Consider the following 42,089-nt stretch of genomic DNA (forward strand, 5'->3'; position numbering starts at 1 on the left):
GTCCCCGGGATCGTCCTCGCAGGTGCAGCAGTTGAGGCACAGCCTGCAGTCGCGGCACAGCTGACGCCACTGCCCGCACCGCCGGCACTGCCCCTCCGAGGACCGGTCCGACCCCACCGGGGCGCCCCCGGAGGCCGTGAGCGCCCCCACGCCGCACTCCGTCGTGGACCCGCTCACCGACGCGGTCCCCGTACGGCGCCCCAGCCACGGGAGCATGCGCGGACCCGAAGCCTCACTGCGGTGGTGGTGACGATGCCGGGGATCGAAGACGCGGTCGACGGCACGCTCCAACTCACCGCCCAGCAGCGCCCGGGCCAGCCGCCCGTCGACGAACTCGGCGTCGGACAGCGCGAGTCCGATCCCGCGGACCGCGTCGTCGCACAACCGGCGCACCTCGGCGCGGTCGGCACCGGTCACCGCGACCGGGTTCCACGCGCCGGCCGCCTCGTCGGCGTCCAGGTCCTCCACCGCGTCCAGCAGATGCGCGAGCCGGCCGAAGAGCCGTCCGGCCTCCGACAGCGGCTCCACGTTCCCCGGCCGCCCGGCGAGCACCGCGGTGTGCGCGAACGCGGCCGCCGTCGCCGTCTCCGTGGGCTCGGTGACGGTCAGCAGGGAGTCGCCACGGCCGGTCCGCCGCTCGATCTCCGACTGCCGTTCGACCGCACCGAGCAGCACCGCGGTGTCGAAACCGAGCCGTTCGCCGCCCGCGGCACCCGCACGGTCCCAGCCGCCGGCGATCCGGCGCGCCGCCAGCGTCACCGGGCGACGGCCCAACAGGCCGTCCCCGTCCGCCACATGGTCACGCACCTTCGCCGCGGCCAGCACCAGCGACACCGTCGCCGCCAGCCGGGCGCCCTCGCCCTGCGCCACATCCGCCGACCGCATCCCGCGCAGCGGACACGGGCCGGCGCCGCGCCGCCAGTCCCCGGTGCGCTCCGACTGGGCCTCGGTCAGCACCGAGACGATCAGACCGTCGTAGTTGGTCGCCACCCGGGCGAACTGCCCGTACTCACCCCGCAGCGCCAGACACAGCCCGCACAGATGGGCCATCCACTCGGTCCGCATCCCCTCGCCCAGGCGATGACGGCACGGTCTGATGATTCCGAACACTTCAGCTCTCCCCCCGTGGGTACGGCTGCCAGGACGCAGCCGGACGGTCGGGGCCGTACACCGGGCACGGCCACGCGGAACGAAGGACCGCGTGTCCCCCGACGGGCGACATGCTAAGGCCTGTCCGCGCAGGCGTGAGCTGCGGTCATGGCACGGTTCCGGCACAGACGAGACCCGCATGGCCCGCCCCGTCGGGTGTCGGGTGCGGAGCGGGAACCGAGCATGACGTGATCGTCGTCTTGAGTCGCAGCCCCGCCGTTTGCGCTCCACCGCGCACCGGCCGCCGACCAGGGGAGGACCATGGAATCCGCCGCTCACATCACGGAGTTGACCGCCGGGCAGGAAGCCGTGGTCCGTGGCGTGGCGCGGGAGTGGGCGGCCGTCGACCGTGCGACGGGCCCGGGGGACCGGCACGCCGCGGAGGAAGGGGTACGGGCCGCCTACCGGGCGTGCGGACTGCCTCCGCCACGGTTCATGATCTGGCTGGGCTCACCCTGGGCCGGCCTGATCGGGCAGGCGCTCCTGCCCGGCGTGATCGCCTCGGTCGTCGGCGGCCCGACCGCACGGGTACGGACCCGCTTCCGGCGGCGGATGCGGCGGGAACTGGCGCCGCCGCGAGGATGGCTGCTCCGCCCGGACGTCCTGGACACGGCCCGGGCGCAGGTGTCCGACGCGGTGGACCAACGGGTCGACCGGCTGCTGCGCGGCCCGCGCCCCACACCCAGGGACTGGCGGTTCGCCATCCGCTCCCACGTCCAGGACCAGGTGACCGCGCAACACCTCGGCGTCCTGGACCCGGGGCTCGACAGCGAGGGCTACATCGGCTCCGCCCGGTACGACTTCGACGTGGTGCCCACCACGCACGCGGAACTGCTCACCCAGGTCGCCGCGCAGGCGGGGGTCCCCGTGCCGGTGGCCAAGAAGGCGCGGCTGCCCGTGCTCTGGTCGCGCGGGCGTCCCCTCACCAGCTTCGGCGTGGAGGCGTTGGCGTGGGCCGACGCCATGGAACGCCTCGGCGTGACGGGCGTGGACGAACTCCACGGCGAGCAGCAGGTGGCCCGGCACGCCGGCTACTGGTGGGCCTTTCGCGACTACGCGGTCCTCACCCCACGCCCCGACCTCCTGCGTACGGACACGGAAGGACGCCTGCACTGCGCCGACGGTCCCGCCGCGATATGGCCCGACGGCTGGGCCGTCCACTCCTGGCACGGCAGAAGGGTGCCCGCCTCCCTCATCGCCGGCCGCTGGGACACCGACCGCATCCTCACGGAGCCCAACGTCGAGGTGCGCCGCTGCGCGATCGAGCGGACGGGCTGGCCCGAGTTCATCGCGGCGGCCGGACTGGAGCAGGTCGGCCGGCGCGAACCGGACCCGGGCAACCCCGGCCAGTGGCTGAGCCTCTACGACCTGCCCCACGAACGCGGCCGCGTCCGGGTGCTGCTGTGCACCAACGCCTCGGTGGAACGCGACGGCACCCGCCGCCAGTACGGGCTCACCGTGGCCGCCGACACCCCGGACGCCACGACCGCGGCGGCCCGCCTGCTCGGCCTCACCCGCGAGCAGTACCTCACCATGAGCCGGGCCACCTGACGACGCCCGTCCCGCGCACTCCTCACCGACCGGAGAACCCCATGCCCGCACAGCACCCGACCCTCGCGCACGTCACCGCCCTCGCCGGAGTCGACGTCCTGGACCACCTCGACCTCCAGGCCACCATCCCCGTCTCCGCCGGGCTGCAGCGCCAGGGCGACATCGGCCTCATCCCGGTCGCCCTGATCGGCCTCGAGCCGCCGACGGACGCGGAACCCGTCCCCGCCGCCGGCATCCCCCTGGTGTCGGCGGAGGGCGGAGGCAACACCCACCTCCTCGTCGCCGACGGCCCGGTCACCTGGGCGCCCACCGGGAGCGACGGTCCGGACGTCGGCTGCTTCACCGTCCACGAGGGCGCCACGGCCTACATCCTCCACCCCGAACACGGAGCCATGGGCCACGCTCCGGGCACCTACCTGGTACGCCGCCAGGTCGAACTCGACGACCGTTTGGTCCTCGACTGACACGACCGACGCGGTGACCAAGGGAGCTGATGGGGAACACGTTCGGCATCGGCCTCACTTGGCAGGAGACGGAGGCGGAACTGCCGGCGGCGGCGTTCACCTGACAGCAGGTCGGCGCGCGGACACGGCGAGGTCGTGTCAGCCCGGTGTGTGGGCACGCGTGGGCGGCGAGGTGGTGCGCGGGCGCGGCAGTGGCGCGTGGTGGGCGAGCCGCTCCCGTAGGCGGGCGTGGCGGAACTGGTAGACCGGCCCCACCTGGCGCAGGATGCCGAGGCGATGGGCCTCGGCCAGGAACGACTGGAGCCGCCAGGGCAGTCGGCCCCGGGCGGCGACGAGGAGGCGCGCGACGGTGTAGTGGGGCCAGGCGCAGGCGGCCAGGGCGAGCACCAGACCGACGGGGCCCACCAGGGGAAGTTTGCTCCACAAGTAGCCGACCACGAGGACGAAGAGACTGACGTCCTCGGGAAAGACCTCGGCGGCGCTCAGCACGAGCGGGATGTCGGGCAGCGTGATCAGCACCGCTCCCGCTGCGCCCGTGAGCAGGCAGACGCGCCGGTCGTCCCGTACCGAGGACGCCGGGGTGGTGAGGTCGTCGGGGGACGCGGTGTGGCGCGTCCAGCGGAGCAGTGCCTGCACCGAGCCGAAGAGCAGGCCGGCTACGAGGCCGTACGCCCAGGCGTTCAGCGGCGCAATGGAGCCCGGTGCGAGTCCTTCGGGCAGCCACGGCGCCACCGTGGCGATGTGAATGTTCAGCGCCGCACCGGTGAGGACCGCCATACCGACGACGGTCGCCACAGCCCGGGGCAACCGGTGGCGCCAGTGCCGCATGCCGAGCCGTCCGCGGCTGGGCATGTCGGGCGGCACCGGACTCCCGGCGGTGTACAGGACCGCCAGGTAGGAGAGCCCGTAGAGGGTGCTGGCCACCACGATGTACTCCACACCGGCCCGGATGCCGTGGTCGGCCATGCGCCACACGCCCTTCGGAGCCGAGTGGGCCACGTACCCGCACGCGGCGATCAGCAGCACCGCCCGCAGCGAGTCGCGGCGGGTGCCGGGTCCGGCCGCCGTCCACGCCGCGACGAAGGACATGCAGGCGAGGGCCAGTGCCACCGCGCCGCCGTACGACAGCACGACCTCCACCGGGATGTCCGAGGGGCCGGGGATGGTGAGGCAGGAGAAGAGGTGTCCCGCACAGACGAGAGCGAAGGCCGTGGCGGCCGACAGCGCGGCCCGGCACCAGGTGCGGGCCAGCGGGGTCCAGCGGTAGAGCTGCCACCAGGCCAGATCGTGTGTGCCCTGGCGTACCAGGCCGACGGCGAGGTGCGTGAGGTGGCGATGGGCGCGCTCCGGTTCCCACCGTCGGTCGGCGGGGCGCAGACGCCGGGCGCGTGTGTACAGGGCGGGGACGAGGGCGTCCAGCAGGTGCAGTTCGATGGCGGAGGCGGTCGGAAAGCGTTCGCTGTCGGCGAGTTCGCAGGGGTCGGCGAGTTCGCAGGGGTGGCCGACGGCGTCGGCGTACACGACTCGGGCGAGCCCGACCAGCAACGGGCTGGTGAGTGCTTGGGCCGCGGGACCGTCGGGGTTCTCGTGCACATGCCGGGCGAGTCGCTCCCATCGCTCGTGACGGGGACCCGGTGACGTGGCCAGGCGCAGAAGTGTGAGCGCGTCGGCGGGGCGTACCGGCGTGGGCTCGACGACGGCGGCGCCGGTGAGGACGCCGGCGTGCGTGACCGCTGTCGTGTAGGCGGAGGTGCGGCAGGTCAGCACCAGCGGAGTGCGGGTGTCCAAGGTGTCGTTGAGGGCGGACAGGACGGCGGTGCGCGCGGGGCCCGGCAGTTCGTCCAGGCCGTCGAGGACGGGAAGGACGCGGTGTCCGCTGACGAGGTCGTCGATCGCGGTCGGGCCGTACACCTCGGCGTCGGCGAGCGCGGGGTAGTCGGCGGCGAGCCTGCGGCTCAGCCAGCCGTGGGCGCTCTCCCGGGCGGGATCGAAGGAGCCGAGCGACAGCAGCACGGGAACCGGATCGCTCTCCTGCCGGGTGCGCAACAGCCCCAGGGTGAGGAGTACGGCGAAGGTGGTCTTGCCCGAGCCTGCGGGGCCGAGGGCGACGAGCCTGCCCCTGGGCAGGGCCCGGAAGGCGGCGGCCAGCTCCTCCACCCGGTCCGCACCGCAGGAGAAGGGGGCACCGATCAACTGGCGGTGCTCACCGACGCCGACGTCCGGGCAGTCGGTCCACCGCACGGGCAGCGGGGCCGGGGCGAAGAGTTGCCGCAGCGTCGCCTCCTCCTGCCACTGGCGGCCCACCAGCCGCGCGAGGACCTCCGTCGCGTCCGCCAACTGCCCGGTGCTCGAATGCCCTTGCCGAGGATCACGGCGCCACGCCCACACCGCCAGCACGCCGAAGAGCCCGATCACCGCGGCCAGGACCGAACTGGCCGTCGCGGCGGTGCTCTCGTCCCCCTTGCCCCACATCACCACGAGGGCCCCCGCGACGACCACGCACAGTGCCCAGACCACGCCCCAACGCCGACCCATCCCAGCCCCCGCTCAACCCTTGCCGGCCGCCAACGCAGGAACCAACGAGGAGGACGTCACCGCGGAAACGGCGGTGCGGATCACCTGCGGGTCCACCATCCGGTGGCGGGCTGGGTCCACCGTGTACCGCGTTCTGGCCGTGGCCGCCGAGGCGGTCTGCTGACAGGCGTCGTCGCGAGGCGGGGCCGCTGCCCGGCTACCCGGGGAGCCGGGCCGTGCCGGTATCCGTTACGCGCCGCGCTCCACCGAGTGCCGACCGCGCGCCCCCGCTCGCGGGAGCCGCGTCCGCCGAAAAGGGCCACCTCCGCCTGCCCGGGGACCGCCGACAGCCCCCCGCCCGCCGGGGGGCTGCTCCAAGTGGAGGCGACGAGTGGTGCGCGCGCCCGCCCGAACACAGGCTGGCCTACGCGCCCCTCCCGGCCATGAGGCGGGGCGCAGCCTGTCCACCGTCCCCCGGCCGGAGCGGTCAGGGACGTCAGAGAGACGAGATCACATGGCGGAACACACCATCGGTCCCGGGCCCCTGCCCGCCGTCACCGGGACCGGGACACCCGTACGAAGACGGGCTCCGCGCCGCCGTCCGCGGTCGGCCCGCAGGGCACGTACGCGGGCCGTGCTGCTCGCGGCCTGCCTGGGCGTCCTCGGCGCGGCCGGGACCGCGCCGAGCAGCGCCCAGGCGCCCTCGGCCGGCGGACCCGTACCGGTGAAGCCGGCGCGGTTCGTGCCCGGCCCCTGCCCGCAGACACCCGAGCCGGTCCCCGGGCGGTGCGGCTTCCTGGAGGTCCCCGAGAACCGCGAACGCCGCACCGGACGGACGATCCGGCTGGCCGTCGCCGTCATCCCGGCCGCGTCGAGGGCCAAGGCCCCGGACCCCGTGGTGTTCATGGAAGGCGGCCCCGGCGGAGACGCCTTCGGAGCGATCCCCTTCCTGATCGAATCCGGTGTGAACCGCGACCGCGAGCTGATCGTCGTGGCCCAGCGCGGCACCCTCCACTCGCAGCCGAGTCTGGCCTGCCCGGAGATCGACCGGTTCAACGCGACCGCCGTCGGCCTGCCCTACGACGCGCCCTCCACCGGCCGAGGGCTGGTGCGCGCGGCGAAGGCGTGCCGGGACCGTCTGACGGACGACGGAATCGACCTCGCCGCCTACAACACCACCGAGAACGCCGCCGACTTCGCCGCCCTCCGCAAGGCCCTGGGCATCAGGAAGTGGAACGTCTACGGCTACTCGTACGGCACCGACCTGGGCCTCACCTACCTGCGCCGGCACCCCGAGGGCATCCGCTCGCTGGCGATCGACTCGGTCGTGCCGCCGCAGACCGTGAGCCTGCCGTGGGCCTGGGACAGTGCCCAGGAGGGGATCAACGCGATCTTCGCGGCCTGTGAGGCGCAGCCCGCCTGCGCGGCCCGCTACCCGGACCTCTCCCGCACGCTCACCCGGCAGGTCCGGCGCCTGGAGGCGAACCCGCTGCGGCTGACCGTGCCGCCGCCCGGAGGCGGCACCCCGGTGGACGTCGTCCTCGACGGGGGCACGCTGGTCAATCTGCTGGTCGCCAACGGCCGGCTGGTACCGTCCGCCGACGTCCCCGCGGCGCTCTACGAACTCGCCGCGGGCAATCCGGAACGCCTCGCACAGGCCCAGGCCGCCGGTGCCACACCCGCCGTCGGCGAGTTCGCGCACGGACTCACGCACTCGGTCGCCTGCGCCGAATGGGCCCCGGGCTATTCCAAGCGCGATGTGCTGGCGGCGGGCCGCCGGGCCTTCCCCGGATGGCCGGACTCCGTACTGGTCCACGCTCCGCAGCTGCCGTTCGAGCACGAACTGTGCCGCGCCTGGAACGTCCCGGACCGCACCCCGGTCCAGCGGGTCGCCACCCACAGCGACGTGCCCGCGCTCATCGTCACCGGGACCTTCGACGCGAAGACCGGGGCCAGCTGGGGGCCGTTCGCCGGCCGTACGCTGCCCCGCTCGACCGCCGTGGTGGTTCCCGGCATCACCCACTGGGTCGTCCCGCAGAACCCCTGCGCCGCGTCGGTCCTGCGGTCCTTCCTGGCGCGGCCCGACGCGCCCGACACCGGCTGCGTGCCGGGCGTCGAACCCAAGCCGTTCACCATCATCCCCTGACCGGAGCACGCACGATGCCCCCCATTTCGCACCCCAGGCGGCGCACCCCACGACGACTGCCGGCGACGCTGGCCGGAGCCACCGCCGTCACCCTCGTCGCCGGTCTGGCCGCGCTGCCCGCACATGCCGAGTCCGGCACCGGCGACCCGATCGGCACGGTCGCCCGCACGGTGGGCAGCGCCCACTTCGAACCGGGCCCCTGCCCCAGGACCGCCGACCCGATCCCCGAACTGGCGCGCGCCCGCTGCGGCACCCTCACCGTCCCCGAACGCCGCTCCCGAACGAAGGACGCCAAGGACGCCAAGGACATCAAAGACGCCAAGGGCACCAAGGACCTGAAGGACCACAGGGGACGCAGGATCACCCTCGCGGTCGCGATCATGCCCGCGGAGAGCAGCAGACCCGCGCCCGACCCGATCGTGTGGTTCGCCGGCGGCCCCGGCGACGACGCCGTCTCCGAGATCCCGATGGCGCTCGCCGGCAACCTCAACCGCGACCGTGACGTCGTCTTCATGTCCCAGCGCGGCACCTACTCGGCCGACCCCGAACTCACCTGCCCGAACATCGACGAGTTCAACGCCCGCGCCCTCGGCCTCGTCTCCAACGCGCCCTCCACCGGCCGCCTGCACGTCGAGGCGACCCGGGCCTGCCGCGACCGCGTGGACGCCACGGGCGCCGACCGCGGCACCTACAACGACATCGAGAGCTCGGCCGACTACGACGCCCTGCGCAGGACCCTGGGCGTGCGGAAGTGGAACGTCTTCGGGATCTCCTACGGCACCCACCTGGCGCTCAACTACATGCGCCTGCACCCCAAGGGCATCCGCTCGGTCGGCATCGACGGAGTGCTGCCGCCGTCCATCGCCGGCGGGGCAGTGACCTGGAAGGCCGCGCGGGAGGGATTCGACGGCCTGTTCAAGGCATGCGAGGAGCAGGCGGACTGCAACACCCGCTACCCGAACCTGAAGGAGACCTTCCTCCGCCTCGTCAGTGAGCTGGAGGCCGACCCGATCACCACCACCGTCACGGTCCCGGTCCACCCGGAGCCGGTGAAGGTGGTCCTGGACGGGGGCACCCTGGTCAACTGGCTGACCTCGGCCACCCACGTCGCCGCCGGTGTGCCGCGCTCCATCGACGAGCTCGCGGCAGGCAACCCGCAGCGGATCGCCGAGCAACTCGCGGGCGGCAAGTACAGCCCGCAGGCCATCGGACGGGTCGCCCACGGGCTGGTCTACGGCGTCTTCTGCAGCCAGTGGACCCCGTACGAGAGCCGGGCCGACATCGTCCGGGGCGGGCGCCGCGCGTTCCCGTCGTTCCCGCGGTCGATGCTGGCCAACGCCCCGCAGCTCGCCTGGCTGCACGGCGACTGCCGCGCCTGGGACATTCCGGCGGCACCGCCGTCGGTCCGCGACGTGACCCGCAGTGACATCCCGACGCTCGCCCTGTCCGGCGGCTTCGACGCCCAGACGGCGCCGAGCAACGGGGCGTACGCCGCCCGGACGCTGAGCCGCTCCACCGCCGTGACGGTTCCCTACGTCGCCCATGTGGTGTTCGCCGACTCGCAGTGCGCGCAGACGATCACGACGTCGTTCTTCGACCGTCCGACCGAGCCGGACACCAGCTGTCTCGCGGGGCTCCAGCCGCCGCGGTTCGAGATCGCACCGTAGGGCGCGCGAGGGGCGGTCGCCGGCCGGCACGGCCTCGCCGCCCCTCGAACGTCAGGCGTTCTGGACCTGCTGGGCGCGGGCGGCGACCATCGACGCCAACTGCTCGAACTCCGCGCTCCATTCGGGGTCGTCGTCCAGGATCGGCTTGTACTCCAGCTCGATGAGGACGGTGCCGACGCGGAGGAGCGCATGGGCCGTGGTCTCGTCGAGGTCGCCGTTGTAGTGGGTCAGCGCGGCGCGCTGGTCGCCGAGCTCCGGCAGGGACAGCTCTCGCGCCTTGTTGTTGCCGGAGATGCCCGACCAGGACTCCCTGAAGTCCGTGGCCGTGAGCGCGGCGGTGGGGCAGGACCACGCCGTGAACTCGGCACGCACCAGTGTTCCCGAACTGTCGCGCCCGTAGGCGCTGGTGAATCTCGCCTGGGCCCCCGTGCATCCGCTGTCCTCGTTTCTGCCGGATCTCACGGAACCGGATCTCTCCCAGCCGGAAGGCATGCTGGTCAGGTCGGGAACGACCTGCTTGACCTCGCTGACGTTCAGGGCACGCACGGCACGGCCCGCGCCGGTGTCCGGCGACGACCCGGGGGAGTCGTCGACCAGGACCAGGTTGACGCCCCCGTACACGGCCAGCACGACCAGGGCCACCAGCGCGGTGGCCATCAGGGCGATGAAGGCCCGTCCGCTGCGGGTGTTGTTGACGGTCAGCGGGCCGAGCGCGATGGGGCTGCGCGACACCCGGCTGCCGGTGATCAGCATGCTGCCCGTGGTGACACCGCCCGGCGCGGTCAACTGCCGGTGCAGTTGCCGCCGCAGTTCCGGGTCCGCCTCGAACTCAGCCTGGAGCAGGGAGCGCGCCGAGTCCTGCGCGGCCGGGTCGGCCGGACCCCGGTCCAGTGTGTCGACGGCGGCCCGTCCCCGCTCGGTCGAGACCAGCCGGGCGCGCAGCGCGTCGGTGACCGCGGTTCCGGCGCCCTGGCCGACCGCGCCCGCCGCTCCGGTCGCCGTCGCGGTCAGGACGGCGACGGCCATGGCCGCCAGTTCGGATGTCTCCACGCGTTCCCCCCGTTCCGAGTTCCGGCATGCGGGGCCCCGACCTCGGTCGACGCTCCGCACCCCGGAACCCGTCATCGTCACGCACGCGACATTCGGCGTGCCCGCCCCACTGTCACCCGCGCGGGGAGGCGCGTCTTTGGCCGAGCGTGCAGACATCCTGCGCGTTGAGCGCACGAGGCAGGGACCGCCTCTCGGCGGCCCCCACCTCTCGCTTCAACCATCCCCGGCCCGGCCGCACCGCCCAGGTACTGGTGCAAGGTCCGCGGGATCAGACGCCGGAGCCGAAGGCCGTCAACGCGGCCCGGGCCGCCGGACAGACGTCCGCGGGGTAGCGCCGGGCGGACGACAGGGTCGCTTCCAGCAGGGGCGCGGCGGCCGAGGCGGGGGCGCCGATCTCGGCGATGTACCGGACGGCGGCCCGACAGGGCTCGTCCGCATCACCCGACCGCAGCGGCTCAAGTGCCTTGAGCAGTACGGGCACAGCTGCCTCCGGGTCCCCCGTGACACGCCACCAGGCATGGGCGGCCTGGACCCGGGTCCACGGACCTCGGGATACCAGCAACGGCCTTATCGCGGGCGTGAGATGGGCCGCCCGTGCCCCCAACTCGGCCAGTCGGGCGAGACTTGCGTACCCCAGCCCCCGGGCGGATTCGCCCTCGAGGAAGGCCAGGAAGACCTTCGGGTCGCCGGTGATCCGCCAGTGCGCCCACGCCGCGTTCTGCGCGCCGTGCCACCTTCGGACGCCGTCGGGCAAGGGGGTCCCGCCGTCGTGGCGCGGTGGCCGGGTGTCGCCGCGTACGAAGTCGGCGAGGGTCCCCGCGGCGGGCGCCGCGGCCGGGCCGATGCCGCCGAGCGCGTCGCACGCCCAGCGCACATTGCGCGTACCGAGCGTCGACACGAGCTCGGGAACCGCCTCGCCCGCGGCCGGTCCCCAAGCCGCCAGTGCGGTGAGGACCGGACGCAGCCCTTCGTGCCCCGCCGAGTCAACGAGCATGCGACGGATCCCGGGAAGCAACTCGCCCGCGCTGCCGGCCAGCGGCCGCAGCACCTGCCCGAATGAGGTCACCTGGAGGAAGGGCAGTCGGTCGCTCGTCGCCAGCCATCGGCGCACCGGGCCGAGTGCCTCCGGACGGCCGAGCCGGGCCAGGGCGAGCGCAGCCGGACCGGCGACCGGGTCGTAGGAATCGTCGGCGGCCGCGACCAGCGCGGGCACGGCCGGTGTGATGTCGGGCGTCCCGTCCGCCGACACCAGCCGCGCCAGCGCCATGGCCGCGGCGCCCCTCACCCAGCTGGGACGGGACTCCAGGCAGCGCGCCAGACCGGCCACCAACTCGGGCCGGGGCGCCCGCCACCGCTCCAGGATGTTCGAGGCGACGGCGACCGCGCCCTCGGCCAACTCGGGGCGCCCGGAGTCGAATCCGCCCAACGCGAGAGCGACACCACGGTCCAGGTGGTCGGGTACGTCCAGGCGCAGTTCGTCGGGACGCACCCCTGCGGCTTCGAGCAACTTGCGTGCCCCGAAGCCGTGCACGGCCGGCGTCGCAGAGGTCATGGCCCGCAGGCTACCTCCAGAGGTCCGGCCTGATCGTCACGGACGGTGTGGGGCGGCGGGTTGCCCGTTCAGCAGCCGACATCGCCGATCCCCTTCAGGCCGAGCATCGCGCGGGCCTCGTGTCCTTGTGGTCCACGTACGTGGCCTTGTCCTTGCAGAAGGCGCAAGGCCATGACGGAGGAGAACCCGTCGACGTAGTCGAAGAGCAGCTGTGAGACGCGCCGCACCTGCGCGGTCCGCTCCGGTTCGGGCAGCCCCGTGATGACCGAGGACTCCGCGCCCATGCGCTCTCCGCCACGTCACGCCGCACCGGCGGTGCCGGGCGATGGGGGCGGCAGACGAGTTCAACACCGCCCCCGCTTTGTGGACTGTCGGCCCATGCCGCCGAGGCCGACGCCGACGAGACTCATGGGACCGGCTCAACGGGTGGGACCCGGCCCGCTCACCCCCGGGGCCGGCGAAGTGCCCAGTCGAGGTCGTCCGGTGTCGGCTCGTTGCGCCAACGGGCCCGCAGGACACCGTCGTCGTCGGGCATGACGGCGGTACACAGAGGCATGCGCACCTCCACGTACACGGACAGGAGCGCGGCGGCACGGGCACCGGACATCCGGGCGATCAGTTCGGGGTACTCGTCCTCGTCGGCGATGCCGCTGTGGAGGGTGCCGTCGTGGTCCTGCCACACGCCTTCGACGAGGCCACCGTCGGCGGGCAGGCCCTCGAGGACGGTGTCGACGTCGGTGGACAGGGAGGGCCACACGGCGACACGGGCACGGGGGGCCAGACCGGCGCGAACGGCGGCGAGGGTGGCCGGGGTGAGGGTGTGCCATCGCGGGGCGCCTTCGACGTACAGCTCCTCCAGGATCCCGGCCCGCCCGTCGACGACAGCCTGGTGCACCCCGGCCCAGAAGTCGTCGTCGCCGGGCCGCTGGATGCCCTCTTCCTCCGTGTCCCCGAAGGCGTACGGCGAGGACGCCATCCGCTCCGGGAACAGCCCCAGCGCCCGGGTGCGGGCCACCGCCTCCTCGCAGGGGAGGCTGCTGCCGATGTAGAGGTACTGGTCCCACCCCACATGGACCGCGAACGTGCCCTCCACCTCCAGCCGGCACCAGACGCCGTTGTCGCGCAACATGGCGCGCACCAACAGCAGGCCGACGTCGAGGGAGACTTCCGCCCCGTCGTGAAAGCCGGCGAGGTCGGCGGGGAAGAGCCCGTCCAGCCCGAATCCGTCCACCGCCGGCTCCACTCCGAAGTGGACGCCGGAAGGGATCCCCGGTTCCCGTACGGCGAGTTGACCGACGCCGGTGTCCGCGGCGAAGGCCGCGACCGCCCGGAGGTAGGACGCCTCGACCTCGCCGTGATCGCTGACGGTGTCCTCGGTGCCCGTGTAGGCGCCGTGTTCGTCACGGTCGGCGGGGTCGTACTTGGTCACGCGATAGACGTAGGAGAGCTGCACCGCCCCATCATCCGGCATGCCCCGGCCGGTCCAGGGTCCACGGTCCGGCGACGGCGACGGTGCGGCCCCGGGGCATCGCCACCGCCCGGGGCCCGCGCCGGAGAGCGGGGCCTTGCTCCGGCCCCGGAGGTCCTACTGCGTGTAGAACGTGGCGTCCGCCCGGTCGGTGGCCGTGGCCGGGTTCTGGACGTGCAGGAGGTGGTTGTAGTGGCGGATGTAGCGGCCCGAGGAGTTGGACGACTCGTAGGAGACCCCGGCGGAGTCGGCGAGCCCGGGCCGGGCGAACCAGGAGGCGTCGCCGCGGAACAGGGCCGTGCCGTCGTTCTTCTCCACCCACACCTCGAAGTTCCTGTGGCGCAGGAAGTACCCGGGGAAGTTGGCCGACTCCAGGGAGACGGTGCCGCTGCCCGCGAGTCCGGTGACCACGCGGAACTGTGAGTCGGCCAGCGGCGCCACGTTCGCCTCGGTCCTGGCCCGGAACTCCCAGTGCCGGACGAACCGGTCGGGGAAGTTGTAGGAGGAGAGCCGGATAGGGGTGGGGCCGTCGGCGACCGGGATGCCGAAGTCGGGTGTGCCGTCCGCCTTCCAGTACAGCTTCTGGACGCGGGTGCGGCGGTTGGGGTCGTTGAGGGGGTCACCGGAGATGTCCCGGTACCCGCGGTCGTGGTAGACGAGGATGTCCGACTTGCCGTCCTCGGAGACCGTGAACTGGTTGTGTCCGGGCCCGTATTGGCCGGTGGCGGTGTTGCCGGCGAAGACCGGGTTCGCGGTCTTGGTCCACGAGGACGCCTTGAGCAGGTCGGCGGAGGCCGACGCGGTGAGCAGGCCCATGCAGTAGTTGGCGTCGGTGGCGCTCGCCGAGAAGGCCATGAAGACCTTGCCGTTGCGCTGGATGACGGCCGGCCCCTCGTTGACGGTCTGGCCTCCGGCGGTCTCCCACGAGGCCGTCGGCCGGCTGAGCATGACCGGTGTGCCGGTGATGGTCCACGGGCTGCTCATCCGGGCCAGATAGAGGTTGGTTCCGGAGCCGACGGCGGGGTCGTTCTGCGCCCAGGAAAGATAGCGGACGCCGTTCACGGCGAAGGTCGTCGCGTCCAGGGAGAAGGTGTCCAGGGGCAGGGCGATGCGGCCCTTCTCCGTCCAGGCGCCCGTGACCGGGTTGGCGGCGGTGCACTCCAGGACGTACGGCCGGATGCGCCAGACGTCCTCGGCGTTGCCGGCGGCGAAGTAGATGTACCAGCGGCCGTCGATGAAGTGGATCTCGGGGGCCCAGATGTGGGCGCCCATCACACCGGAGGCGTGCTTGGTCCAGATCGTCGTCTCGGCGGCCGAGGAGAGCCCCTGGATCGTGGTGGCGCGGCGCAGCACGATCCGGTCGTAGGCGGGCACGGTGGCGGTGAAGTAGTAGTAGCCGTCGGTGTGTTTGAAGATGTGCGGGTCGGCCCGCTGCGCCACGAGCGTGTTGGTGTAGGTGACACCGGGGGAGGCCGGCACGGCGGCGTGGGCGGCCCCGGCGGGGAGGCCGATGGCGGTTGCCGAGCCGGCCATGATGCCGAGGGCCGTTCTGCGGGTGACTTCGGGTCTCATGGGTTCTCCCTGTGCGGCGGGGACGTGTGGGGGTGGCGCTTCAGCGTCAACTTCCGATATTTCGAACAGGGTTCGGGCTGTCGGCCAGAAGATAGGTTCTATCGGGAGGCCGGTCAACGGTTCCGGCCGGGGGTGCGGGCGTGGGCGGCGATGATTCCGGTCGAGGGCGCGGATGCGGGCGGCAATGGTCCGTACCTGGCTGGTCTATACCCTTGACTGGTACATACCAATGCGATTGAGTGTGCCTCCGCAGCCCCCCACCACGGCCGCCCCCACGCCGTGTCCGGTCCACCGGTGCGTGCGGTGCGGGCCCCGCTGCGTCCTGCCCCAGGGTGCGGCCGTGCCTCGCAAAGGAGTTGATCCCGTGTCGAGACGCCGTATCTCCGCCGCCGTGGCCGTCCTCGCCCTCGCCGGCACCGCCCCGGTGCTCCTCCCGGCCACGACCGCCGCCGCCGCGTCCTGCTCCAGCTACCCCAGCTGGGTGGCCGGAAAGGCGTACAACGCCGGGGACATCGTCCGCTACACGGACGGCAAGGCCTACATCGCCGAACACGCCAACCCGGGCTACGACCCCATCATCAGCACCTGGTACTGGGAGCCGTACGCCTGCGACAGCGGGCCGGGCACGCCCAACGGGCGCTTCGTCGTGACGGAGGCGCAGTTCAACCAGATGTTCCCCAACCGGAACTCGTTCTACAGCTACAGCGGCCTCACCGCGGCCCTGAGCGCCTACCCCGGGTTCGCCAACACCGGCAGCGACACGGTGAAGAAGCAGGAGGCCGCGGCCTTCCTCGCCAACGTCAGCCACGAGACCGGCGGTCTGGTGCACGTGGTGGAGCAGAACACCGCCAACTACCCGCACTACTGCGACTGGAGCCAGCCCTACGGCTGTCCGGCCGGCCAGGCCGCCTACTACGGACGCGGCCCGATCCAGCTGTCCTGGAACTTCAACTACAAGGCCGCGGGCGACGCGCTCGGCATCAACCTGCTCGGCAACCCCTGGCTCGTGCAGAACGACTCGGCCGTCGCCTGGAAGACGGCCCTGTGGTACTGGAACACCCAGAACGGCCCCGGCAGCATGACCGCCCACAACGCCATGGTCAACCAGGCCGGTTTCGGCCACACCATCCGCAGCATCAACGGCTCCCTGGAGTGTGACGGCAAGAACCCGGCGCAGGTGCAGAGCCGGGTGAACAACTACCAGCGGTTCACCCAGATCCTCGGGACGTCGACCGGCGGCAACCTCTACTGCTGACGCCGGCCCCGCGGCTACGACGCCGTGCGGGATGCCCCGCCCCTGACCAGTCGGACCGGGGCATCCCGCACGCGTCCCACCGGAGCTGACCGACGAGCACGTCGAGATGCTCGCCTCCGGGGCGTGAAAGGGCCGGCCCGCGGCACGGCGCGTAGGGTGCGGGGATGATCGCGATCCCGGAGGAGTTCGCCCGGAGCACCGTCGCCCGAGAAGGGGGCACCTGAGCGGCATGGCTCGCCGAACTTCCTCTGCTTGTACAGGAGTTGCTGGAACGCTGGGGGTGCGTGCCGGACGGTGAGGTCATGCACGGGGGTGTCGGCCTCATCGTGCCGGTCCTGCGGCGGGCCCAGGAGCGCGCCGTGCTGAAGGTGTCGTTCCCGCACCCCGGGAACGTCCATGAGCCGGACGCGTTCGTCGCGTGGGGCGGGCGCGGCGCCGTCCTGCTGCACGAACGCGACGACGAACGGTTCGCGATGCTGCTGGAGCGGGTCTCGTCGTCGACGCTGGCGGAGGTCGAGGACGGGGACGAGCTGGTGACGGTAGCCGGGCGGCTCAATCGCCGTCTGGCCGTTCCCGCGCCGCCCGGCCTGCCCCGGCTGTGCGAGCGGGCCGATGCCTGGGAGTCGGAGCTGGCCAGGGACGCCGCCGAACTGCCGCACACGCTGCCGCGGCAGGTGCTGGACACCGCCGAGGCGACCGTCCGTGAACTGGGCCGGGGCGGGCCGGACACCCTCCTCCACGGCGACCTGCACGCCCGGAACATCCTGCGGGCCGGCCGGGAGCCGTGGCTGGCCGTCGACCCCAAGGGACACGCGGGAGACCCCGCCTACGACGGCGGCACCCTGCTGAAGTCCCGCGCACCGACCCTGCTGGCGGCGGACGACCTCGGCAAGGCGGTCCACCGCATCCTGGACGTCTTCGCCGAGGCCGCGGAACTCGACCGCGAACGCGTTCGGCGGTGGGCCCAGTTCCATGCCGTCCAAGCCGCGTTCTGGGGCCGCCGCCACGGCTTCCGCATCGCCCGCGACGGCCCGCGCCTGGACCGGCTCACCGAATTCGCCGACCGGCTGTCGGAGTTGCTCACACAGAGGCGTGCGGACCGCCCGTGAGCCCGTGCCCGAGGGGCGCCCCGCAGGGGGCTGGGTGATCCTGAGTAGGTGAGGGGTGTCCCAGCCGGCCGGTTCCCCGCGGCCTACGCGGCTTCCTGCCGCCGGGCCGTGCGCGTGGCCCTTGCCGCCGCGATCGGCTTCTACCTCTTCCGCTACGGCCTCGACAGTCCCGTCGCGGCCACCTACGCCCTCTTCGGCGCGGTGTCCCTCGGCGGCCTGTCGAGGATCCCCGGGACCGGACGGCAGCGCGCCGCGACGATGCTGCGGGTGCTGCCGGTCTGCTGGGTACTGGTGGTCGTCGGCACGTACCTCTCGGTACGCACCTGGAGCGCCGTCGCGGGGATGCTGGCGGTCGGCTTCGCGCTGGCCTTCGCCGCCGTGGGCGGACCGCGCCCGGCGGGTGTGGCACCGGGCCTGCAGCTGCTGTACATCCTGCCGTCCTTCCCGCCGTACGACCCCGGCTCGCTCGGTGAACGGCTGCTCGGCACGACGACCGGGCTGGTGCTGCTGATCGCGACCGAGGCGCTGATCTTCCCCGAGCCGGCCCCCACGCCGTACCGGGAACGGGCCGCCCGCGCCGCGAGGACGGCGGCGCACTGCGCGCGGGCCCTCACCGCGGCGCCGTACGCCCTGGGCACCGCGGACCGGGACGCGGCCGAGGAGAGCGGCCGTCAGCTGCGGTCGCTGACGGTGCCCGAGGCGGAGCGCCCCGCGGGCCCGGGGGTGCGGCAGCGGGCCCTCGCCCACACCGGCCTCGCCGCCCGTACGCTCCTGCACCGGCTGGCGTGGCTGTCGGCCCCGCCCGGGACACCGGAACGGGAGGTGACCGCCGTGCTGCGTGCGGTGGCGGACCTCGCGACGGCCACGGCGGAATGCCTGCGCGCCCGCCGCTCGCCCGTGGCGCCGTACGAGGAGCTGGCCTCGGCCCGCGCCGAGCTGTCGGCCCTGTCCGAGGACGCGTCCGCGCGGTTTCCGGCGGCGGTGCTGCGCCGGCACGCGGCCGTGCTGGAGATCGCGGATGCCGCGCTGGCCATGGGCGCGGCCGCCGACCGTGCCGTACACGGGCGGCACGCCGAGGCGGAGGTGGCACCGCAGCGCTTCTGGTACTCCACCGTCCCGGCCCCGGTGCTGTGGTGGCACCGTCTGCGCGGCCACGCGGGACGCCGTTCGGTGTTCTTCCAGAACGCGGTGCGGATCGCGCTGGCCCTCACGGCGGCGCGGCTCGTCGCGGGGCTGGACACCCTCCCGCACGGCTTCTGGGCCATGCTGGCCACGCTCAGCCTCACCAGGACCACCCTGGAGGCCACCCGCCACACCATCCGGCTCGCCCTCACCGGCACCCTGGCCGGGGCACTGCTGACCGCCGCGACCCTGACCCTGGTGGGCACCCACACCGACGTCTACGCCGTGCTGCTGCCCCTGTGGATGCTGCTCGCCTTCACCGTCGGGCCGGTGCGCGGGGTCGGCTGGGCGCAGGGGCTGTTCACCGTGCTGGTGGCCCTGGTGTTCGCGCAGTTGGCGCCGTCCACCTGGCAGCTGGCGGAGGTGCGCGTGCTCGACGTGCTGATCGGCAGCGCGATCGGCGCGGTGTTCGGGCTGCTGGCGTGGCCGCGCGGTGCCCACGACGAGCTGCGCCGGGCGGCCGCGGAACTGCTGCGCACGGCCGCGGAGGTCGTGGTGGCGACGACCTCGTCGGCGGCGGGCGGGGCCGCCACGGTCGTACCGGCCGCCGCGCCCGGACACCGGTCCCTGCACCACGCGCTCGTCCTCACCGAGTCGGCCTACGCGCAGTTCCAGAGCGAGCCCGCGCCCTTCGGGGGCGCCCGGCGGGCCGTCCCGGCGTCGGTGGACTGGCAGGCGACCCTCATCGCCGGGCACCACACCCTGTGGGGCTCCGAGCGGCTGCTGGCGCCGCCCGCGACCGTGCTGCCGGAGGCGACGGCCCATGCGGTGGTGGCGCTCGGTGAGCGCATGGCCGGACGGATGCTGCTGGTCTCCGCGGCCCTGGACCCGGGCGGGGACACGCCGTCCACACCCGTTCCGCGGATCCGTCCGGTGTCCGCCGAGTTCAGCGCCGAGCCGGAGGGCGCGCCGCGCCGCTACTACGCCGTCGTGGAGTGGCTGGAGTCCCTGGCGGCCGACCTGACCCGGATCTCCCGGGGCGGGGCCCGCCCCGGAGGCGGCGACTGAGACCGTCAGCCGCTCTTCCCGGAAGCGGAGGCGGAGGCGGCGGTGGAATCGGAGGCGGAGGCGGCGGCCGGAGTGCCGCCCGGGTGGAGCAGCGCGAACAGGAACGCGATGCCCAGGGCGATCGCCATGCCGTAGAACACCCACTGGTTCGCCTCGGCGAAGTCCATACGGACCGCGCCGACGATCTCCCGCATCTGGTCGGCGGCCGGCCCGGTGCCGGAGGGCGGGCTGGCGTCGCCGCTGCCGGTGATGGAGCTGCTGACGCTGTGGGCGGTGTCCCGGGCCTGTTCGGACGACAGGCCGTGCGACTCCAGGGTGCCCGTCACGTTGGAGCGGGTGACATGGGTGAGCATCGTGCCGAAGACGGCCATGCCCACGCTCGCGGCGTAGTTGCGCACGGTCTGGGTGATGCCCGTGACCTCGCCGTAGGACGGGCCGATGGCCCGGTTGACGGCGTCCGTGGAGGCGGGCGCCAGGATGAAGCCGATGCCCGCCCCGGCCAGGGCCGCGTACGGCCACTGGTCGTGCATGGACAGGTCGGTCAGCTCGCCCGCCCACAGCGCGAACCCGACGCAGCCCAGGACGCCGCCCGTCTTCAGTGCCGGACGGGCACCCCGCTTGTCGAGGATGCGCCCGCCCCACTGCGAGGCGAGGGCGAAGCCGGCGAACACGTACAGCAGGAACAGCGCGGCCTGGTTGGGCGAGGCGCTCAGCGAGACCTGGGCGTACACGGACGCGAAGAAGAACAGCGGGACGAAGGCGAGCATCGCGAAGAACAGCACCACCGCGTCGATGGTGAAACCCCTGTCCCGGAAGACACGCAGGTCGACCAGGGGATGGCGGACCCCCCGCTCGTAGTGGACGAAGTAGGCGAGGACCGCCAGGCCGCCCGCGACACAGAGCCAGGTGGCCGGGCTGTCCCAGCCCCACGAGTACGCCTGCTGGAAGCCCAGGACGCTCAGACCCATGCCGACGGCCATCAGGGCGGCGCCGACGACGTCGAGGGTGCCGGTCCGTCTGCGGTCGGTGATGTGCGCCAGCGCCGTCAGGACCAGCGCCACCACGGCCACGGGCACGTTGACCCAGAACACCGCGCGCCACGTCCACGCCGCGGTGAGCCAGCCGCCCAGCAGCGGCCCCACGGCGGTCAGCGCGCCGGACAGCCCGAAGAACAGGGCCAGGGCACGCCCGCGCCGCTCGGCCGGGAACACCGCCACGACCACCGCCAGCGCGGCGGGGAAGAGCAGCGCCGCCCCGACGCCCTGGACGGCCCGGAAGCCGATGAGCCAGCCCTGCGCGGCGTCTCCCTTGGGGACACACCCGCACATCACCGAGGCGACGACGAACACGACGGTGCCGATGACGACGATCCGGCGCGGCCCGTACAGGTCCGCGAGGCGCCCGCCGACGGCGAAGAAGGCCGCCAGGGCCAGCAGATAGGCGTTGATCACCCACTGCATGCCCGATGCCGAGAGGTCCAGCTCCTGGACGATGTCCGGGGCCGCGATGGAGACGATGGTCTGATCGATGAACGTCATCGCGACCGCGAACATCATGGCCGCGAGAGCCAGCGTCTGCTGATGGTTCGAGCGAGGCGCGTGCGTGGTGTCATCACGCCCGAGGTGTGTGTCACTCACGTGTCCCAGTCTGCGCCCGACCGGGCGAGCCCGCAGCCCGCGTCATTCCCCGCGCGGCCGGTGGCGGGCGGGCGGCTCAGGGGCGTTCGTAGTGCTGGAGGACGCCGGCCACCGAGAAGCAGAGCGCGCCGGTGAGGGTGCCCCAGTTGGAGATGTCGGCGTTGATCAGGCTGCCGGTGGCGGGGCGGGTGTACGCGGCGACGGCCGAGACCATGAACAGCACGGAGCCCAGCTGGTTCACGGCCACGATCCACCAGCCGAGGTCGTGCCGGAGGATGCGCGGGCGGCCGTGGCAGACCTCGACGAACGCGAGATGACCGGAGATCAGGAACAGCACACAGCCGATCAGGTCGGGGGCCCAGACCAGCCGGTTGACCTGTTGCACGCTCAAGCCGTGCAGGAAGGAGTCGAGCAGGTCGACGGCGAACACCAGCGTGCCGGCGAACAGGACGAAGGCGCTGAGCCAGTCGATCCGCCCCGGCTCGTAACTCCACCAACGCCAGCGCCCGGTGACGAGGGCGCCCTCGCCGCCGGGTTGATGGCGCGGGGCGTTGACGACCTGGAGCAGGGACACATAGCCGCCGGTGTTGAAGAACAGGCCGCCGGCGAAGTAGATCGAGGAGCAGGTCGTGGCGTCGCCGGAACCGAACTGGGCGACGGCGGCGCCGGCCGCGAAGAGCGCTCCGCCGATGACGAAGGCGGTTGCGGTGATGGCATTGAGCCGCTGGAGCCGGGCGAGGGCCGTGTCGTCGGCGCTGGCGTAGTGGGCGGCGGGCGCGCCCGGCGGATGCAGGGCGATCAGGCCCCTGCGCCGGGCGGGCCGGGACTCCCAGACGGCGGTACCGCCGTCCGGCGGCTGCCAGGTGAGGCGGGTGGTGAAGGGTCCGGCGCCCTCGGCGCGCTGATCAGGCTGTCCCACGGGGCGAGAGTAGACGGCCCGTCAGCCGTCGGCCGGACGCGACGCGTTCGGCGGGTCGCGCGGGCCTTCGCCGGTCGGGGCGCGATGTGGCCGACAGGGCGCGCGGGCCTCCGCCGACCGGGGCGCGACGCAGCCGGCGGGCCACCGGTCCTGCGCCGGACCCGGCGCCGTGTCAGGATTTCTTGACATCCCCCCGTCTGTCAGGGCAGCCTGACACCCATGGGAGCTGAGGACACCCCGGCCTCGCTGGCCGGACGCGTCACCGACAAGGACCCCGCCGTCGGCCTGGAAGCGGTCGTCGCACTGCGCCGACTGCTGGAGGAACTGGAGCGGCTGCACGTCGACAACGCCCGAAGCCGGGGCTGGTCGTGGCAGGCCATCGCCACGTCCCTGAACGTCAGCAGGCAGTCGGTGCACGAGAAGCACTCGGGCCGGCGCAAGGCCATGGGCATGGAGGAGTAGAGGTGTTCGAATATTTCACCGACCACGGAAAGCGGGCCGTGGCCGCTTCCCAGGACGAGGCCGTCGCCCTGGGGTACGACTTCATCGGCACCGAGCACCTCCTGCTCGGCCTCCTCGCCGTCGAAGAGGGCACGGCGTCCGAGGTGCTGCGCGAGCACAACGTCGGCCTGGAGCGGGCCCGGCAGGAGACCGTACGCGTCCTGGAGGCGGCCGGGATCGCCGCCTCGGGCGGACAGCCCGCCCGTGACGCCCTGACCTCGCTCGGCATCGACGTCACCGAGATCCAGCGCCAGGCCGATGCCTCCTTCGGTACGGGCGCCTTCCAGTTCCCCCGGCCCGTCTACACCGCGGAGGCCCGCACCGCGCTGACGAACACCCTCGGCGAGGCACAGGCGCTGGGCCGGGACACCTTCGGCACCGAGCACATCCTGCTCGGCCTGCTCACCGTGCCCGAGGGCCACGCCCTGGAGGTGCTGGCCGGCTTCGAGACCGACCCCGCGGCCCTGCGCGAGACGGTCCTCGCCCGCATCGCCCCGGATCGGCCGTGACCGCGGGACGCGTCACGGCGGTGAGCCGCAACGCCACGTACGCGTTCAGCAAGCCGAACCACCGGTCCGTCGGACTCCTCGCCGGCACGCCCGGAGCCGTCACCGCTCGATGACCGCGCGCCCTCTGTCACAGCGTCGGCAGGCGCAGGGCGAGCAGGGCCACGTCGTCGGAGCTGCCGGGTGGCATGCGGGCGAGCACTTGGTCGCAGAGCGTGTCCAGCGGTGCGTCGGCGAGTTCGATGACGTGGCGACGCAGTCGGTCCAGGCCGGTGTCGAGGTCGCTGCCGGGGACTTCGACCAGCCCGTCGGTGTAGAGCAGCAGAGTGGAACCCGGTGGCAGAGGGCGAGTGGCGTTCGGGCGAATCACACCCGGGCCCACCGGGGCACCGAGGACGATTCCCTGGCCGGCCTCGAGGAACTGCCCCGGTCCGCCCGGAGGCAGGAGCAGCGGCGGAGGGTGCCCGGCGCTGGTCCACCGCAGGGTCCATGGGCCGGTGTGCGCGTGGCCCAGGACCTGCGCGAGGACGAGGGTGGCCATGGGGACGGTGGTGACGGCGGCCATGGCGTCGTCGAGGCGGTCGACGACAGCGCTGGGCGGACCGGTGTGGTCCCAGGCCAGCGATCTCAGGATGCCGTGCAGTTGGGCCATCCCGGCGGCCGCGGTCAGGTCGTGGCCCACGACGTCGCCGATGACCAGCGCGAGCGTGCCGTCCTTGAGCTCGAACGCGTCGTACCAGTCGCCGCCGACCTGGGAGCCGGCGGGGGCGGGCTGGTAGCGGGCGGCCAGCCGCAGACGGCCGGGCTGGGGGAGCGGTGTGAGCAGATTGCGCTGCATGGCCTCGGCGACGGCGCGCTGCCGCCCGAACCGCCGAGCGTTGTCGACGACCAGACCGACCCGGCGACCGATGTCGTTCACCGCCTCGAGGTCCGCGGCGTCGAAAGGGTGGGCCGGATCGGTGCGGACCACCGTGAGGGCGCCGGTGATGTGCTCTCCTGAGCCCAGCGGGACCGTGATGACGGATGTCGCGCCCACGACGCGCAGGAAGTCGTGGTGGGTGACGACCAGGGGGGAGCCTGAGCCGGGTGCCGCGGGCGCCCCCTTCCGCCCGTCCTGCCCGCTCTCGTTCCACAGCGTGGAATCACCTCCGCGCAGCACCTGGAACAGAGCCGAACCGTCCGCCTCGCCGACCTCTGGAAGGCGCTCCCGCCCGCCCTCCAGACCGGGATCCCGGCCCCTGGGGCCGGTCACCGCCACCCGGTGGACCTGCTCGGTACGCGTCCGGAGGTCCACTGCCACCCAGTCGGCGAGCCGAGGGACCAGCAGGCGGCCAAGCCGGGCGAGTGCCTCATCGGTCTCCAGAGTCTGACCCAGCACGTCGGTGATTTCCGCGACCAGTGTCAGGCGCTCGTTGAGGTCCTCCAGAGCGCTCGTGTAGGCCGCGCGCTCCCGGCGCGCGCTCCGGTCGCCCGAGATGTCGGTGAACAGGACGGCCATGCCCTGGAACGAGCCGCCGTCCGTCAGGGGAGAGGCGGACCACCAGATCGTGACCAGACGACCGTCGCCGCGCACGAAGCTGTCGCCCTCCCCGCGCGCCGCGGCCTCCTCCGCCAGCGCACGGAGCAGTGGGCACTGCGCGCGCGGGAGCGTGCCGCCGTCCGGGTCCCGGTGCAACAGCTCGTGCGCGTCCTTGCCGCGCAGCGCGCGGGCGGATCGGCCCAGCAGGCGTTCGGCGGCAGAGTTGACGGCGAGGATCCGGCCGGCTGGATCCACCACCATCAGGGCGGTGTCCAACTGCTCGACGACCTGCCGCCACAACTCCGGCTCGGCCGCGGGCCACGACCACCCCGCACCTCCGGCATCGGGCACCGCATCCACCACCACGCCGCCCTCCAGTCACGGCAGCCTCCCGTCGAAGACAGCCGGCGCATCAGGGGAACCGGTACCTCTGTACCGATGATCCCCTGGCGGGAACCCGGTCGCACGGCCGACATGGGACCGTGCTCGCCCACCGTGCGGGCAGCGGCCGGACCCTGCTCGGGATCGCGCGATTCATCCGGGCTCTGTCCGTGTGAACACGATGCCGCTCCCGAAACAGCCGTCGTCGTCGCACGGGCAGGAGTACGGTGGGTGACAGCGAAGACTTTTCGCATGTCGGAAATCCGATGCCGGAATCCCGGTCGGTATCGGACTCATCTCTCGTCTTCGTGTTCCGAAGTCCCCCGGACCGTGTGCCTTCCACCGCACGCCAAACGTCCTCATGGGCAGCCCGTGACCCCGGCCGCGCCATCCGCATCCAGGCCGAGGAGCCAGGTATGCCATCCGGTCCCAGCACATCCACGACGGTCACACCGCCCCGCCACCCCAGGGCAACGCCGGGACGCCCCCTTCCCGCCGGACGGCCCGCCGCCCCCGCACGACGCCGGTGAGCGGCACCACGCCGACTCCACCAGCGCCCGTCGCGGCGCCGACCGCGGGCAGATCGACCCCTCCGTCGCCGTCATCCGCTTGCTCGAGCGCCTCGGCCGGGTGCACGACGTGCGCCGGCCGACCGCGGATCGGGCCGCGGCCCGCCGTGCCTGACGCCACCGACCATCCAAGCCCTTACGGCAGTTGGCAGGAGCCTTCATGACCACCGCACTGCAGTCGCCGCCTCCCGCCCGTCCCCTCCTTCGACTGCGTCTCGCATCCCGCAGCGGCATGCCCCGGCCCATCGACGGAGCGTGGTGGCCCCGCTCGTCCGACCTGACGACCGAACTCCCTCTGCTGCTCGCAGGTTTGCCGCACGGCTGGGGCCACATCACCAGCGTCACCGTCCACGGGGCGACATGGCCCGCCGTGCCCGGGCGGATGCTCGTCTTCAACCAGGTCGTACGACTGCGCAGGACCGTGGCGGTGTCAGCTCCGCACACGATTGTCCTGCTCGCCCCCGGCCGTGGGCGCTGGGACCTACTGGTCGTGCCTCCGGATACGACCGAAGAAGCCGCGGGACTGCTCATGGAGGCCGCCGCCGACGACCGTGTGTGAGGCACTGAGGAGTCCCCGCGACCGAGGGGCGCACAGGACCTGTTCGGGCTGTTGCCTCTGGGACGCAGACCCTGTGCAGGGAGGCATGGGGCTGATTCTCCCTTCTCCTTGAGGCCCGTTGGGCCTGCGCGCGGAGTAGGCTCGAATCACCGAGGATATTTCGTACGCAGGCGTTCAGGCTCGTGTCGTTTTCGGCGATCCAATACGCCGGGTCGGTGATGACCGGCCCGGGGCAGGGTTCGCGTCATGACCGCGACCGCTTCGCTACCGCCGCACGCCGAAGCCGAAGCGGACGACCGTGCGTCCTCCCCGTCCTCGCTGCGTCTGTCGCTCGCTCCCACCGGTCCCGCGCCGGTTCTGCTGGACGGCGCGTGGTGGCCCCGCTCCCGCGCCCCCGGGATCGAACTCCCCGCTCTCACAGCCGCTCTGGAGCCGCTGTGGGGGCGAATCACCCGGGTCACGTTGAATCCCACTCACTGGTCGGACACCCCGCGCAAGGTGTCCGTCGCAGGCCACGCGGTGGAGGTGGGCTGGTTCCTGGCTCAGCAGGACCCGCACGAGCTGCTGTTGTTCTCGTACCGTGTGCGGCGCTGGAACCTCCTGGTGGTCCCGCCGGAGACGACTCCCGTCCCGGCCGCCTGGCTGATGGCCGCCGCGAGCGACCCACTGGGCACCTCCAGTGCGAGCCTGTTGATGGAGGAGGCCGCGCGCCTGTGGACGGTCTCCGAGACGGACCGGGCCGTGGAAGCGGTCTGGGACTCCGAAGGAGGCCACGCGGCTCGGGATCCCATCGCACGCGCCCGGCCCCGACGTTGACCGCCGCGATGCCGCGTCAGCCCGCGGGACGGTGACCGCGGGCACGGGCCTTCCGTCCGATCTCGTCACGTTCATCACGGACGACCTTGCGGCCGTCCGGTTCGCACTGGACTGCCGCGCGGCGCTGTCGGACCGGTACTGCGCACGTCGAATCGAGGAGCCGATGTCCCACCCACGACTGAGCGTCCACCGGCACGATCGCGGCCCTCGTGCACTGCTCACCCTCGCAGGCGAGATCGACCTGGCCACCGCCCCGCTCGTGCGTTCCGCACTGACCACCTGCAGGCGTGACGGCGTCCGGGCGACCGACGTCGATCTCAAGGCGGTCACTTTCTGCGACGTCAGCGGACTCAACGCCTTCCTCATGGCGTCAATGCTCGCCCGGGATGCCGGTACGACCTTTCAACTGCTCCGTTCGCCAACGGCCTTGCTCCGCATCATCGAGATCACTGGCACCGGCTTCCTGCTCCATGAGCTCCACGGAGTCACGGCGCCTTCCCGCAGGAATGCCGCCGACACGCACGGCGCGGCCTGAGACCCCCGTTTCGCCGGGAGTCGCCAGACGATGGTGGAGCATCGACGCGGCTCCGTGATCTGCCGGCGGACCAGCACGCGTGTGCTGACCTTCTTGGGCGACGCCGAACGCGACGCCGAAGGATCGCTGTGGATCTCGGGGCGACAGCCTCAGCGATCACGCCGTCTGCGGTTGCAGGAAGCGGGCCAGCAGGTCGTCCAGACTCACCATGCCGGTCACCCGCCCGGACGCGTCGCGTACGACCGCCAAGGTGGCCCGGCGTCCGCGCAGCAGTTCGATCGCGTCGGCGACGGTGGTGTCCTCGGCCGTCTCGGGCACCGGCCTGGCCAGCGCACGAGCGTTGGCGGTCCGCCCCTGGGCCCGCGCGACCAGGGCGTCCCGGGCATGGACGGAACCGATGAAGACGTCGCCGTCGCGGACGAGCAGGCGGGTACGGTCGCTGGCGGCGGCCACCCGCAGGATTTCCTCGACGTCGGCGTCGCCCGTGACCGAGGTGATCCGCTCCGCCGGGATCCGCAGGGAGCTGACCGGGGTCTCCGGCTCGGTCAGCGAGCGGGTGAGCAGCTCGGAGTCGGCCTCGCTGATCAGCCCCAGCCGCTCGGACTCCTCCACCAGGTGGGTGAGCTGCTCACGGTTGTGCACGGAGGCCAGCTCGTCGCGCGGGGTGACCCGGCACAGCCGTACCAGCACGTTGCTGACCCGGTTGAGCAGCCCGATCAGCGGCCGCACCAGCCGCACCACGCCGCGGAAGGGCGGGGAGAGCAGCATCGCGGAGCGCTCCGGGTGGGCGATGGCCCAGGACTTGGGGGCCATCTCACCCACCACCATGTGCAGGAACACCACGACGATCATGGCCACGGCGAACGCGACACCGTAGCTGAGCGTGCTCGGCAGGCCCAGCCTGTGGAGCAGCGGATCGAGTTCGTGCGAGATCGCCGGCTTGGAGACCGAGCCCAGGCCCAGGGTGCAGACGGTGATACCGAGCTGCGCGCCGGCCAGCATCAGGGACAACTCGCGCATGCCGGCCAGCGCGGCCCTCGCGCCGCGCTGCCCCTGGGCCGCGGCCTTCTCCATGCGGTGCCGCTTGGCGGCGACCAGCGCGAACTCGGCGGCGACGAAGAAGCCGCTGCCGACCAGCAGCAGCACGGTGACGAAGAGCGCCATCGGGAAACTCATGCCTGCTCCTCCATCGGCTCGGCGACCCGCTCGACACGGACGCGTCCGGGCACATGACGGTCCAGGGTCCGAACCTCCAGCACCGCACGCCCGCCCTCGGGCAGGTCGACGGTGAGGCGGTCGCCGACGGTCGGGAAGCGGCCGAGCCGGTCCACGACCAGGCCGGCCACGGTGTCGTAGTCCTCCTCTTCGGGCAGGCCGATACCGGTCGCCTCGGCGATCTCGTCCAGCCGGCGCCCCGCGTCCACCAGCCAGCCGTCACCGTCCGCGACGGCCGGCTCGGTGACGGTGTCGGTCTCGTCGGCGATGTCACCGACCAGCTCCTCGGCGATGTCCTCGTAGGTGACGATGCCCGCGACCCCGCCGTGCTCGTCGAGGACGACCGCGAACTCGTCGTCCTGCCGGCGCATCTGCTCGACCGCCTCCGGCAGCGGCAGCGTGTCGGGCAGCAGCAGGGGACGCCGGGCGGCGGCACCCGCGGTCGTGCCGCCGAGCCGCTCCGCGGGCAGCCCCATCAGCTCGCGCACGCCCACGACACCGGTGACGTCGTCGGGGTGGTCGCCGAGGACGGGGTAGTTGGAGTGACCGTGCTTGCCGATCAGGCCGATGGCCTCCGCCGCGCTCGCGTCGTCGCGGACGAAGACGGCGTCGACGCGCGGCACCATCACCTCGTGCAGGGTGCGCTCCGAGAACTCCAGGGCGTGGTCCAACAGGGCGGCGGTGTCCTTCGGCAGCTCGCCCTGTTCATGGGACTCGCCGATCAGATGACCCAGCTCCTCCAGCGTCGCCCCGTGGTGCAGCTCCTCGACCGGCTCGATGCCGACCTTGCGCACCAGGCGGTTCGCCGCCCCGTCGAAGACCCGCACCACCGGGCCGACGACCTTCAGGTACAGCAGCGTCGAGGACGCCAGGGACTTCGCCAGCCGCTCCGGCACGGCGATGGCGAGGTTCTTCGGCGCCAGCTCGCCCAGCACCATCTGTACGACCGTGGCCCCCACGAACGCGAGGACGACGGAGATGCCGCTGACCGCCCCGTCCGGGATGCCGATGCCGGACAGGACCGGCTCGAGCAGGGCGGACACCGACGGCTCGGCGATGAAACCGACGACCAGACCGGTCACGGTGATGCCCAGCTGCGCGCCGGAGAGCATGAAGGAGAGCCGTTCCAGCACCTTCAGCGCGCGGGCGGCCCGCCGGTCACCTGCGTCGGCCTCACGGGACAGCGCGAGCCGGTCGGCCGAGACGTAGGCGAACTCCTGTGCGACGAAATAGCCGGTTCCGGCCGTCAGCAGCAGGACGGCCAGCACGCCCGACCAGGCCTGCACGGCACTCATCGAACACCACCCCGCCGTGTGCCGTGCTCAGAAGAATCGTGGCGGGATGGTCGGGGACTGTGCCCCGAGGGGTCCGTCGGTCTGGCGGACAAGGTCGGTACTCCTCCGATAGCTGTGGAATCAGGCAAACGATTCTGGCCACACATCGGTTCCCGACGCTCGGGCGCCACACCCGCGAGACGCGTCCCGGCCGCTACCGCCGTGCGACGCTCCGGTCGCGCTCCGTCGGGGCCGAGGGCCCGCGGAAGGCCCAGTCCATCCGCGGCTCCAGCGCGAACCGCAGCACCCTGCGCACGGGAGCCGTGCACAGCAAGGTCACGACGAGGGCGGCGACGAGCGAGACGAAGATCTCGCCGAGCGGCCGGTGGAACCAGTCCAGGCGCGACCAGTGCCAGTGGTTGGCGGCCTGGATGACGAAACCGTGCAGCAGGTAGCCGTAGAGGGTGGCCGCGCCCAGGGCGGTGAACCAGGTGCGGCGCCCCGGCACCCAGGCCAGGAAGCAGGCCACGAGGATCATGGAGCAGCCGAAGACCGCGAGGGTCATGACCGGCCCGTACCAGGCGGGTACACCGAAGTCCTCGGCGGCGGAGGTGTGGAAGAACCAGGCGTAGTCCACCCTCGGCACCGCCCAGTACGCGAAGACGACCGCGCCCACGAGGACCGGCAGGGCGACGAGCCGTACCCGCCACCGGCGCACCAGCCGGAAGTGCTCCGGCTCGAGGCACAGGCCCAGCACGAAGTACGGCAGGAACTGCACCGCGCGTTGCAGGTCGAGGTCCTTGCCGATGGACGGCGACAGCGTCGCCAGGGCCGCCAGCGTCAGCGCGACCGGCAGCGGCCACCGCAGGCTCTTCCAGAGGGGGGTGGTCAGGCGCCAGATGAACAGCGCGGCCAGGAACCAGGTCAGGTACAGCGGGTCCAGCAGGCTGACCGGACGATCGGGGACGCCGTCGCTCCACCGGGTGAAGTAGGTGTAGGCCGTCTCGAAGACGACGTACGGGACGACGACCCCCGTGACCAGGCGCTTGATCTTCTCCGGGCTCGCGTCGAAGCCGCGTGAGAAGTAGCCCGAGATCACGATGAACGCCGGCATGTGGAACGCGTAGACGGTCATGTAGAGCGCGGTGACGGCACGGCTGTCCGAGCGCAGCGGCTCCCATGCGTGCCCCATGGCGACCAGCACGATCGCCAGGTACTTGGCGTTGTCGAAGAAGGAGTCCCGCCGCTCGGGACGCCTTGCCCCGGTCCGCGCTGCGGGGGTCCTTTCGGTCGCGGTCGTCGTCGCAGGCGTCGGGGCGGCCTGCGTGATGCCGCTCACCGTTCCCCCTGCCCGGCCCTCTTGGCTCCGGGGCGGAGTGGGGCGAGTCTGGCGGGGGACACGACAGGGGACACGACGCGGGACGCGGTGGGGGAGTGATGGCAGGGCATCCGACGCGCCTTGCCGCTTCTCGGCCAAGCAAACTACTGCCCTTCACGCGCATGCCCGACCTTTCTCTACAAGCGAGTAGAAGCATAGAGTGACCGCACGCCTCGACCCACCCGACTCGACGCCACCGAACCCGACCCCACCGGGTTCGTCCGGACGAACCCGCCCCATCGAACCGACAAGGAGCCACGGTCCCGCAATGGGTGAGCCTCCCAGTACAAGCCGTGCCACGACCCGCGCACTTCACCTGAACCGGGGAGCGGGGGTGGCACGGTGACCGCGATCCTGCTGCTCCTGGCGGCCCTCCTCCTCACCTTGGCGTGCGCGGTGTTCGTCGCGGCCGAGTTCTCCCTGACCACCGTCGAGCGCGGCGAGCTGGAGCGCGCCGCCGAGGCGGGCGAGCGCGGCGCCGAAGGGGCCCTGGAGGCCGTCCGCCGGCTGACCCTCCAGCTGTCCGGTGCCCAACTCGGCATCACCGTCACCTCGCTGGTGATCGGCATGCTCGCCGAGCCGTCCCTCGCCGCCCTGCTGCGCGGCCCGCTGGAGGCGGCCGGACTCGGCGGCGCCGCCCCGACGACGGCGACCGTACTCGGCGTGGTGCTGTCCACCGTCGTCCTCATGGTGGTCGGCGAACTCGTCCCGAAGAACTGGGCGATCTCCCGGCCGCTGGCGGTCGCCAAGGTCGTCGCCGGTCCGCAGCGCGGCTTCACGGCGGCCTTCGGCCCGTTCATCCGCCACCTCAACAACACCGCGAACCTGTTCGTACGCCGCTTCGGCCTGGAACCCGCCGATGAACTGGACTCCGCCCGCAGCCCCGAGGAACTGGTCGCCCTCGCCCGGCACTCGGCGGCCGCGGGCGCGCTGGAGCCCGACTCCGCCGAACTGTTCGTGCGCACCCTGCACCTGGGCGAGCTGACCGCCGAGAACGTCATGACCCCGCGAGTCGACGTCAAGGCCCTCGAAACGCACGCGACAGCCGCCGACGCCGCCGACCTCACCCACGCCACCGGCCTGTCCCGCTTCCCGGTCTACCGCGACAGCCTCGACGAGGTCGTCGGCACCGTCCACATCCGCGACGTCCTCGCCCTCACCCCCGAGCAACGGCACAGCACCCCCGTCGCCGACCTGGCCACCGAGCCCCTCCTGGTCCCCGACAGCCTCACCGCCGACCGGCTGCTGGAACGCCTGCGCGCCACCCGCACCATGGCCGTCGTCATCGACGAGTACGGCGGCACGGCGGGCGTCGCCACCATGGAGGACATCGTGGAGGAGGTCGTCGGCGAGGTCCGCGACGAGCACGACCCCGCGGAAACCCCCGACCTGCTCCCCGCCCCCGCCGCCGAGGACGGACGCGCCGTCTGGGAGGCCGACGGCTCCGTACGCCTCGACCAGCTGGAGCGGATAGGACTGCCAGCGCCGGACGGACCGTACGAGACCATCGCCGGACTCGTCGCCACCCACCTGGCCCGCATCCCCGCCGAGGGAGACCTGCTCGACCTCGACGGCTGGCGGCTCGACGTCCTCGACGTCGACCACCACCGGGCCGACCGTATCCGCATCACCGCACCGGCCACCGCACCCGGGACCCAGCTCGCGAAGGATGCCCGATGACCGTCCTGCAACTCGCCATCGGCGCACTCACCCTGCTGACCAATGCCTTCTTCGTCGGCGCGGAGTTCGCGCTGATCTCCGTCCGCCGCAGCCAGATCGAACCGCGCGCCCAGAGCGGCGACAAACGGGCCCGGATGACCCTGTGGGCGCTCCAGCACATCTCCGCCATGATGGCCACCGCCCAACTCGGCATCACCGCCTCCTCCCTGGTCCTCGGCGCCGTCGCGGAGCCCGCCATCGCGCACCTGCTGGAACCCGGCTTCGAGGCCGCCCACATCCCGCAAGCCCTAGTCCACCCGATCGCCTTCGTCATCGCCCTGACGGTCGCTACCTACCTCCACATGCTGATCGGCGAAATGGTCCCCAAGAACATCGCGCTGGCCGCACCCGTCCCCACCGCGTTGCTCCTCGGCCCGCCCCTGGTGGCCCTCACCCGGGCGCTGCGGCCGGTCGTCTTCGGCATCAACGCCTTCGCCAACGCCCTGCTGAAGCTGCTGAGCGTCGAACCCAAGGACGAGGTGGAGGCCGTCTTCACCGACGACCAGCTCGCCCGTATGGTCGACGACTCCAGCGAGGCCGGCCTGCTCACCCCGGCCGACGGCGAACGCCTGCACGACGCGCTGGAGCTGGGCACCCGCCCGGTCGGCGAGATCCTCGTCCCCACCCAGCGGATGCGCACCGTCGACCACACCGTCACACCCACCGAACTGGAACGGGTCGCCGCCGCCGAGGGCTTCTCCCGCTTCCCCGTCACGGGCCCGAACGCCACCCTCCTGGGCTACCTGCACATCAAGGACACCCTCGGCGTCAGCGACCGCGACCGGCCCTTCCCCCGCACCGCCGTCCATCCGGTCACCCGGGTCCGCATCGACACCCCGCTCGACGACACCCTGACCGCCCTGCGCACCGACGGCAGCCACCTGGCCGCGGTGACCGGCGAGACGGGCACCGTCCTCGGCTTCGTCACCATGGACGACGTCCTCGCGGAACTGGTCGGCCCGGCCCCGGCCACCGCCTGAGCACTCACCCCGTACCCGCGCCGGACGGTTCGTCGTGCGCCACACCGAGGTCGCGGCGCATGGCGGACCTCATGGTGCGCAGCACGTCCCATATCTCGTGCTGCGCCCTGGCCGCGGACTCCAGCGTCTCCCCGGACCCGGGGGCACCGCGGTCGAGCCGCATGACCTGGCCGTAGACGGCGGTGAGGGCCTTGTTCACGGCGCTCGCCGTCGTCAGCACGTCCTCCGGGGCGACCATCTGCGCCTCGGAGTACCGGTCCCGGTGCGCGTTCTTCGCCTCGTCGAGAGCGTCCCGGTCGGCATCCTCCGCGCCGCGTTCCCTCATGACATGCAGGTGGCGGTTGAGCGCGGTGGTGAACTGCCGTGCATCCCGGTTCAGTTCCGCGTAGCAGGTGCGTCGCAATGAACGGTTCTCACGCAACTCCTCATGCTCACGCACGAGTTCGATCTCCCGGCGCCTTGCCCGTTCGGATCCGCGCTGGGTGAGGAGCGAGCCGCCCAGGGTTCCCGCGACACCCGCCACTGCGATGATCACCGCACTGAGATCCACCGGCACACTCCAAGAACGCCTCCAGCCCCGCGCCTGCCGCACGGGGACACCGGCGACCAAGTCTGCCGCTCCCTGATGAGCTTCCGGGACCGGAACGCAGCCCGCCGCCCGTGACCTGCGATGATCGCCCAGTGAGCGATGCGAGACTGCCGGCCGCCGAAGCCGTTGAGACACATGTCCGGGCCTTCTTCGAGGGGCACCGCGTGGAGGCCGTCGACTACGACCTCGGCCCCGACCGGCAGGAGGCCGTGCCGGATCTGCGGATCCTCGTCGTGGAGCCGGGACCGCGCGGCGACAGCTGGGCCTATGTCACCGCCGGATGCTGGGCACCCGTGCAGAAGGACGGCCACGGACTCGAGTTCGTCATGACCGCCCACGTCCGCGACCAGCGGTTCATCGACCTGATGGCGATGATCGTGTACTACCACTGCGGGGGACACCCACTCGGCCTGCAGCACAGCATGCCCATCGGTGAACCGTGGGTGCCCGGCTCCACCTGCGACCACCTGCTGATCAGCCTGCCCTACCTCCACGGACCCGACCTCGAACACTGCCCCGTGCCCGGCGGGCACGCCCGCATCCTGTGGACGCTGCCCGTGACGACGGCCGAGATCGAGTACCGCAGGCGTCACGGCCACGAGGCCCTGGAGCAGCTCCTCGACGATGCGGGCATCATCCCCACCGACCCCTTCCGCGCCTCGGTCGCCTGAACCTCCCGGGCCCGCCCCGCTCGGACTCACATCAGATCGCTCGTGTCGTACAGACGTGCGTGCCACCAGGCGCCCCTGCGCCAGGGCTCGCGGTGCGCGAACACGTCCGGGAGCGTCCTGTGCAGCAGTTCCCGGTCGATCTCGGCGAGCAGGGCAGCGAGGTCGCGGCGGGCGTACGGGGGCAACAGGGGGAGCATCCCGTCGAGGACATCGCGGGCCACGGCGGCGTTGACGGTCAGCTCGCAGCGCGTACAGACGCAGTAGTCGCGGCGCAGGTACAGGTACCGGCCCGGCCCGGCGAGGAACCGGCGCAGTGACTGGAGAGCGGCCGCGGTCGTGCCAGGTGACACGAGCCGGTCGGTGTACGGGGTCCCGTCACGGTGTCCGGTGGTGGGGTCGGTCAGGTCCGGGAGGTCCCGGTGGAGGAACTCCGCCCGGTGCACGGCGGACACGGTGCGCGGGTGCAGGCGGTCGATGCGGGTGGGCCAGTGGTGGCCGGCCGGGGGCTTGAAGCGTTGGGCGCGCAGGGCGCCGGGCCGTCTACGCGGCATCGGCCTTTCGTGGAGTCGCCATGGAGTGATCATGAGGCAGCGGGGCGGGGGGTGTCCACCTTCAGTCCTCAGTCCCTCCGCACCGCCGTCACGGACCGCGGTCACCGTCCGCCGTCACGGAGGAGGAGCAGGTCGCGGCCTTCGGTGAGCGCCGCCTCGACCCAGACCGGAAGATTTTTCTCGATCAGCCAGGAAACGTCCTCGACGTCGTCATCGCCGCCTGGGAGGAGGTCGTGGTGCGCGTCGAGCAACTCGGTCTCGAAGCCGGAGAGTTCGGCCTGAACTCGGTGGAGATCGGCGTGCGGGACGAGCATGGGGAAGGGCCAGGGCCCCGCATCGGACAGGTCGGTCCGCCAGGGGAACGGCCACGCCCGACCCCACAGTTCGGACAACTCCGTCAGCCCGCACGCGCGGAAGACGTCTTCGAGCTGATGCCAGCCACGGCCGGGCAGGACGACCGACCCGAGCGGGGTGCCGTGCACACGGCCGAGGAGTTCCAGCAGCCACCCGTACCCGCCCGGCCGGGACGGATCGAGCCGACCGGCGATGATCTCCCGCAGCGCGGGTTCCACCTCGGTCGCCTCGGTGGCCCGCAACAGCACTCCGGATGCCGTCAGTCCGCCATCCTGCCAAGGGCGGCCACCACTGGGGTGTCGTCGCCCGAGCCGACCATCGAGAAGAAGCGGTCGGCGTCAATGGCGTACGCCGACACGTACTGTTCAGCCATGCCGCCACACTACGGCCGGCGAGATGCCGCGATGAAAGCGGATGCGCTGCTTGGGCCGCTCGTGCCGTACCTCTTGCCGGCGTGATCGCCCTTGCTCTGGACCTGCCTTGAGCTTTTGGCTCTTCCGCGCACCTAGACCATGGTGAGGAGGTGGCCGGTGGGCCCGTAATCGATCTTCCAGTCGGCGTAGATCCCGCAGAAGCCGTCCTCGGTGCAGCGCAGGCCCACGGTCACCCAGCGGACCGAGCCGTCGCCGCCGAGCGAGAAGGCGACCGCGGCCTCGAACTCCTCGCTGCCGCAGGGGCATTCGGCCACGCCGGGCTCGTCCTCCTCCCAGGACTCCTCGTTCCAGTACTCCTCGCTGTCCGCGATGAACGCGCGGCCGCCGCAGCCCGAGCACTCCCGTTCCGCTCCGGAGGCGTTGACCAGCAGCGAGAACACACCACGGCCGCACCCCGCGCAGACGCAAGGAACGATCCTCACCGGGCGGTCGTCGTCCGCCTCCCGCAGGAACGCCGAGAGCTTGGCGGAGACATTGCCGTCAACCTGATCGTCAGCATGCACGGCCCCATCGTTCCAGATGCCCCGAGTCCACGGCTGGGCCCCTGAACGTCCCGTTCAGGGGTGTGCCTGGCAGAAGCCGCGTACGGCCCGGTTGAACGTCTCGGGCCGCTCCAGGTTGCTGACGTGTCCCGCGCCCGGGATGACGACAAGCTCGGTATCGGGGAGGGACTCCTGAAACTGCCGGGCGACGGCCGGCGGCGACCGTACGTCGTGTTCGCCCCAGAGCAGGAGGGTGGGGACGGAGACGGCGGGCAGGAGGTCCCGCTGGTCGGTCTCGGCCATGAGGAGCAGCTGCGTCCGCATGCTGTCGGGGCGTACGTCGGCCTCCATCGCGTCCAGCAGGGGCACGTACGCGGCGGGCGGCTCACCGGCGAACAGGCCGGGCAGCGTCGGATCGAACTCACCGGGAGGCGCGGCCAGCATCCGGCGCGCTCCCTCGACACGGGCCCGCACTTCCTGCGCAGGCAGCGAGCCCTTCCACCCCGCATAGGTGTCGGCGAGGATCAGCGTCCTGACGAGGTCCGCGTGGTGGCGGTAGAACTCCAGGGCCAGCGTGCCGCCCCAGGACAGCCCGGCGATGTGTGCCGGCCCCAGCCGTAGCGATTCGACGACCGCGGCGAGACAGTGCGCGTAGTCCGCCAGACGGTACGACTCCGGCAGCGCCGAGGAACGGCCCGCCCCGGGCTCGTCCCAGGCCACGACCGTGAACGCGTCCGCCAGGCCGTCGAGCTGCGGCCGCCACATTCGGGCGTCGGACGCCGCGCCGTGCAGAAACACCACGGCAGGCCCCTCGCCCACCCGGTCGTAGACGATCTCCAGGCCGCTGACCTGCACTGTCGGCATGATTTCAGGGTAGGACGGTGCGCAGTTCCTGTCGCGACAGGGACCCTGCGCCGCGAAGCCCGAAGCCCGAAGCCCGAAGCCCGAAGCTACGGGGCGACGTCCACATTCCATGCCGCGGGCAGGGCTCCGCCGCAGAAGACGCAGACGAAGTCGTTCTCCCGCACGATGTTGTGTTCCTGGCAGTCGGGGCATCGCCGGAAGACGATCTCGTGAGTGAACCCGGCGGGCCGTCGCAGGCCGACCGCGTCCAGAGCACGGGCGACCTGCGCCCAGGAGGTGACGTCGGGGCAGTAGCCGGTCGACTGGTTGCTGACCTCGCTCACGGCCCACCTGCCCGCCTCACGCACGAAGCCGATCTCGCCCGCGCTCAGAACCCTGCCGCCGGCGGCGCAGGCCACATGCTCGCTCCTGCGCGGCGCCAGCCGAAGCACGCCGTCCACGTCGACCACGAAGGTGAAGGGCTCGGCCAGTTCCGCCGCGGCTTGCTCCGCGACCCAGCCGGCGAAGTCGGAGGCCGAGCCGATCCGACGCCCGCCGCCGTCAGCCCGGACCTCATCCTTCAGCTCAACCGGCCCGACGTAGCCGTAACTTCGCCCCCGCACGTTCACGCCGCTCAACCTAGAACAGTTCCTCGGGGCGGCGACCAGCGGCGCGACGACCGCGCTGAACGATTCGTACGATCACCGCGTCCCAGGACCATGAAACGAACCGTTCTCTTCGCTTCTACGGCCCTCGCGACCGCCGCCCTCACCGCCACGTCCGTCGCCCGGTCCGGCGGCGACGGTGCGAGTGCACGCACGCCCACCGTCACGGGTGTCGAATGGCGGGCGCACTCCGTCACCGTCGACGGCGACACGGTGATCGTGCCGAAGGGCTCCCGTGCCGGGCTCCGCTTCGCCGCGGACCGACGCACTGTCACGGGTCACGACGGCTGCAACAGCTTCTCGGGCGGGGCGAAGATGAAGGCGGACCGATCCGCGGTCACTTTCGGTGGCGAGTACGAGTCGACGGCGATGGCCTGCTACCCGCCCGACCACGTCGACGTCGTACCCCCGGTCGGCACCTACGGGGTTATGGTGACCGGCCGCACCCTCACACTCACGGGCCCGGACGGGCGCGTACTGGTCTTTGAGAGGTAGGACGGTGACCTGCCTGCCGCGCATCGCCCGCTCGCCGGGCAGGGCAGTCGGCCGTCAGCCCGGACCGCCCCTCCTGCGGAAGCCGAACGAGTTCAGGCTTCGAGGCGGTCGGAGAGGTGGAGCAGGTCGTTCAGGCGCAGCACCTGTCCGCCGAAGCCGGGGAGGGGGACGTGGAGCGGCTGGGTCCAGCGGGCGGGGATGGCGTCGAGCCCGTAGCGGGCGCCGGCGAGGCCTCCGGTGACCGCGGCGACGGTGTCGGTGTCGCCGCCGAGGTCGACCGCCGCACGCAGGGCGTCCTCGAAGCTGGTGGTGGTGCGCAGGGCCCAGACGGCGGAGCCCAGGCAGGGCCAGACGGCGCCGTTGAACTCGGTGGCCCGATCGGGGTGCCAACCGGGTGCGAGGACGGTCGCATAGCGGTCGCGGTGGTCGGGGTGGACCAGGGACAGGATGTCCGGGAGCACGGTAAGGGGGTCTGCGCCGGCGAGGGTGACGCGGATCAGTTCGTGGAAGATCGCGGTGCCTTCCCAGGCGGCGCGGTCTCCGTGGGTGAGGGCGGCGATGCGGCGGGCCGCGTCCATGCTGGCTGTCCGGCCGGCGGGCGCGAAGTGGACGGCAGAGGTCGATGCTCGCATCAACGAGCCGTTGCCGGCGGCTCGTTGGTTGACCTGGAAATGGATTGAGGCGGCCAGGTCCCAGGGCATGCCATTGGTCAGGACGTCTTCGGTCTGCAAGCCGATGTCCTTGGGTTCCGATGCCGCCCACCGCTGAAAGCGGGCGAATATGTTCGGCAGATCCAGCCCGCCCCGCTCCAGCAGCGACTGCGCGACCAGAACCGCCATCTGCGTGTCGTCGGTGGCCTCACCGGGGTCCCAGCCACCGCCCCCGCACATCTCGCCACCCGAACCGGGCGTGGGAAACCGTGCGGAGAAGGCACCCGGGGGACCGAACTCGAAGGGGGCGCCCAACGCGTCGCCCACCGCCGAGCCGACGATCGTACCGGCGGCCCGTTCCCACCTCATCATGCGCGCAGGCTATCGGTACCGGTTCGACGGGCACACGCGTCGCTGCCACGGTCGGGCTCTGTCAGGGGGCTATCAACTGTTGAGGGTTCTATCAGTGATTCTCAGTTTTTATCTGCTGCTATGTTGGTTGTGTGAAGCTTTCGGAGTGGGCGGCGCGTAACGGTGTGCATTATCAGACCGCGTGGACGTGGGCGAAGGAGGGCCGTATGCCGGTCCCGGTCCGTCAAACGCCGTCCGGGACGTGGCTGGTCGACGAGCCCACTGTGGAGCCGTCCGGGAGGGTGGTGGCGTATTGCCGGGTCTCGTCGCCCGAGCAGAAGGCTGACCTTGACCGGCAGGTTGCGCGGGTGGTCCAGGGAGCCACTGGGCTCGGTCTGCCGGTCGCCGAGGTCGTGACCGAGGTCGGTTCGGGGCTGAACGGGCGGCGGCGCAAGCTGCACCGGGTGCTGTCCGACCCGCAGGCGGCGGTGATCGTGGTCGAGCACCAAGACCGGCTGGCCCAATTCGGTGTCGAGCATCTTGAGGCGGTCCTGTCGGCGTCCGGGCGGCGGCTGGTCGTCCTCGACCCCGCCGAGACCACCGACGATGACCTGGTGCGGGACATCACCGAGGTGCTCACCTCGATGTGCGCGCGGCTGTACGGGCGGCGGGCGGCGAAGAGCCGGGCGGTCCGTGCGGTGGCCGCGGTGACCGGTGAGGACGCCGGGTGAAGAAGTTCCGGCCGCAGTCGGGGTTCGTGGTGCAGGCGTACCTGTTCGCACTGGATGCGAACGCCGGGCAGGAACGGGGCTTGCGTTCGCACTGCGGGGCAGCGCGCGCCGCGTACAACTGGGCGGTCGCCTGGGTGACCGCGTCGTGGTGGCAGCGCAAGGCCGAGGAGACGTACGGCATCCCCGGGTCGGAGTTGACGGAGTGGCGGCCGTGGTCGCTGCCCGCGCTGCGCAAGGCGTTCAACGCCGCCAAGCACACCGATCCGAGGTTCGCTCACTGGTGGGAGGGCAACTCCAAGGAGGCGTATTCCACCGGCCTGGCGAACGCTGCGGCCGCGTTCGACAACTACGCGAAGTCGAAGAACGGCAGGCGCAAGGGTGCCCGCATGGGCATGCCGCGGTTCAAGTCGAAACTCAGGGCGCGCCTTGCCTGCCGGTTCACCACCGGCACGATCCGCGTCGACACCGACGGGCGACACATCACCCTGCCCCGCCTCGGCACGATCCGCACCCACGAGCCCACCGCGAAGCTTCTCGCACGCGTGCAGGCCGGCACGGCCCGCATCCTGTCCGCGACCGTCCGGCAGACACGCGGACGCCGGTTCGTCTCCTTCCAGGTCGAGGTGAAGCGCGACCTGGTGCGCGTCGCCCGGCCCGATGTGGCGGTCGGGATCGACCTCGGCGTGAAGACCCTCGCCGTGATCGCCGACAGCACCGGAGAGATCCGCGAAGTGGCCAACCCCCGGCACCTGGACACCGCACTGAAGCAGCTGCGCCGCGCCTCCCGCGCGGTGTCCCGCCGACAGGGCCCCGACCGCAGGACCGGACAACAGCCCTCCAAGCGCTGGGAGAAGGCCAACGCCGCCCGCAACAAAATCCACCACCGGGTGGCGAACCTCCGTGCCGATGCCCTGCACAAGCTCACCACCGCCGTAGCCGGCGAGTACGGCACCGTCGTCGTGGAGGACCTCAACGTCGCGGGCATGCTCCGCAACCGGCGGCTGGCCCGCCGGATCGCCGACGCCGGGTTCGGGGAGATCCGCCGCCAGCTCGCCTACAAGACCCGGCGCAACGGCTG

Annotated in this window: 37 protein-coding genes and 1 pseudogene (1 of these 38 running past the window's edge); 18 read left to right on the forward strand and 20 right to left on the reverse strand. The window is 72.2% G+C overall.

Annotated features, from left to right (window positions below):
- Positions 1 to 1,110, reverse strand: the 5' portion of a protein-coding gene (locus tag ABT296_RS06890) for a DUF5685 family protein (RefSeq protein ID WP_351924027.1). The gene continues 315 nt to the left of window position 1, outside the view; the window shows 1,110 of its 1,425 coding nt (coding positions 1-1,110); its start codon is at positions 1,108 to 1,110; its stop codon lies off the left edge, out of view.
- A gap of 300 nt (positions 1,111 to 1,410) precedes the next feature.
- Between ABT296_RS06890 and ABT296_RS06895 the strand changes: the two genes are divergently transcribed.
- Both ABT296_RS06895 and ABT296_RS06900 read left to right on the forward strand, forming a co-directional pair.
- Complete coding sequence (locus ABT296_RS06895) at positions 1,411 to 2,700, forward strand: DUF6745 domain-containing protein (RefSeq protein ID WP_351924029.1); 1,290 nt, start codon at positions 1,411 to 1,413, stop codon at positions 2,698 to 2,700.
- A 41-nt stretch (positions 2,701 to 2,741) separates the two neighbouring features.
- Positions 2,742 to 3,164 carry a DUF8820 family protein gene (locus tag ABT296_RS06900; protein WP_351924031.1) on the forward strand — a complete coding sequence of 141 codons (423 nt, stop codon included), beginning with the start codon at positions 2,742 to 2,744 and terminating at the stop codon, positions 3,162 to 3,164.
- Positions 3,165 to 3,302: 138 nt separating this feature from the next.
- Here ABT296_RS06900 and ABT296_RS06905 read toward each other — a convergent pair whose 3' ends face one another.
- A complete protein-coding gene (locus ABT296_RS06905) occupies positions 3,303 to 5,681 on the reverse strand; it encodes an NACHT domain-containing protein (protein WP_351924033.1) in 2,379 nt (792 codons plus the stop codon).
- Between the two features lie 511 nt (positions 5,682 to 6,192).
- On the opposite strand from ABT296_RS06905, the gene ABT296_RS06910 reads away from it, so the two are divergent.
- Both ABT296_RS06910 and ABT296_RS06915 read left to right on the forward strand, forming a co-directional pair.
- Complete coding sequence (locus ABT296_RS06910; RefSeq protein WP_351924035.1) at positions 6,193 to 7,824, forward strand: alpha/beta hydrolase; 1,632 nt, start codon at positions 6,193 to 6,195, stop codon at positions 7,822 to 7,824.
- Positions 7,825 to 7,838: 14 nt separating this feature from the next.
- Complete coding sequence (locus tag ABT296_RS06915; protein WP_351924037.1) at positions 7,839 to 9,491, forward strand: alpha/beta fold hydrolase; 1,653 nt, start codon at positions 7,839 to 7,841, stop codon at positions 9,489 to 9,491.
- Positions 9,492 to 9,542: 51 nt separating this feature from the next.
- Here ABT296_RS06915 and ABT296_RS06920 read toward each other — a convergent pair whose 3' ends face one another.
- The 5 genes from ABT296_RS06920 to ABT296_RS06940 form a co-directional block, all read right to left on the reverse strand.
- On the reverse strand, positions 9,543 to 10,541 hold the full coding sequence (locus tag ABT296_RS06920; RefSeq protein WP_351924039.1) for a UBA domain-containing protein: 999 nt from the start codon (positions 10,539 to 10,541) through the stop codon (positions 9,543 to 9,545).
- A 268-nt stretch (positions 10,542 to 10,809) separates the two neighbouring features.
- Entirely contained in the window at positions 10,810 to 12,093 is a 1,284-nt protein-coding gene (locus ABT296_RS06925) for a hypothetical protein (RefSeq protein ID WP_351924041.1), read from the reverse strand.
- 68 nt (positions 12,094 to 12,161) lie between these two features.
- Positions 12,162 to 12,377 (reverse strand): hypothetical protein, encoded by a 216-nt coding sequence (locus ABT296_RS06930; RefSeq protein WP_351924043.1) that lies wholly within the window; start codon positions 12,375 to 12,377, stop codon positions 12,162 to 12,164.
- 158 nt (positions 12,378 to 12,535) lie between these two features.
- Positions 12,536 to 13,564: an RNA-binding protein gene (locus ABT296_RS06935; RefSeq protein ID WP_351924045.1), complete on the reverse strand. Its 1,029-nt coding sequence runs from the start codon at positions 13,562 to 13,564 to the stop codon at positions 12,536 to 12,538.
- A gap of 114 nt (positions 13,565 to 13,678) precedes the next feature.
- Complete coding sequence (locus ABT296_RS06940) at positions 13,679 to 15,133, reverse strand: family 43 glycosylhydrolase (protein ID WP_502977191.1); 1,455 nt, start codon at positions 15,131 to 15,133, stop codon at positions 13,679 to 13,681.
- Between the two features lie 364 nt (positions 15,134 to 15,497).
- Between ABT296_RS06940 and ABT296_RS06945 the strand changes: the two genes are divergently transcribed.
- From ABT296_RS06945 to ABT296_RS06955, 3 genes and pseudogenes are all read left to right on the forward strand, one after another.
- Positions 15,498 to 16,388: a glycoside hydrolase family 19 protein gene (locus tag ABT296_RS06945; RefSeq protein WP_351924047.1), complete on the forward strand. Its 891-nt coding sequence runs from the start codon at positions 15,498 to 15,500 to the stop codon at positions 16,386 to 16,388.
- Positions 16,389 to 16,552: 164 nt separating this feature from the next.
- Positions 16,553 to 17,497: pseudogene (locus ABT296_RS06950) on the forward strand (aminoglycoside phosphotransferase family protein).
- Positions 17,498 to 17,545: 48 nt separating this feature from the next.
- Positions 17,546 to 19,687, forward strand: a complete 2,142-nt coding sequence (locus ABT296_RS06955; protein ID WP_351924049.1) for an FUSC family protein — start codon at positions 17,546 to 17,548, stop codon at positions 19,685 to 19,687.
- Between the two features lie 5 nt (positions 19,688 to 19,692).
- Here the strand turns inward: ABT296_RS06955 and ABT296_RS06960 are convergent, their stop codons facing one another.
- Both ABT296_RS06960 and ABT296_RS06965 read right to left on the reverse strand, forming a co-directional pair.
- Positions 19,693 to 21,243 (reverse strand): MFS transporter, encoded by a 1,551-nt coding sequence (locus ABT296_RS06960; RefSeq protein ID WP_351924115.1) that lies wholly within the window; start codon positions 21,241 to 21,243, stop codon positions 19,693 to 19,695.
- Between the two features lie 157 nt (positions 21,244 to 21,400).
- On the reverse strand, positions 21,401 to 22,243 hold the full coding sequence (locus ABT296_RS06965; protein ID WP_351924051.1) for a hypothetical protein: 843 nt from the start codon (positions 22,241 to 22,243) through the stop codon (positions 21,401 to 21,403).
- 219 nt (positions 22,244 to 22,462) lie between these two features.
- Here ABT296_RS06965 and ABT296_RS06970 point away from each other — a divergent pair, with 219 nt between their 5' ends.
- Positions 22,463 to 22,705, forward strand: a complete 243-nt coding sequence (locus ABT296_RS06970) for a hypothetical protein (RefSeq protein WP_351924053.1) — start codon at positions 22,463 to 22,465, stop codon at positions 22,703 to 22,705.
- Positions 22,706 to 22,707: 2 nt separating this feature from the next.
- Positions 22,708 to 23,253, forward strand: coding sequence for a Clp protease N-terminal domain-containing protein (locus tag ABT296_RS06975; protein ID WP_351924055.1), 546 nt, complete (start codon positions 22,708 to 22,710; stop codon positions 23,251 to 23,253).
- Positions 23,254 to 23,380: 127 nt separating this feature from the next.
- On the opposite strand, the gene ABT296_RS06980 is transcribed toward ABT296_RS06975, so the two are convergent.
- Positions 23,381 to 25,120, reverse strand: a complete 1,740-nt coding sequence (locus ABT296_RS06980; RefSeq protein ID WP_351924057.1) for a SpoIIE family protein phosphatase — start codon at positions 25,118 to 25,120, stop codon at positions 23,381 to 23,383.
- A 759-nt stretch (positions 25,121 to 25,879) separates the two neighbouring features.
- Here ABT296_RS06980 and ABT296_RS06990 point away from each other — a divergent pair.
- The 3 genes from ABT296_RS06990 to ABT296_RS07000 all read left to right on the forward strand — a co-directional run bounded on the left by ABT296_RS06990 (position 25,880) and on the right by ABT296_RS07000 (position 27,629).
- Positions 25,880 to 26,278: a DUF5994 family protein gene (locus ABT296_RS06990; protein ID WP_351924059.1), complete on the forward strand. Its 399-nt coding sequence runs from the start codon at positions 25,880 to 25,882 to the stop codon at positions 26,276 to 26,278.
- 246 nt (positions 26,279 to 26,524) lie between these two features.
- A complete protein-coding gene (locus tag ABT296_RS06995) occupies positions 26,525 to 27,094 on the forward strand; it encodes a DUF5994 family protein (protein WP_351924061.1) in 570 nt (189 codons plus the stop codon).
- A gap of 31 nt (positions 27,095 to 27,125) precedes the next feature.
- Positions 27,126 to 27,629: an STAS domain-containing protein gene (locus tag ABT296_RS07000; RefSeq protein ID WP_351924063.1), complete on the forward strand. Its 504-nt coding sequence runs from the start codon at positions 27,126 to 27,128 to the stop codon at positions 27,627 to 27,629.
- Between the two features lie 156 nt (positions 27,630 to 27,785).
- Here ABT296_RS07000 and ABT296_RS07005 read toward each other — a convergent pair whose 3' ends face one another.
- From ABT296_RS07005 to ABT296_RS07015, 3 genes are all read right to left on the reverse strand, one after another.
- The gene (locus ABT296_RS07005) at positions 27,786 to 28,805 is read right to left on the reverse strand and encodes a hemolysin family protein (RefSeq protein ID WP_351924065.1); all 1,020 of its coding nucleotides are present in this window, start codon (positions 28,803 to 28,805) and stop codon (positions 27,786 to 27,788) included.
- Positions 28,802 to 30,139, reverse strand: coding sequence for a hemolysin family protein (locus ABT296_RS07010; protein ID WP_351924067.1), 1,338 nt, complete (start codon positions 30,137 to 30,139; stop codon positions 28,802 to 28,804). Before ABT296_RS07010 ends, ABT296_RS07005 begins: the two co-directional genes overlap by 4 nt.
- Before the next feature lie 193 nt (positions 30,140 to 30,332).
- Entirely contained in the window at positions 30,333 to 31,457 is a 1,125-nt protein-coding gene (locus tag ABT296_RS07015; RefSeq protein WP_502977192.1) for an acyltransferase family protein, read from the reverse strand.
- A 381-nt stretch (positions 31,458 to 31,838) separates the two neighbouring features.
- On the opposite strand from ABT296_RS07015, the gene ABT296_RS07020 reads away from it, so the two are divergent.
- Both ABT296_RS07020 and ABT296_RS07025 read left to right on the forward strand, forming a co-directional pair.
- Entirely contained in the window at positions 31,839 to 33,176 is a 1,338-nt protein-coding gene (locus ABT296_RS07020) for a hemolysin family protein (RefSeq protein ID WP_351924069.1), read from the forward strand.
- Entirely contained in the window at positions 33,173 to 34,195 is a 1,023-nt protein-coding gene (locus ABT296_RS07025) for a hemolysin family protein (protein ID WP_351924071.1), read from the forward strand. Before ABT296_RS07020 ends, ABT296_RS07025 begins: the two co-directional genes overlap by 4 nt.
- Before the next feature lie 4 nt (positions 34,196 to 34,199).
- Here ABT296_RS07025 and ABT296_RS07030 read toward each other — a convergent pair whose 3' ends face one another.
- On the reverse strand, positions 34,200 to 34,730 hold the full coding sequence (locus tag ABT296_RS07030) for a hypothetical protein (protein ID WP_351924073.1): 531 nt from the start codon (positions 34,728 to 34,730) through the stop codon (positions 34,200 to 34,202).
- A 146-nt stretch (positions 34,731 to 34,876) separates the two neighbouring features.
- On the opposite strand from ABT296_RS07030, the gene ABT296_RS07035 reads away from it, so the two are divergent.
- Positions 34,877 to 35,455 (forward strand): suppressor of fused domain protein, encoded by a 579-nt coding sequence (locus tag ABT296_RS07035; protein ID WP_351924075.1) that lies wholly within the window; start codon positions 34,877 to 34,879, stop codon positions 35,453 to 35,455.
- A gap of 26 nt (positions 35,456 to 35,481) precedes the next feature.
- Here the strand turns inward: ABT296_RS07035 and ABT296_RS07040 are convergent, their stop codons facing one another.
- The 5 genes from ABT296_RS07040 to ABT296_RS07060 form a co-directional block, all read right to left on the reverse strand.
- Complete coding sequence (locus tag ABT296_RS07040) at positions 35,482 to 36,006, reverse strand: hypothetical protein (protein ID WP_351924077.1); 525 nt, start codon at positions 36,004 to 36,006, stop codon at positions 35,482 to 35,484.
- Positions 36,007 to 36,107: 101 nt separating this feature from the next.
- Positions 36,108 to 36,602 carry a hypothetical protein gene (locus ABT296_RS07045; RefSeq protein ID WP_351924079.1) on the reverse strand — a complete coding sequence of 165 codons (495 nt, stop codon included), beginning with the start codon at positions 36,600 to 36,602 and terminating at the stop codon, positions 36,108 to 36,110.
- Between the two features lie 263 nt (positions 36,603 to 36,865).
- Complete coding sequence (locus tag ABT296_RS07050) at positions 36,866 to 37,297, reverse strand: hypothetical protein (RefSeq protein ID WP_351924081.1); 432 nt, start codon at positions 37,295 to 37,297, stop codon at positions 36,866 to 36,868.
- A gap of 54 nt (positions 37,298 to 37,351) precedes the next feature.
- Positions 37,352 to 38,140, reverse strand: coding sequence for an alpha/beta fold hydrolase (locus tag ABT296_RS07055; RefSeq protein WP_351924083.1), 789 nt, complete (start codon positions 38,138 to 38,140; stop codon positions 37,352 to 37,354).
- An 86-nt stretch (positions 38,141 to 38,226) separates the two neighbouring features.
- Positions 38,227 to 38,748: a hypothetical protein gene (locus ABT296_RS07060; protein ID WP_351924085.1), complete on the reverse strand. Its 522-nt coding sequence runs from the start codon at positions 38,746 to 38,748 to the stop codon at positions 38,227 to 38,229.
- 90 nt (positions 38,749 to 38,838) lie between these two features.
- Here ABT296_RS07060 and ABT296_RS07065 point away from each other — a divergent pair, with 90 nt between their 5' ends.
- The gene (locus ABT296_RS07065; protein ID WP_351924087.1) at positions 38,839 to 39,279 is read left to right on the forward strand and encodes an META domain-containing protein; all 441 of its coding nucleotides are present in this window, start codon (positions 38,839 to 38,841) and stop codon (positions 39,277 to 39,279) included.
- Positions 39,280 to 39,371: 92 nt separating this feature from the next.
- Here ABT296_RS07065 and ABT296_RS07070 read toward each other — a convergent pair whose 3' ends face one another.
- Positions 39,372 to 40,301: an ADP-ribosylglycohydrolase family protein gene (locus ABT296_RS07070; RefSeq protein ID WP_351924089.1), complete on the reverse strand. Its 930-nt coding sequence runs from the start codon at positions 40,299 to 40,301 to the stop codon at positions 39,372 to 39,374.
- 131 nt (positions 40,302 to 40,432) lie between these two features.
- Between ABT296_RS07070 and ABT296_RS07075 the strand changes: the two genes are divergently transcribed.
- Positions 40,433 to 41,011 carry an IS607 family transposase gene (locus tag ABT296_RS07075; protein WP_351924091.1) on the forward strand — a complete coding sequence of 193 codons (579 nt, stop codon included), beginning with the start codon at positions 40,433 to 40,435 and terminating at the stop codon, positions 41,009 to 41,011.
- On the forward strand, positions 41,008 to 42,089 hold a 1,082-nt coding region (gene tnpB / locus ABT296_RS07080), incomplete at its 3' end, for an IS607 family element RNA-guided endonuclease TnpB (protein WP_351924093.1). The genes ABT296_RS07075 and tnpB, both read left to right, overlap by 4 nt.

This window comes from Streptomyces sp. NPDC000983 (assembly GCF_040299205.1).
Taxonomy (GTDB): domain Bacteria; phylum Actinomycetota; class Actinomycetes; order Streptomycetales; family Streptomycetaceae; genus Streptomyces.

Bases quoted from the DNA above. Each gene is read 5' to 3' on its own strand.
- ABT296_RS07005 (WP_351924065.1), bottom strand. From the start codon at position 28,805: ATGAGTTTCCCGATGGCGCTCTTCGTCACCGTGCTGCTGCTGGTCGGC.
- ABT296_RS07065 (WP_351924087.1), top strand. From the start codon at position 38,839: ATGAAACGAACCGTTCTCTTCGCTTCTACGGCCCTCGCGACCGCCGCC.
- ABT296_RS07010 (WP_351924067.1), bottom strand. From the start codon at position 30,139: ATGAGTGCCGTGCAGGCCTGGTCGGGCGTGCTGGCCGTCCTGCTGCTG.
- ABT296_RS06960 (WP_351924115.1), bottom strand. From the start codon at position 21,243: ATGATGTTCGCGGTCGCGATGACGTTCATCGATCAGACCATCGTCTCC.
- ABT296_RS06910 (WP_351924035.1), top strand. From the start codon at position 6,193: ATGGCGGAACACACCATCGGTCCCGGGCCCCTGCCCGCCGTCACCGGG.
- ABT296_RS06915 (WP_351924037.1), top strand. From the start codon at position 7,839: ATGCCCCCCATTTCGCACCCCAGGCGGCGCACCCCACGACGACTGCCG.
- ABT296_RS07040 (WP_351924077.1), bottom strand. From the start codon at position 36,006: ATGCCGCGTAGACGGCCCGGCGCCCTGCGCGCCCAACGCTTCAAGCCC.
- ABT296_RS07055 (WP_351924083.1), bottom strand. From the start codon at position 38,140: ATGCCGACAGTGCAGGTCAGCGGCCTGGAGATCGTCTACGACCGGGTG.
- ABT296_RS06990 (WP_351924059.1), top strand. From the start codon at position 25,880: ATGACCACCGCACTGCAGTCGCCGCCTCCCGCCCGTCCCCTCCTTCGA.
- ABT296_RS06930 (WP_351924043.1), bottom strand. From the start codon at position 12,377: ATGGGCGCGGAGTCCTCGGTCATCACGGGGCTGCCCGAACCGGAGCGG.
- ABT296_RS07070 (WP_351924089.1), bottom strand. From the start codon at position 40,301: ATGATGAGGTGGGAACGGGCCGCCGGTACGATCGTCGGCTCGGCGGTG.
- ABT296_RS06895 (WP_351924029.1), top strand. From the start codon at position 1,411: ATGGAATCCGCCGCTCACATCACGGAGTTGACCGCCGGGCAGGAAGCC.
- ABT296_RS06940 (WP_502977191.1), bottom strand. From the start codon at position 15,133: ATGAGACCCGAAGTCACCCGCAGAACGGCCCTCGGCATCATGGCCGGC.
- ABT296_RS06970 (WP_351924053.1), top strand. From the start codon at position 22,463: ATGGGAGCTGAGGACACCCCGGCCTCGCTGGCCGGACGCGTCACCGAC.
- ABT296_RS06935 (WP_351924045.1), bottom strand. From the start codon at position 13,564: ATGCCGGATGATGGGGCGGTGCAGCTCTCCTACGTCTATCGCGTGACC.
- ABT296_RS06995 (WP_351924061.1), top strand. From the start codon at position 26,525: ATGACCGCGACCGCTTCGCTACCGCCGCACGCCGAAGCCGAAGCGGAC.
- ABT296_RS06900 (WP_351924031.1), top strand. From the start codon at position 2,742: ATGCCCGCACAGCACCCGACCCTCGCGCACGTCACCGCCCTCGCCGGA.
- ABT296_RS06925 (WP_351924041.1), bottom strand. From the start codon at position 12,093: ATGACCTCTGCGACGCCGGCCGTGCACGGCTTCGGGGCACGCAAGTTG.
- ABT296_RS07025 (WP_351924071.1), top strand. From the start codon at position 33,173: ATGACCGTCCTGCAACTCGCCATCGGCGCACTCACCCTGCTGACCAAT.